This is a genomic window from Salinisphaera dokdonensis CL-ES53, from assembly GCF_040361215.1.
Classification (GTDB): Bacteria; Pseudomonadota; Gammaproteobacteria; order Nevskiales; family Salinisphaeraceae; genus Salinisphaera; species Salinisphaera dokdonensis.
The window spans coordinates 169892-226921 of record NZ_APND01000005.1 but is presented as its reverse complement, the minus strand read 5'-3'; the positions used below and the strand labels follow the sequence as shown (position 1 = coordinate 226921).

Annotated in this window: 50 protein-coding genes and 9 tRNA genes (1 of these 59 running past the window's edge); 37 read left to right on the top strand and 22 right to left on the bottom strand. The window is 63.1% G+C overall.

Annotation, left to right across the window (positions count from 1 at the left end):
• Positions 1-67: 67 nt before the first annotated feature.
• The 7 genes from SADO_RS15745 to SADO_RS15715 all read left to right on the top strand — a co-directional run bounded on the left by SADO_RS15745 (position 68) and on the right by SADO_RS15715 (position 8362).
• The gene (locus SADO_RS15745; RefSeq protein WP_353113269.1) at positions 68-1150 is read left to right on the top strand and encodes a DegT/DnrJ/EryC1/StrS family aminotransferase; all 1083 of its coding nucleotides are present in this window, start codon (positions 68-70) and stop codon (positions 1148-1150) included.
• 60 nt (positions 1151-1210) lie between these two features.
• A tRNA-Ala gene (locus SADO_RS15740) sits at positions 1211-1286 on the top strand.
• A gap of 5 nt (positions 1287-1291) precedes the next feature.
• Positions 1292-1367: transfer RNA gene (locus tag SADO_RS15735), tRNA-Glu, on the top strand.
• 142 nt (positions 1368-1509) lie between these two features.
• Positions 1510-2859 (top strand): UDP-glucose dehydrogenase family protein, encoded by a 1350-nt coding sequence (locus SADO_RS15730; RefSeq protein WP_353113096.1) that lies wholly within the window; start codon positions 1510-1512, stop codon positions 2857-2859.
• 36 nt (positions 2860-2895) lie between these two features.
• Complete coding sequence (locus SADO_RS15725) at positions 2896-3267, top strand: FmdB family zinc ribbon protein (protein WP_353113094.1); 372 nt, start codon at positions 2896-2898, stop codon at positions 3265-3267.
• Positions 3268-3444: 177 nt separating this feature from the next.
• Positions 3445-5241, top strand: a complete 1797-nt coding sequence (gene aspS / locus SADO_RS15720; protein ID WP_353113267.1) for an aspartate--tRNA ligase — start codon at positions 3445-3447, stop codon at positions 5239-5241.
• 289 nt (positions 5242-5530) lie between these two features.
• Complete coding sequence (locus SADO_RS15715; protein WP_353113092.1) at positions 5531-8362, top strand: choice-of-anchor Q domain-containing protein; 2832 nt, start codon at positions 5531-5533, stop codon at positions 8360-8362.
• Between the two features lie 385 nt (positions 8363-8747).
• On the opposite strand, the gene SADO_RS15710 is transcribed toward SADO_RS15715, so the two are convergent.
• Together SADO_RS15710 and SADO_RS15705 are read right to left on the bottom strand one after the other, a co-directional pair.
• Positions 8748-10202 (bottom strand): DUF5666 domain-containing protein, encoded by a 1455-nt coding sequence (locus SADO_RS15710; protein WP_353113090.1) that lies wholly within the window; start codon positions 10200-10202, stop codon positions 8748-8750.
• Positions 10192-11031 carry a DUF6502 family protein gene (locus SADO_RS15705; protein ID WP_353113088.1) on the bottom strand — a complete coding sequence of 280 codons (840 nt, stop codon included), beginning with the start codon at positions 11029-11031 and terminating at the stop codon, positions 10192-10194. Before SADO_RS15705 ends, SADO_RS15710 begins: the two co-directional genes overlap by 11 nt.
• A 98-nt stretch (positions 11032-11129) precedes the next feature.
• Between SADO_RS15705 and nadA the strand changes: the two genes are divergently transcribed.
• From nadA to thiL, 9 genes are all read left to right on the top strand, one after another.
• The gene (gene nadA, locus SADO_RS15700) at positions 11130-12230 is read left to right on the top strand and encodes a quinolinate synthase NadA (RefSeq protein ID WP_353113086.1); all 1101 of its coding nucleotides are present in this window, start codon (positions 11130-11132) and stop codon (positions 12228-12230) included.
• A gap of 142 nt (positions 12231-12372) precedes the next feature.
• Positions 12373-13662, top strand: coding sequence for a serine hydroxymethyltransferase (glyA, locus tag SADO_RS15695; protein WP_353113084.1), 1290 nt, complete (start codon positions 12373-12375; stop codon positions 13660-13662).
• 23 nt (positions 13663-13685) lie between these two features.
• Positions 13686-14204, top strand: a complete 519-nt coding sequence (gene nrdR / locus SADO_RS15690) for a transcriptional regulator NrdR (RefSeq protein ID WP_353113082.1) — start codon at positions 13686-13688, stop codon at positions 14202-14204.
• Entirely contained in the window at positions 14201-15319 is a 1119-nt protein-coding gene (ribD, locus tag SADO_RS15685; RefSeq protein ID WP_353113080.1) for a bifunctional diaminohydroxyphosphoribosylaminopyrimidine deaminase/5-amino-6-(5-phosphoribosylamino)uracil reductase RibD, read from the top strand. Before nrdR ends, ribD begins: the two co-directional genes overlap by 4 nt.
• An 11-nt stretch (positions 15320-15330) precedes the next feature.
• Positions 15331-15924, top strand: coding sequence for a riboflavin synthase (locus tag SADO_RS15680; RefSeq protein ID WP_353113078.1), 594 nt, complete (start codon positions 15331-15333; stop codon positions 15922-15924).
• A gap of 102 nt (positions 15925-16026) precedes the next feature.
• Entirely contained in the window at positions 16027-17157 is a 1131-nt protein-coding gene (ribBA, locus tag SADO_RS15675; RefSeq protein WP_353113076.1) for a bifunctional 3,4-dihydroxy-2-butanone-4-phosphate synthase/GTP cyclohydrolase II, read from the top strand.
• 61 nt (positions 17158-17218) lie between these two features.
• Positions 17219-17692 carry a 6,7-dimethyl-8-ribityllumazine synthase gene (ribH, locus tag SADO_RS15670; protein ID WP_353113074.1) on the top strand — a complete coding sequence of 158 codons (474 nt, stop codon included), beginning with the start codon at positions 17219-17221 and terminating at the stop codon, positions 17690-17692.
• Positions 17693-17712: 20 nt separating this feature from the next.
• Positions 17713-18231 (top strand): transcription antitermination factor NusB, encoded by a 519-nt coding sequence (gene nusB / locus SADO_RS15665; protein WP_353113072.1) that lies wholly within the window; start codon positions 17713-17715, stop codon positions 18229-18231.
• 23 nt (positions 18232-18254) lie between these two features.
• Positions 18255-19208, top strand: a complete 954-nt coding sequence (thiL, locus tag SADO_RS15660) for a thiamine-phosphate kinase (protein ID WP_353113070.1) — start codon at positions 18255-18257, stop codon at positions 19206-19208.
• A 5-nt stretch (positions 19209-19213) separates the two neighbouring features.
• On the opposite strand, the gene SADO_RS15655 is transcribed toward thiL, so the two are convergent.
• A complete protein-coding gene (locus tag SADO_RS15655) occupies positions 19214-20464 on the bottom strand; it encodes an ankyrin repeat domain-containing protein (RefSeq protein WP_353113068.1) in 1251 nt (416 codons plus the stop codon).
• 103 nt (positions 20465-20567) lie between these two features.
• Here SADO_RS15655 and cysS point away from each other — a divergent pair, with 103 nt between their 5' ends.
• Positions 20568-21974, top strand: a complete 1407-nt coding sequence (cysS, locus tag SADO_RS15650; protein WP_353113066.1) for a cysteine--tRNA ligase — start codon at positions 20568-20570, stop codon at positions 21972-21974.
• Positions 21975-21990: 16 nt separating this feature from the next.
• On the opposite strand, the gene folD is transcribed toward cysS, so the two are convergent.
• A complete protein-coding gene (gene folD, locus SADO_RS15645) occupies positions 21991-22854 on the bottom strand; it encodes a bifunctional methylenetetrahydrofolate dehydrogenase/methenyltetrahydrofolate cyclohydrolase FolD (RefSeq protein ID WP_353113064.1) in 864 nt (287 codons plus the stop codon).
• Positions 22855-23051: 197 nt separating this feature from the next.
• Here folD and SADO_RS15640 point away from each other — a divergent pair.
• The 14 genes from SADO_RS15640 to SADO_RS15575 all read left to right on the top strand — a co-directional run bounded on the left by SADO_RS15640 (position 23052) and on the right by SADO_RS15575 (position 35106).
• Positions 23052-23128, top strand: a tRNA-Pro gene (locus tag SADO_RS15640).
• Positions 23129-23188: 60 nt separating this feature from the next.
• Positions 23189-23264: transfer RNA gene (locus SADO_RS15635), tRNA-Arg, on the top strand.
• Between the two features lie 825 nt (positions 23265-24089).
• Positions 24090-24165: transfer RNA gene (locus SADO_RS15630), tRNA-His, on the top strand.
• Positions 24166-24268: 103 nt separating this feature from the next.
• Positions 24269-24343 (top strand) — tRNA-Lys (locus tag SADO_RS15625).
• A 690-nt stretch (positions 24344-25033) separates the two neighbouring features.
• A complete protein-coding gene (locus SADO_RS15620) occupies positions 25034-26026 on the top strand; it encodes an aldo/keto reductase (protein ID WP_353113062.1) in 993 nt (330 codons plus the stop codon).
• A 130-nt stretch (positions 26027-26156) separates the two neighbouring features.
• Positions 26157-27482, top strand: coding sequence for a trigger factor (gene tig, locus SADO_RS15615; RefSeq protein ID WP_353113060.1), 1326 nt, complete (start codon positions 26157-26159; stop codon positions 27480-27482).
• 46 nt (positions 27483-27528) lie between these two features.
• Positions 27529-28182: an ATP-dependent Clp endopeptidase proteolytic subunit ClpP gene (gene clpP / locus SADO_RS15610; RefSeq protein ID WP_353113058.1), complete on the top strand. Its 654-nt coding sequence runs from the start codon at positions 27529-27531 to the stop codon at positions 28180-28182.
• A gap of 125 nt (positions 28183-28307) precedes the next feature.
• The gene (gene clpX, locus SADO_RS15605; protein WP_353113056.1) at positions 28308-29585 is read left to right on the top strand and encodes an ATP-dependent Clp protease ATP-binding subunit ClpX; all 1278 of its coding nucleotides are present in this window, start codon (positions 28308-28310) and stop codon (positions 29583-29585) included.
• A 132-nt stretch (positions 29586-29717) separates the two neighbouring features.
• Complete coding sequence (gene lon, locus SADO_RS15600) at positions 29718-32105, top strand: endopeptidase La (RefSeq protein WP_353113054.1); 2388 nt, start codon at positions 29718-29720, stop codon at positions 32103-32105.
• A 216-nt stretch (positions 32106-32321) separates the two neighbouring features.
• Positions 32322-32594, top strand: a complete 273-nt coding sequence (locus tag SADO_RS15595) for an HU family DNA-binding protein (protein ID WP_006915476.1) — start codon at positions 32322-32324, stop codon at positions 32592-32594.
• A 44-nt stretch (positions 32595-32638) separates the two neighbouring features.
• Positions 32639-32714 (top strand) — tRNA-Val (locus SADO_RS15590).
• A 12-nt stretch (positions 32715-32726) separates the two neighbouring features.
• Positions 32727-32803 (top strand) — tRNA-Asp (locus tag SADO_RS15585).
• Between the two features lie 132 nt (positions 32804-32935).
• Positions 32936-33012 (top strand) — tRNA-Asp (locus SADO_RS15580).
• Between the two features lie 213 nt (positions 33013-33225).
• The gene (locus SADO_RS15575) at positions 33226-35106 is read left to right on the top strand and encodes a SurA N-terminal domain-containing protein (RefSeq protein ID WP_353113051.1); all 1881 of its coding nucleotides are present in this window, start codon (positions 33226-33228) and stop codon (positions 35104-35106) included.
• Positions 35107-35292: 186 nt separating this feature from the next.
• Here SADO_RS15575 and SADO_RS15570 read toward each other — a convergent pair whose 3' ends face one another.
• Genes SADO_RS15570 through gloB form a run of 3 tightly spaced genes read right to left on the bottom strand, consistent with a single transcriptional unit; the run spans position 35293 to position 38630 of the window.
• On the bottom strand, positions 35293-36084 hold the full coding sequence (locus tag SADO_RS15570) for an enoyl-ACP reductase FabI (RefSeq protein WP_353113049.1): 792 nt from the start codon (positions 36082-36084) through the stop codon (positions 35293-35295).
• A gap of 37 nt (positions 36085-36121) precedes the next feature.
• Positions 36122-37864 (bottom strand): LysM peptidoglycan-binding domain-containing protein, encoded by a 1743-nt coding sequence (locus SADO_RS15565; RefSeq protein ID WP_353113047.1) that lies wholly within the window; start codon positions 37862-37864, stop codon positions 36122-36124.
• Positions 37854-38630: a hydroxyacylglutathione hydrolase gene (gene gloB, locus SADO_RS15560; RefSeq protein ID WP_353113045.1), complete on the bottom strand. Its 777-nt coding sequence runs from the start codon at positions 38628-38630 to the stop codon at positions 37854-37856. Before gloB ends, SADO_RS15565 begins: the two co-directional genes overlap by 11 nt.
• Positions 38631-38755: 125 nt before the next feature.
• Between gloB and SADO_RS15555 the strand changes: the two genes are divergently transcribed.
• From SADO_RS15555 to dnaQ, 3 genes are read left to right on the top strand one after another with little or no spacing between them, the layout of a single operon-like run.
• A complete protein-coding gene (locus SADO_RS15555; RefSeq protein ID WP_353113043.1) occupies positions 38756-39415 on the top strand; it encodes a class I SAM-dependent methyltransferase in 660 nt (219 codons plus the stop codon).
• The gene (gene rnhA / locus SADO_RS15550; RefSeq protein WP_353113041.1) at positions 39412-39849 is read left to right on the top strand and encodes a ribonuclease HI; all 438 of its coding nucleotides are present in this window, start codon (positions 39412-39414) and stop codon (positions 39847-39849) included. The genes SADO_RS15555 and rnhA overlap by 4 nt, the downstream gene beginning before the upstream one ends.
• 56 nt (positions 39850-39905) lie before the next feature.
• On the top strand, positions 39906-40631 hold the full coding sequence (gene dnaQ, locus SADO_RS15545) for a DNA polymerase III subunit epsilon (protein ID WP_353113039.1): 726 nt from the start codon (positions 39906-39908) through the stop codon (positions 40629-40631).
• Positions 40632-40681: 50 nt separating this feature from the next.
• Here dnaQ and SADO_RS15540 read toward each other — a convergent pair whose 3' ends face one another.
• From SADO_RS15540 to SADO_RS15480, 13 genes are all read right to left on the bottom strand, one after another.
• Positions 40682-42376 carry a Na(+)/H(+) antiporter subunit D gene (locus SADO_RS15540; protein ID WP_353113037.1) on the bottom strand — a complete coding sequence of 565 codons (1695 nt, stop codon included), beginning with the start codon at positions 42374-42376 and terminating at the stop codon, positions 40682-40684.
• A gap of 1 nt (position 42377) precedes the next feature.
• Positions 42378-42641, bottom strand: a complete 264-nt coding sequence (locus SADO_RS15535; protein ID WP_353113035.1) for a hypothetical protein — start codon at positions 42639-42641, stop codon at positions 42378-42380.
• A gap of 13 nt (positions 42642-42654) precedes the next feature.
• On the bottom strand, positions 42655-44115 hold the full coding sequence (locus tag SADO_RS15530) for a monovalent cation/H+ antiporter subunit D family protein (RefSeq protein ID WP_353113033.1): 1461 nt from the start codon (positions 44113-44115) through the stop codon (positions 42655-42657).
• The gene (locus SADO_RS15525; RefSeq protein ID WP_434547921.1) at positions 44112-45578 is read right to left on the bottom strand and encodes a monovalent cation/H+ antiporter subunit D family protein; all 1467 of its coding nucleotides are present in this window, start codon (positions 45576-45578) and stop codon (positions 44112-44114) included. Before SADO_RS15525 ends, SADO_RS15530 begins: the two co-directional genes overlap by 4 nt.
• A gap of 20 nt (positions 45579-45598) precedes the next feature.
• On the bottom strand, positions 45599-46141 hold the full coding sequence (locus SADO_RS15520) for a cation:proton antiporter subunit C (RefSeq protein WP_353113029.1): 543 nt from the start codon (positions 46139-46141) through the stop codon (positions 45599-45601).
• On the bottom strand, positions 46138-46572 hold the full coding sequence (locus SADO_RS15515) for a Na(+)/H(+) antiporter subunit B (RefSeq protein ID WP_353113027.1): 435 nt from the start codon (positions 46570-46572) through the stop codon (positions 46138-46140). The genes SADO_RS15520 and SADO_RS15515 overlap by 4 nt, the downstream gene beginning before the upstream one ends.
• Positions 46569-47144: a DUF4040 domain-containing protein gene (locus SADO_RS15510; protein ID WP_353113025.1), complete on the bottom strand. Its 576-nt coding sequence runs from the start codon at positions 47142-47144 to the stop codon at positions 46569-46571. Before SADO_RS15510 ends, SADO_RS15515 begins: the two co-directional genes overlap by 4 nt.
• A gap of 157 nt (positions 47145-47301) precedes the next feature.
• The gene (mnhG, locus tag SADO_RS15505) at positions 47302-47616 is read right to left on the bottom strand and encodes a monovalent cation/H(+) antiporter subunit G (protein ID WP_353113023.1); all 315 of its coding nucleotides are present in this window, start codon (positions 47614-47616) and stop codon (positions 47302-47304) included.
• A 30-nt stretch (positions 47617-47646) separates the two neighbouring features.
• Positions 47647-47937: an MrpF/PhaF family protein gene (locus SADO_RS15500; protein ID WP_353113021.1), complete on the bottom strand. Its 291-nt coding sequence runs from the start codon at positions 47935-47937 to the stop codon at positions 47647-47649.
• Complete coding sequence (locus SADO_RS15495) at positions 47934-48428, bottom strand: Na+/H+ antiporter subunit E (protein WP_353113019.1); 495 nt, start codon at positions 48426-48428, stop codon at positions 47934-47936. Before SADO_RS15495 ends, SADO_RS15500 begins: the two co-directional genes overlap by 4 nt.
• Positions 48429-48481: 53 nt before the next feature.
• The gene (locus SADO_RS15490; RefSeq protein WP_353113017.1) at positions 48482-49216 is read right to left on the bottom strand and encodes a TVP38/TMEM64 family protein; all 735 of its coding nucleotides are present in this window, start codon (positions 49214-49216) and stop codon (positions 48482-48484) included.
• Positions 49213-50175 (bottom strand): metalloregulator ArsR/SmtB family transcription factor, encoded by a 963-nt coding sequence (locus tag SADO_RS15485; protein ID WP_353113015.1) that lies wholly within the window; start codon positions 50173-50175, stop codon positions 49213-49215. The genes SADO_RS15490 and SADO_RS15485 overlap by 4 nt, the downstream gene beginning before the upstream one ends.
• A 134-nt stretch (positions 50176-50309) precedes the next feature.
• The gene (locus SADO_RS15480) at positions 50310-51260 is read right to left on the bottom strand and encodes a phasin family protein (protein WP_353113013.1); all 951 of its coding nucleotides are present in this window, start codon (positions 51258-51260) and stop codon (positions 50310-50312) included.
• A 236-nt stretch (positions 51261-51496) separates the two neighbouring features.
• Here SADO_RS15480 and fadB point away from each other — a divergent pair, with 236 nt between their 5' ends.
• The 3 genes from fadB (at position 51497) to SADO_RS15465 (ending at position 55967) form a co-directional block, all read left to right on the top strand.
• Positions 51497-53647 carry a fatty acid oxidation complex subunit alpha FadB gene (gene fadB / locus SADO_RS15475; RefSeq protein ID WP_353113011.1) on the top strand — a complete coding sequence of 717 codons (2151 nt, stop codon included), beginning with the start codon at positions 51497-51499 and terminating at the stop codon, positions 53645-53647.
• Positions 53648-53728: 81 nt separating this feature from the next.
• Positions 53729-54892, top strand: coding sequence for an acetyl-CoA C-acyltransferase FadA (gene fadA, locus SADO_RS15470; RefSeq protein ID WP_353113009.1), 1164 nt, complete (start codon positions 53729-53731; stop codon positions 54890-54892).
• Between the two features lie 127 nt (positions 54893-55019).
• Complete coding sequence (locus SADO_RS15465) at positions 55020-55967, top strand: OmpA family protein (RefSeq protein ID WP_353113007.1); 948 nt, start codon at positions 55020-55022, stop codon at positions 55965-55967.
• 49 nt (positions 55968-56016) lie between these two features.
• Here the strand turns inward: SADO_RS15465 and SADO_RS15460 are convergent, their stop codons facing one another.
• Positions 56017-56868: an energy transducer TonB gene (locus SADO_RS15460; protein ID WP_353113005.1), complete on the bottom strand. Its 852-nt coding sequence runs from the start codon at positions 56866-56868 to the stop codon at positions 56017-56019.
• Between the two features lie 14 nt (positions 56869-56882).
• Positions 56883-57030, bottom strand: the 3' end of a protein-coding gene (locus tag SADO_RS15455; protein WP_353113003.1) for an ExbD/TolR family protein. 260 nt of this gene lie beyond the right edge of the window; 148 of the gene's 408 nt are visible here — the last part of the coding sequence; the start codon falls outside the window, past its right edge — the gene reads right to left on this strand; the stop codon is at positions 56883-56885.

Sequence of the window (57030 nt, the reverse complement as noted above, 5' to 3'; positions counted from 1 at the left end):
CGTGTTCAGCTTGGCGATGCTAGAATTCCCGTGTTTTTACCACGAAGCCTTTGAACCGGGAGCCCGGATGCAACTCATCGACCTGCAAGCACAGTATCAGCGCATCAAGCCGGATGTGGATGCGCGCATCCAGGCGGTACTCGACCATGGCCGTTATGTCATGGGCCCGGAAGTCGAGGCGCTCGAGGCGCGGCTGGCGGAATACGTCGGTGTTCAGCACTGCATCGCGCTGTCCAGCGGTACCGATGCGCTGCTGGTGGCGATGATGGCACTGGACATTGGGCCGGGCGACGAGGTGATCACTACGCCGTTCACCTTCATTGCGACGGGCGAGATGATCGGTTTGCTTGGAGCGACGCCTGTATTCGTCGATATTGACGCAGACACGTACAACATAGACGCGGACCTGATCGAAGCCGCAATCACCGACCGCACCAAGGCGATCGTGCCGGTCAGCCTGTTCGGGCAGATCCCGGACATGGACGCGATCAACGCTATTGGCGAACGTCATGGCGTACCCGTGATCGAGGACGCGGCGCAGAGCTTCGGCGCCACTTATAAGGGGAAGCGGTCGGGCGGCCTGTCCAGCCTGTCGGCCACGTCGTTTTTCCCGGCGAAGCCACTCGGCTGCTACGGCGACGGCGGGGCGGCGTTCACGACCGACGCGGCGCTTGCCGAGCGTATGCGCGAGTTGCGCAACCATGGTCAGAGCGCGCCGTATTATCATCCGCGTCTGGGTATCAATGGTCGCCTCGACACGATCCAGGCAGCAGTCCTGCTAGCGAAGATGGAAGTGTTCGACGACGAGGTCGCGCGTCGCGCCGAGGTAGGCGCCCGCTACAACGACCTGCTTGGCGACTTGGTGAAAACCCCGAAGCTGGCGGCCGAGTGCACTAGCGTTTACGCGCAGTACACGATCGAAGTCGACGACCGGGACGCCGTCCGGGCCGCACTCAACGAAGCCGGCATTCCGAACGCGGTCTACTACCCGGTGCCGTTGAATAGGCAGCCGCCGCTGTATTCCGATGTCGCGATCCCGATTTCCGAGCGAGCGGCCGAGCGGGTGCTGAGTCTGCCCATGCATCCGTACCTTGAGATAGCCGATCAGGAGCGAGTTGCAGAGGCACTTCGCAACGCTTTGAAAAAATAATGCTCACAGAGGTTGGCAAGGCTTCGGTCAATCTCTATAATTCGCCCTCGCTGCAGATCAGGGGCCATAGCTCAGCTGGGAGAGCGCAACACTGGCAGTGTTGAGGTCGGCGGTTCGATCCCGCCTGGCTCCACCAAAACTGTCCCCATCGTCTAGAGGCCTAGGACACTGCCCTTTCACGGCAGCGACAGGGGTTCGAATCCCCTTGGGGACGCCATTACGACAGAAGCCGCCAGCCCGAAAGGACTGGCGGCTTTTTTATGCCTGATCCTTAGGGGCCGGCTCGCATCATGGCGCGAGCTTGCGCATAATCTCGCGCGTTCGATCACGATCAGTTTCAGACCAATCCAGGGGTCAATGTGCGCATCACGATTTTCGGTACCGGATATGTTGGCTTGGTCACGGGCGCCTGTCTTGCCCAGAGTGGCAACCATGTCGTCTGTGTGGACATTGACGCCGACAAGATCGCGCGCCTGACGCGCGGCGAGATACCGATCTTCGAGCCCGGGTTGGAACAGATCGTTCACGACAACGTGCGTAGCGGCCGACTACGCTTTACCACTGACGCCGCAGAAGCGGTCGCCCACGGCACGCTGCAGTTCATCGCGGTCGGAACGCCGCCGGACGAGGATGGCAGCGCGGACCTGCAGTATGTCCTGAAGGTCGCCGAGACCATTGGCGCACATATGGACGAGTATCGCTTGGTAATAACCAAGTCGACGGTGCCCGTTGGAACCGCAGACAAGGTGAAGGCGCAGCTCGCCAAGGCGGTAGCCGCACGCGGCGCAGACGTCGAGTTTGATGTCGCATCCAACCCGGAGTTCTTGAAAGAGGGCGCCGCGGTCGAGGACTTCATGAAGCCGGACCGGGTTGTGGTGGGCGTCGACAGCGACCGCGCGGCCGAGCACCTGCGCGCGCTGTACGCGCCGTTCAATCGCCAGCACGATCGCACCATCGTGATGGATATTCGCTCGGCCGAGCTGACCAAGTACGCCGCGAATATCGTGCTGGCGACCAAGATCAGCTTGATGAACGAGCTGTCACAGGTGGCCGATCGAGTGGATGCGGACATCGAGCAGGTCCGGCGCGCGATTGGCGCGGATCATCGCATCGGTTACCACTTCATTTATCCGGGTTGTGGCTTCGGCGGCTCCTGTTTCCCCAAGGACGTGCGCGCATTGGCGCAAACGGCCGGCCAACTGGGTTACGAGACCGAAATCATCAACGCCGTCGAGCGTGTGAATGATCGTCAGAAGAACGTGTTGTTTGAGAAGCTGCAGGCACATTTCGGCGATCTTTCTGGCAAGACCATTGCCGTGTGGGGGCTGGCATTCAAACCGAATACCGACGACATGCGTGAAGCACCGAGCTGCACGCTGATGGAGTCGCTTTGGGGCGCTGGCGCGACCGTTCGCGCCTTCGATCCCGAAGCCATGAACGAGACGCGTCGGATCTACGGCGAGCGCGACGACCTCAAGCTGTGCGAGAACGGCGAGCAGGCCGTGGAGGGCGCAGATGCGCTCGTGCTGGTTACCGAATGGCATATTTTCCGCACCCCGGATTTCACCGATATCGCCAGCCGGATGAAGCAGGCGGTGCTGGTGGACGGGCGGAATATCTACAAGCCCTCGTACGTATCTCAGGCCGGCTTCACCTACTACGGCATCGGCCGGTCCGCCGCCAGTGGCGCGGCGCGTCCGGTCGTATAAAATACGCGCCGATATCGATTTCCCGGGGTTCCTGTCATGCCCATTTATGAATATGTGTGCCGCAGTTGCGGCCACGAGCTCGAACAGCTTCAGCGCCTGTCTGACGATTCGTTGACCGATTGCCCGGAATGCGCCGAGCCGCAGCTCAAGCGCAAGATTTCGGCCGCAGGATTTCGGCTGTCCGGTGGCGGTTGGTACGAGACGGATTTCAAGTCCGACGGCAAGCGCAATCTCGCGGGCGGCGAAGACAAATCTGCCAGTGGCAGTAGCGCGTCGAAGAAGGACAGCGCCAGCGACACAAACAAGAAGCCGAGCAAAACCGAGACTTCTAGCCCGAAGACTGACAAGCCCAAGGACAAGAAGCCCGCCAAGGCCGACAGCAAGCCGGCCTCCAGCGCGAGCAGCTGACAGTAGGCGGCGAACGGCGCGACCGGTTGGTCTTGGTGCGGGCGCTCCGTGGAGCGTTTGCGGGAACGGCGTCCATAACCATACCGGGGTAAGCGCTACGGCCTCGGCTACCGACACCACAGCGGGTCTTGCTAGACTCGCGCTCTTTTGCAATCCCTTCGAAAGGCGAAAGCCATGATGCGATCCCATTACTGCGGCGACGTGAATGCCGCCGCGATCGACAGCGAAATCACCGTCTGCGGCTGGGTACATCGCCGCCGCGACCACGGCGGCGTGATCTTTGTCGATCTGCGTGATCGCAGTGGTCTGTTGCAGGTCGTGTTCGACCCGGACGAGGCCTCGATATTCGAGACTGCCGAGCGTCTGCGCGGCGAGTTCGTGATTCAGATCACCGGCCGCGTGCGTGCGCGCCCGGAAGGCACGGTCAACAAGAACCTGGCCTCGGGCGAGATCGAGGTCTATACCACCGCGCTGAAAGTGCTCAACGCCTCCGAAACCCCGCCGCTGCAGCTCGACGAGACCGAGAACGTGGGCGACGCCGCGCGCCTGCGCTATCGCTATGTCGAGCTTCGCAAACCGCGTATGCAGCGCCACATGCAGCTGCGTGCGCAGGTCACGCGTGCCGTGCGCAACGCGCTGGACGAGCTCGGCTTCATGGATATCGAAACCCCGATCCTCACCCGCGCCACCCCGGAAGGCGCGCGCGACTATCTGGTGCCGAGCCGTACTCAGCAGGGTCATTTCTTTGCACTGCCGCAGTCACCACAACTGTTCAAGCAGTTGCTGATGGTCGCGGGCATGGACCGCTACTATCAGATCGCGCGCTGTTTTCGCGACGAGGACCTGCGTGCGGATCGCCAGCCGGAATTCACCCAGATCGATATCGAGGCATCGTTCGTCGATAGCGACGACATCATGGCGATCAACGAGACCATGATTCGGTCGCTTTTCGCCGATGTGCTTGATGTTCAGCTGCCCGATCCGTTCCCGCGCATGACTTATGAAGAAGCCATGCGTCGCTTCGGTTCGGACAAGCCGGACTTGCGTATCGACCTGGAGCTGGTCGATATCGCCGATCTGGTCGCCGATGCGGATTTCAAGGTGTTCTCCGGCCCGGCCAACAGCGCAGCTGGCCGCGTGGCTGTGATGCGCGTGCCCGGTGGTTCGAGCCTGACCCGCAAGCAGATCGACGGTTATACGGAGTTCGTCGGCCGCTACGGCGCCAAGGGTCTGGCCTATGTGAAGGTCAATGATGTCGCCAAGGGCCGTGAAGGCCTCGCGTCGCCGATCCTCAAGTTCCTGTCCGATGAAGCCGTAGAGGGCATCATGCAGCGCAGTGGCGCTGCCGACGGCGACCTGCTGTTCTTCGGCGCCGACAAGGCGACCGTGGTAAACGACGCATTGGGCGCGTTGCGCGTGCGTCTGGGACATGACCTCGAGCGCGTCGAAGGCGACTGGGCCCCGCTGTGGGTCATCGACTGGCCGATGTTCGAGTACGACGCCGATGCCAAGCGCTGGAACGCACTGCATCATCCGTTCACCGCGCCCGCGGTCGATGATCCCGACGCGCTGCGAGAAGATCCAGAGCACGCGCTCTCTCAAGCCTACGACATGGTGCTCAACGGCACTGAAATCGGTGGCGGTTCGGTTCGTATACATACACCCGAGATGCAGCAGGCCGCATTCGACGTGCTCGGCATCAGCCGCGAAGACGCCGAAGAGAAGTTCGGCTTCCTGCTCGAAGCGCTCAAATTCGGCGCGCCGCCGCATGCGGGTATCGCATTCGGGCTGGATCGATTGGTGATGCTTATGGCGGGTGCGGACTCCATCCGCGAAGTCATCGCCTTCCCGAAAACCCAGACTGCGACCGACCTGCTTACCGGCGCGCCCGGTCTGGCAGACAACACGCAGTTGCGCGAGCTGGGTATTCGGTTGCGCGCAACTGGAAAGAGCGGCGCTTCGGACGAAGGCTAGTTTTACCCTCCTAACCGCCGACAACCCTTGCTGCGACAAGCCGGCACCGCCTCGCGCGGTCGCCGGCTTTGTTGTATCTGGCACCTTCTTTTGACGCCGGGTGCGCGACCGCGGAGTCTCGACCTGCGGGCATTGGGAGAAAAGTCCTAAACGCGGGAGGCGCGCCCATCGCGCTAATGCATAGGGGAATCACGTCATGAGAATTCCGAGTCCAAGAGGAGCTCGACTGCGCCATCAAGTGCGCCTCGCGCTTCTCGGTACGACCCTCGCTGTTGCGGCGCCTGGCGCCATGGCTGCCACGATTACAGTTAACGCCGCTACGGACGCGATGTCGGCCGACGATGGTATGTGCACGCTGCGCGAAGCGATTACTGCAGCGAACAGCGACACGGCGACCGGCGGCTGTACTGCCGGTGCGGCTGCCGACATGATCGTGTTCGGCGAGGGCGTTGCCGGGAGCACCATCACGCTGACCGCGGGCGAGCTGCCGGCAATCACCGATGAGCTCACGATCGGCATGGATGAAATGTCGGGCGCCACGGTGGATGCCAATCTGCAGAGCCGAATTCTTACCAATCAGGCCACGCTCACGCTCAACGGCATGACGCTGATCAACGGCATGGTCGAAGGTAGCGGCGACGATGGCGCCAATTCACGTTCCGGCGGCGCGATTCTGAACGACGCGGGCGGTGTGCTTACCGTCAACGGCGGCGCGATGAACAACAACACCTCTGACCGCGCCGGTGGCGCGATCGAGGAAGTCTCCGGCGCAGCCGCAGGAACCACCGCGGTTACGCTTAACGGCGTCGATTTCTCTGGCAACGATGCCGGCATGAATCCCGGCAACGGCGGTGTCTTGCATGTCACCGGCACGGGCGATGTAGTTGTCGACGGCGGCACTTTTGATGGCAACACGGCAGTCGAGGGCGGCGCGCTCTGGAACAACGGCGGCACGATGAGCGTGACCGGCGCCATGTTCACTGCAAACACGGCAACCGGCGGCACGGCTGATGCCGGCGATGATACTGCCCAGGGCGGCGGCGCTCTGTTTGGCAATACCGCAGGTGGCACGCTCGACGTGGCCGACAGCACTTTCGACGGCAACAGCGCGATGGGTGATGTCAGTTCCGGCGGTGCGATCTTTGTAAATAACGGCGCGATTCTTCTCTTGTCGAACTCGACGTTGACCAACAACACGGCCAACCGTGCGGGCGGTGCGATCGAACTGCGTGGCGGTTCCAGTGCGACGCTGGAGCAGGTTGATGCCGAGATGAACACCGCGAACACCACGGCCGGCGGTGGCGGTGGCAACGGTGGCGTAGTGCACGTCACGGGCGATGCCACGGTCGATGTATCGGGCGGCGTCTACGCTCGCAATACCGCTATTGAAGGCGGCGCGTTCTGGAACAATCAGGGCACGATGACGCTTGACGGCGTGAACGTTGTCGCCAACGACGCGACTGGCGCAGACGCCAGTCAGGGCGGCGGCGGCATCTTCGCCGAGACCAACGATGCGGGTGTCGACAGTGGCACGCTGGTCGTCATGAACAGTCGTATCGTCGGCAACACCGCGTCCGGCGCCGCAGGCTCAGGTGGCGGCATTCTGGTCAGCGCCGGCGCAACGGCGAATATTACCGATACGCGTATTTCGGGTAATACCGCCAACCGCGCAGGCGGTGGTATCGAAAGCGCCAGTGGCACGGTCACCATGACGGGTGTCACGTTGGGCGGCACCAGCAGCGCGGACGGTAACGATGCAGGGGCGAGCCCCGGTAACGGTGGCGGTCTGCACGTTGGTGGTACCGGTAGCACGACGATCACGCGCTCCACGGTTGGCTACAATCAAGCCGTCGAAGGCGGTGGTTTGTGGAACAACACGGGCAGCACGATGACGCTGGATACGTCCACCGTGTCGAACAATACCGCGACCCGTGGCGCCGGTGTGTACCTCAACGGCGATGCCAGTGCGATCACGCTCGACTTCGCATCTGTAACCAACAATAACGGTACGGGTATCGAGTCCGGAGACACGACAAACGGTAACGTCGTCGCGCTGGGCTCCAACCTCGTCGCTAATAACACGACGGCCGATATTGGCTCGAATGTGATCGTGGACGATGAAGAGGCTGTGCTCACGGGTGAAGTCTCGGTCGACACGTATCGTCTGTTCGGCGGTCCGACGGCAACGCAACCGCTGCCGGCGGGTAGCACCGCGCTCGACACCAATGCTGATTGCGGTACGCCCGAAGACAGCGCCACGGACCAGCGCGGTGCCGAACGTCCGAGCAGTGCCATGGGCGAGACGGATGCGGGCAACTGCGACTCGGGTGCCTACGAGCTCACCGACGACCCCGTCGTGACCGTGACCTCCAACGGCCCGGCGGCAGTGACCGTATCCAGTGACGATAGCCTCACCGCGGTGCTCGGCATCACGCTTGCCAACGATAGCGACGCTGCGGTGACCGTTGGCGGTTTCTCCGGCTACATCGAGCGTGACGCGTCGCTGCCGGCGGGCTTCGACCTTCGTGATGCCGAGCTCAGCGTATATGCGGACGATAACGGCAACGGCATCTACGAAATGGGCGAAGGTGCCGTCGGTACGGCGACGCCGCTCGACGACAATGGCACGACCTTCACGGTGGCCTTGGACGGCGGTGCGGGCGTATCGATCCCCGCCAACGACAGCATGAGCTATGTGCTCGTGGCGTCGCAGTCGGCGGGCGACGTCGAAATGATGACTGGCAATGAAAGCACGTTGCTTACGCCGAAGGCGCTTTATGCAGGTGGCGCGGCGCTGCTGCTCCTGAGCCTGGTGTCGGTCGGTGGTCTGCGTCGTCGTACCCAGTTGCTGCTGATTGTGGCAGCCCTCGCGCTGACGCTGACGGCCTGTAGTGACAGCGACAGCGATGACGATGGCGTCAATATCGGTGGCGGCGACAACGATGCAGGCGACATGATGGCCTTCGGCGAACTGCGCGTTGTGCTGCAGACGTTGAATGCTTCCGGCGATGTCGATACCGATCTCGTGATCGGTGATGGCTTGCCCGTTCGTGGTCCGGTGGTCAGCTTCGCGGCGGCCAGCGACTCGGACGGTGACAGCGACGACGACAGCGAAGGCTAGTCGACAAGCTGTAGCGCCTACCGGGCGTTCCAACCAGCCGGGGCTCTATCGAGTCCCGGCTTTTTTATGCGCGCCGCAAATATAGGCGCTCGGTTGGCAGGGTGTGTCGCCCCCTGACGAGGGCCGTCGTCGCTGCCGCCTCTGCCTGGGGGTTGCGCTGTACTCACCCGCGATGAAGAACGACGTGAGGAGACGCCTTAGTCCGCCGGATCGAGGGGTGAGATAGCGCTTGATAGGCGTGCGGGATAGGCCGACGCCGGGGTTCGCGAATGCCGTTGACGCGACGAACGAGTAGGGCGGTGCTCCAAATCACGGGAGGGGCCGTTCCGCCGCCAGGCCCTCGAAGCGAGGAGTTATCAGGAGCTCAACGCTCGCCCGCGATCACTCAGTTCAAAACTTGAACGCGTCTTGCCGTATTGATCTCGCCGGCGTTTTCGGGTCCCCTGGCCTCGATGCGAGCACCACGAACCGCGAGTGTCTTGAACGTAGTTGCGTCGATTTCGGCACCGTTGCTGTCGTAATAGACGGTCGGGTCGCCGTCCGCGGTGCGGATTGTCGTCCCCGCCACCTCGAGCGTCACGCTCGATCCGTCGGAGTCGACGCGATCTATTGCGCCGAGTGCGATGGCATCGTTCTGGGCCTCCACACGTTCGATACGACGAGTGGTGAGGCTGTCATCATCGCTATAAGCCCATACACGCACCGGGTCGCCGGCTTCGAGAGACGCCAGGCGCAGTGTTCGGTCGACCTGCTCGTCGAGCCGTTCGCCGCTGACCGGGTATCGCGTGTCGGCGGGGACGTCGAACGTGCTGCCAAGAATTGTCAGCGTGCTCTCCGTGCTGTCGACCGCCGTTACGGTGGCTTCGAACGTCACGTTCGGGTTTGGCTCTACAGCCAGCGTGTCGGCACGCACCACACCATCGCGCTCGGTACCGCGGACGCTCACGCGTACGTTCAAGCCTGGATCGATCCCGGTATCGTCGAGGCGCTCGGCATCGCTTGCATCGATACGCCAACCAGCGGCTGTGAAGTCGTCGAGCCCGGCGAAGTCACGGATCTGAGCCTCCACGAACATGCGATCACCGTCCTCGGCACGGTTCTGACCAAGTACGTTCACGGTATCCGCGACAAGCGGGGCACCGTTGTCCGCGTCGCGTACACCGAAGACCTCAACGAAGGCGCCGTCTTCCAGCGTGCCCGCGCTTTCGTCGACGATCGCGCTGCCATAGTTCACGGTCAAGCCTTCCACCATGAAACTTGATGGCGTGACGCTACGGGCGGTGCCCTCTGCGTCCAGTCGCGTGGTGTTCGGCTGGAAGACCGGCCCTTGTTCAATCGAGCTGGCATCCACGGCGCCGTCCGTGCCGACAAAACCGCTGATTGCGATCAGGTCGCCAGCCGCGAGATCCTCGACCGGCGTATTCACGAAGGCCGTGTCGGCGTCGAAGTTGACGGTCTGGCCGAGCGCGGTCAGCGTACCGATGCCGTTCTCCATCGTGATCTGTTCGATGGGGCCCTCGAGAGTGCGGTTGAATACGATACGCCGAGCGCGCGCGGTGCCGTCGTCCTGTACGACACCCGTCACGGTGACCACGTCGCCGACGCGCAGGCGGCTCTCGGGCGAGGCTTCGCCGTTGAACAGGATTTCGGCGCCCTGGGTCTCGAACTCGATGCCGTCGACATACACGCTGCCAAAACCGGACACGATCCCGGTTCCTTCAATGCCGGCCGTACGACCGCCGCCATCTTCTCCGCCGCTGCCGCAGCCGATCATCGTTATCGTGCCCACGGTGATGGAGAGGCCCGTGAGCCAACGTTTTGCAGCGTGGCTACGCGTCATCGTGTTCGTCTCCCGGATGCGCTGCATCCTCGAAGTAATAAATGCCCACGCCGGCGCGTGAGGCCGGGGCTTGCGGATCGTGTTCGTCCACTTCGTGACGCTCCAACCAGTCGTCGAACACCTCGAGCAGATGCTGGGCCTGCTGCGAGACCAATCGGTGAAATACGGGCAAAGCGCGCGGGTCGATGCGCATATTGAACGCTGTACGCTGAAAGTAGGGGCGTACATCGCTAGAGCGGCACAGGTTATGCTCGAGCGTGGCCAGCAGATCATGCCCGGCAGAGCCGAGCATGCGGACCCGCTCGGGGTCGCCCGCGCTCGGCACGTAAGCTCGATTCAGCACGCGCACGGTGCCGTCAGGCTCTCGCGCTACGGACTTCACGCGTTCGAGCTCGTCCAGGATCGCTACCGTGGGGATATCGCCGCTGTATCGGCGCACCAGTTCGCCGAATTCGTTGCCATCCCCCTCGACGGTCAGGCGGCGCGGCTCGCCTTCATCGTCGGTGAAATCAGGGTCCCGATGCCACCCCGAAAGCACGCGTGTCGCCCGGTTGGCGCCGCCCCAGCCACTTTGTTCGTAGGTGGAATCGGCCTGCTCGCGCAGGCGTTTCACCTCTTTGCGGGTCAGGCCGGTAACAATCGCGACATGCGAATCGGTGGCGCGTTTGCCGGCGGGGGTGAAGGAGTCACGCGCAACCTCGGCATACACGGACCGTACGACCGCGTCGAAATCCTTGTGGGCAACCCCATGCGTGAGCATGATGCGCACAAGCGGGCGCAGCAGGCGGTGACTGGCACGGGCAAGCCATTGGCGGTCGGTTCCCTTCATGCGTCTATTATATTCGCTTGTCGGGGTCAGCGCTCGCACTCTCTGAGCGCCCGGGTTGTGGTACATTTTCCGGACTATTCGCCGACCAAAACAGCTCCATGTCTGCAAACGCACTTGCCTTGCAGGATTTCTCGCGTTACGACGACGCGACGTGCGACGAGCGTATCCGTGCCGCCAAAGCGGCGCTGGGTTCTCGCTGCGCGATTCTGGGCCATCACTACCAGCGCGACGAAGTGTTTGCGCACGCCGATTACTCGGGTGATTCGCTCAAGCTGTCGGCGCAGGCTGCGAAATCCGATGCCGAGTTCATCGTGTTCTGCGGTGTGCACTTCATGGCCGAGGTCGCCGACATCCTCACGCGCGATGATCAGACGGTCATCCTGCCGGACATGGCCGCAGGCTGTTCAATGGCCGATATGGCCAATTTGCGTAACGTCGAACGCGCCTGGCGCGAGCTGTCGGAAGTGCTCGAGCCGGATGAGCAGATCACGCCGGTGACCTATATCAATTCGGCAGCCGATCTGAAGGCGTTCTGTGGCCGCCACGGCGGCATCGTGTGCACATCCTCCAATGCGCGCGGCGTGCTCGACTGGTCGTTCTCGCGGCGCGAAAAGGTGCTTTTCTTCCCGGATCAGCATCTCGGGCGCAATACCGGCTACGACATGGGTATCCCGCTCGAAGACATGGTCGTCTGGGATTACGATAAGCCCATGGGCGGGTTGACCGAACAACAGATTCGCGACGCGAAGATGATTCTCTGGAAAGGCTTTTGTTCGGTCCACCAGATGTTTCATCCCAACCACATCAAGAAGTTCCGAGAAGAACACCCCGAAGGCAAGGTGATCTCGCATCCCGAGAACGCTTTCGAGGTCTGCCAGGCGTCGGACGTCGTGGGCTCTACCGAGACCATCCTCAAGCATGTGCGGGCCAGCGAACCCGGCAGCCACTGGTTGGTGGGAACAGAGCTCAATCTGGTCAACCGTCTGCATCATGAGATGGCGCCCAAGGGCGTGAAGGTGCAGTTCATGTCGCCGGTGGTGTGCATGTGCTCGACCATGTTCCGGACCGATCCACAGCACCTGGCCTGGGTTACCGAAAATCTGGTCGAAGGGCATGTGGTCAACCAGATCAAAGTCGACCCCGAGGAAGCGCGCCAAGCCAAGGCCGCGCTGGATCTCATGCTCGAGATAACCGCCTAGCCTCCGCCGGACCCCATATCTGGGGGTTCGTGCCGGTCTGCGCTACACTATGCGCCCTTACAAGCTTCGAAAACGCGCCGGCGAACGCGACTCGCGACGCCGGCGTTGTGCCTTTTTTGTACTTCAACCCGAGCATTCGAACATGTTTGATTCCGCTCAGCGCATCGCCGAATTCGACCCGGAGCTGGCCGCCGCCATCGCCGACGAAGACCAGCGTCAGGAAGATCACATTGAGCTGATCGCCTCCGAGAATTACACCAGCCCGCGCGTCATGGAAGCGCAGGGCAGCTTGTTGACCAACAAGTACGCGGAAGGCTATCCGGGCAAGCGCTTCTATGGTGGCTGTGAACACGTCGACGTCGCCGAGCAGCTCGCGATCGATCGTGCCTGCAAGCTGTTCAACTGCGACTACGCCAACGTGCAGCCGCATTCCGGTGCTCAAGCCAACGCCGCCATCTACCTGGCGCTGGTCAAGCCGGGCGACACGATCCTCGGCATGAGCCTGGATGCGGGCGGGCACCTGACCCATGGCGCGGCACCCAACTTCTCGGGCAAGAACTACAACGCCGTGCAGTACGGTCTGGACCCTGCGACCGGTGAGCTGGACTACGACGAGATCCAGCGCCTGGCCACCGAGCATCAGCCGAAGATGGTCGTGGGCGGCTTTTCGGCCTATTCCCGCCGGATCGACTGGGCGCGGATGCGCAAGATTGCCGATTCGGTGGGCGCGTGGCTTCTCGTGGACATGGCGCATGTTGCCGGTCTGGTCGCGAGCGACGCCTACCCGAGCCCGCTGCCGCATGCGCACGTGGTGACCACCACGACGCACAAGACGCTGCGCGGCCCGCGCGGCGGCCTGATCCTGTCGGCCGCCGGCGATGAGAAGCTCTACAAGAAGCTCAACAGCGCGGTATTCCCGGGCACCCAGGGCGGCCCGCTGATGCATGTGATCGCGGCCAAGGCTGTTGCGTTCAAGGAAGCGCTCGAAGCGGATTTCCATACCTATGCGCACAAGGTCGTCGCCAACGCCCAGGCCATGGCTCAGGTCTTTGTCGATCGCGGCTACGACGTGGTTTCCGGTGGTACCGACAACCACCTGATGCTGGTAAGCCTGGTCAAGCAGGACATCACCGGCAAGGATGCCGAAGCCTGGTTGGGCAAGGCGCACATGACGGCCAACAAGAACGCCGTACCCAACGACCCGCGCTCGCCGTTCGTGACGTCCGGCCTGCGTATCGGCACGCCGGCCGCGACGACGCGCGGGTTCAACGAGGACGACATGCGCCAGGTGGGCACCTGGATTTGCGACGTGCTCGATGCGCTTGCAAACGATGGCGACATCGAATCCGAAGTTGCGCGGGTGCGTAGCGCGGTGAACGAGCTGTGCCAGCGCCATCCGGTCTATCGCACCGCAGCCCGCGGCGCTGCCTGATCACAGCCGGCCGGTAACCCACCATGCAGTGCCCGTTCTGTGACGAGCGCGCCACGCGCGTCGTCGACTCGCGCCTGGCGGCCGAAGGCAGCCAGGTCAGGCGACGGCGCGAGTGTCCCGAATGCGGCGCGCGCTTCACGACTTTCGAAGCCGCCGAACTCGTGCTGCCACGTATCGTCAAGAACGACGGCACGCCGGAGCCTTTCGACGAGGACAAGCTGAGAAAGGGCGTGACCCGCGCGCTGTACAAGCGACCGGTCGCGGCCGATGCGATCGATACGGCTATCAGTCATATCCTCCAGCGCCTGCGCACGGATGCCGAGCGCGAGGTCGCTTCGCGCCAGCTTGGCGAGTGGGTCATGGAAGAGTTGCGCGAGCTCGACCAGGTCGCTTTCGTGCGTTTTGCTTCGGTCTACCGGCGGTTCGAGGACGTCCAGGCGTTTCGTGAAGAGATCGAGCGGCTGGAAGCGACGCCCGGAAAACGCAGTGGCCAGATGTCGCTGATCGATGCGGCTGCCAGCGAGGGAAGCAGCGAGACGTGAGCGAGTCGCCAGTGCGCCGGGCCGTGCATGCCTATTTCATGCAGCGGGCGATCGAGCTCGCGGGCAACGGCTGGTATACGACCCGGCCCAATCCGCGGGTGGGCTGTGTCCTCGTGCGTGACGAGACGGTGATCGGCGAGGGCTGGCATGAAAAAGCCGGCGAAGATCACGCCGAAAAGGCTGCGTTGGCTGATGTGGACCGTCGCGGCGGCAACGCAAGGGGGGCAACCGCGTACGTCACGCTCGAGCCCTGCAGTCATACCGGGCGCACCGCGCCCTGTGTCGATGCGCTGATCCAGGCCGGGGTTGCTCGCGTCGTAATCGGCGCTCGTGACCCGAATCCTCTGGTCGACGGACGCGGTATCGCGCGGCTTGAAGAGGCCGGTATCGACGTGGTCACCGATGTCGTGGCCGACCGGTGCGAAGCGCTGAACAACGGTTTCAATCAGCGCATGCGTCAGCAGCGGCCTTGGGTCAGGGTCAAACTGGCGATGACGCTCGACGGCCGGACCGCCGCACCTGACGGCAGTAGTCAATGGATCACCGGTGAGGGCGCGCGCAACGATGTCCATCGCCTGCGCGCCGAGAGTGGGGCGGTAATGGTCGGGCGGGGCACGTTGCTGAGCGACGATCCGTCCCTGAACGTCCGGTTGCCCGGCGAGTGGCCGCAGCCGCTGCGGGCGGTGCTGGACAGCCAGCTGGAGATCACCCCTCAGGCACGTTTGCTGGCGCTGCCGGGCGAGACGCTTATCTACACGGCCAGCGGCGACAAGGCGCGTATCGCGCAGTTGGAACAAGCGGGCGCGCAGGTCGTGCCGATCGGTGTGAACGGCGCGGGCCTGGATCTGTCCGCCGTGCTGGCCGATCTGGCAGCGCGCGAGATCAACGATGTGCTTGTCGAGGCCGGCGCCACGCTTGCCGGTGCGCTGGCATCGGCCGGGCTGGTCGACGAATACGTCGTCTACATCGCGCCGAAATTGCTTGGCGATCGCGGACGCGGCCTGCTGCAGCTTCCGCACATTCAGAACATCGCGGATGCCAAAGCGCTCGTGATCGACAGCATCGAGCCGTGCGGCCAGGACTGGCGGATCACGGCACGGCCTGTCGCAAACTAGAAGGACTGACCATGTTCACCGGAATCATCAAGGGCATCGGCACTGTGGCCGAGATGGAAGCCCGGGGCGGCGATACGCGCATAGTGATCGACGCCGGCGAAACGGACCTGGGCACGGTCGCGCTCGGTGACAGTATCGCGGTGAGCGGCGTCTGCCTGACCGCGGTCGAACTCGACGGCAACCGCTTCGCAGCCGATGTCTCACAGGAGACGCTTTCGCTCACGACGTTGGGCGCGCTTGAACCAGGGTCACCCGTCAATCTCGAGGGCGCGCTGCGCGCCGGCGAGCCGCTGGGTGGGCATCTGGTATCGGGCCATGTCGACGGCTTTGGGGTGCTCGAATCGCGTGAGCAGGATGCGCGGTCCTGGCGGCTGGTATTTTCCGTGCCGAGCCATCTCAAGCGCTTCTTCGCGCCCAAGGGTTCGGTCTGTGTCGACGGCATCAGCCTGACCGTGAACGAGGTCGAAGGCGAGCGCTTCGGCGTGAATATCGTGCCGCATACCATGGAACACACCACGCTCGGCGAACGCGCCGTGGGCGATCGCGTCAATCTCGAGATCGACGTGATCGCGCGCTATCTGGCCCGGTTGAACGCGGTCGACTGACACGCGGCCGGCGCCGGGCGAGCCGGTGCTAGACTGCCTCGCGGCTGCGTGCATCATGCCAGCTTCGCGGCCCGTATCCAGCGTCTTTCAAGGGAAGCAATTATGGCTATCAGCCCGATCGAAGAGGTCGTGGATGACATGCGCAACGGGCGCATGGTCATCATGCTCGACGACGCCAATCGTGAGAACGAGGGCGACCTGATCATGGCCGCGGAATGCGTGCGCCCGGAAGACATCAACTTCATGGCGCGCTACGGGCGCGGCTTGATCTGTTTGACGCTCACCCGCGAGCGCTGCCGTCAGCTGCATTTGCCGTTGATGGTGGCCGCCAGCGATGCGGAGCAGTCGACCAACTTCACCCTGTCGATCGAAGCCGCGGAGGGCGTGACCACGGGCATCTCCGCGCATGACCGCGCCCAGACGGTACGCGCAGCGGTCAAGCGCGACGCCGCGCCGTCGGATCTGGTCCAGCCCGGGCATATCTTCCCGCTCATGTCGCAGCCGGGCGGCACGCTCGCCCGCGCCGGGCATACCGAAGCCGGATGCGACTTAGCGCGTTTGGCCGGGCTGGAGGCGTCGTCGGTGATTGTCGAGATCCTGAACGAGGACGGCACCATGGCCCGTCTTCCGGACCTCGAGGCGTTCGCTGCCGAACACGACATCAAACTCGGCACCATCGCCGACCTGATCCGCTACCGGATCGAGAACGAGCGCACCGTGGTGCGCGTGACCGAATCGCAGGTCGAGACCGAGTTCGGGCCGTTCACGCTCTACTCGTTCGAGGACGAGGTCGACAAGGTGCTGCACTTCGCCATGGTGCGCGGCGAGATCGATGCCGAGACGCCGACGCTCGTGCGCGTGCATGTCCGCAACACGCTCGCCGACATGCTGGGCGTGCGCCACGGCGATTTCGGCTGGCCGCTGCGCGACACGCTCGCCCGCGTGGCCGAAGAAGGCTGTGGCGTGGTGGTGATCCTGCGCAAGCCCGAGACCGCGCGCGAGCTGATCGAGCGCATCCGTATCGTGGAAGGCAACGCGCCAGAACACAGTCATGACGGTGTCGGAGACGAGAGCCGTATTCTGCGCACCTACGGTGTCGGCGCGCAGATACTCACGGATCTGGGCGTACGCCGTATGCGCGTTCTGTCGGCGCCGATGCGCATGCAGGCGATTTCAGGCTTCGGGCTTGAAGTCGTCGAATACGTTCAGGGCGACGAAGTTCAGGACGACTAAGTGCCTGCGGGCCCCGTGGCTCGTGCGATAATAGATTCCAGAACACATCAAGGCAGCGATCATGCGCAGCATTCAAGGAGAATTCGACGGCGACGGTCTTCGTATCGCCATCGTATCCACCCGTTGGAACGACGATATCGTCGATCGTCTGGTGGACGGCGCGCTGGACGTGCTTACCGACTGTGGCGTGGACGAGGACGACATCACCGTCGTGCGCGTGCCCGGCGCCTTCGAGCTGCCGCTGGCGGTGGATAGGCTCGCCGAGGGCGACAGCTACGACGGCATCATTGCGCTCGGCGCGGTCATTCGCGGCGATACGCCACACTTCGATTTCGTCGCCGGTGAGTGTGCCAAGGGCCTCTCGGCCGCCGCGCTGGAATATGGCGTACCGGTCGGTTTCGGCGTGATCACGGCAGACAACGCCGAGCAGGCCGATGCCCGCGCACAGCCGGACGAAGACCATAATAAGGGCGCGGAGGCGGCCAGTGCGGTCGTCGAGATGGCGAACCTGTTGCGCCTGATCAGCGACGAATAGCAGGCGAGCGGCATCTTCAAGTGATCATCAGCGACGACCAGATCCAGTATCAGCCGGCCGACGGCGACGAGAGCCCGGACGAGGAAACGCTGCCGACCCCGGCGCGGGTGCCCGGCGGGGCGCGTATTCGTGCGCGCATGGCCGCCGTTCAGGCGATCTATCAATGGCGCATGAGCGGCACCGATGTCGGTGAACTGATCCTGCAGTTTGCGCAGGCCCAGCGTCTGCGTGATCTCGACCGTGAATACTTCGAAGTATTGCTGCGTGGCGTAGCCTACGACGGCAAAGCACTCGAAGCTGCTTTCGACAAGCATCTGAGCCGGCCGGCATCCCAGCTGGATCCCGTCGAACACGCGATCCTGCTGCTGGCGACCTTCGAACTGCGCGATCGTATCGAGATCCCATTCGCGGCGATCATCAACGAGGCCACCAACCTGGCCAAGGTATTCGGCGCCACGGACGGCCATCGCTTCATCAACGGCGTGCTGGATGCGACCGCGCGCTCGCTGCGCGCCGACGAGATCCGCGGGCGCCGTTAGCACGGCGCGGCCCGCATCGTCCGATGCGTGAATTCGCGCTCATCGACCGGCTCAAGACGCGTCTGGCCTCGCGCCGCACGGACACGCGCCTGGGCATTGGCGACGACGCGGCGCTGATCGCGCCCGCCGCCGGCGAAGAGCTGGCGATCACTACCGATACGCTGATCGCCGGGCGCCATTTTCCGAGCGATACGCCGGCCTTCGATATCGGCTACAAGGCGATTGCCGTCAATCTCTCCGACCTCGCCGCGATGGGGGCCGACCCGGCCTGGGTCACGCTCGCACTAGCAGCGCCCGAACTCGACGAATCCTGGTGCGACGCCTTTCTCGATGGCGCCTGCGCGGCGATGGGCGATGATCCGATCGATATCATCGGCGGGGACACCACGCGCGGTGACCTGTCGATCACCGTGACCGCGATCGGGCGACTGCCCGTCGGGAGCGCGCTCCGGCGCTCCGGCGCGCAGCCGGGCGACGTGATTGCCGTGACCGGCACGTTGGGCGATGCCGCCCACGGGCTGGATTGCTGGGACGAGCGCGCACAGGCGAATGCCGACGAGACGTTTTGTATCGAACGGCTCGCGCGGCCGCGCTGGCGCAATGGCGCGGCCCTGCGCGCGTTGGCCCACGCAGCGATCGATATTTCCGATGGGCTTGTGGCCGATCTGGGGCATGTGCTGGCGGCCAGCGGTGTAGGTGCGCGGGTGAATGTCGACGCGTTGCCGGTATCGCCGGCGCTGGCAGGATGTGTCGATACAGCGCAGATGCGCGCCTGCCAGCTGGGCGGCGGGGATGATTACGAACTGTGCATAACGCTCGCGCCGGGCGATCTGGAGCGCGCGCAGGCGGCCCTGGATTGTCCGCTAACCGTGATTGGCGAAGTCGAGGCCGAAGCCGGTCTGCGCCTGGTCGATGCGGCGGGTCGGCCGTTTGCCTGGGCCGGTGCGGCCGGCTGGGATCACTTCCCCGACGCGTAGCGCGCTCAGCGGCTGCAGGCCGGCTGGAAACCGAGGGTGCAGGCGCGATGGAAATGGCCGCTTGCCTGCGACGGTTCGCCCAGGCCGCTGCGGCTTTCGGCGAGCAGGTACAGCGCCCGGGCATTGTCCGGCTCTTTCGCGAGCAGATGCTCGAGAGCCGTCACCGCGCTCTCATAGTTGCCTTCGTCGACATAGAGTCGGGCGAGCGTCTCGCGGGCTTCGCCGTTGTCGTCGTTCAGGGAAAGTGATTGGCGCAGGTCGATTTCAGCCTCGTGTTGCGCGCCTTTTCCTGCAAAGGCGAGGCCGCGTCGATAGTAGGCGTCGGCTGAATCCGACTGGAGTGCGATCGCTGCACTGAATTCATCGATCGCAGCGTCGTAATCACCGTCCGCATAGGCGTTCCGACCGCGCTTGAGCGCGGCATCGGCCGCGTATTGACGGTAGCCGGTTGCACCGTTCGCGGTCAGAAGTTCCGCGATTTCGCGGCGACCGTCCTCGAGCGCCAGGGCAAGCGGGGCAACGCCGCCCGCACCGGCGTTCGGGTCGGCGCCGCGCGCGAGCAGCAGGCGCACGGCGTCGGGATGGCCGCCGGCGACGGCCTGGAACAGTGCGCGACGCCCCTGGTCGTTGCGTGCCTCGATCGTCGCGCCGAGATCGAGCAGGTAGCCGATCATCGGTCGATGACCTGAGCGTGCGGCCATGATCAACGGCGTGTTGTCCTTATGATCGGTACGGCCGATATCCGCGCCGGCAGCGACCAGTATATGTGCCATCTCGGTGTTGCCCTGGTCGGGTTGCCAGGCGGCGACCCAGAGCGGCGTCTGTTTCCATTTGTTCTCGGCGTTCACTTTCGCGCCGGCCGCGATCAATGCACGAGCGACAGCCGGGTGGTAGCGCTTGGCGGCCCAGTGCAAGGCGGTGAAGCCGTTGCGGCCGTCGCGGGCCTCGAGTTCGGCGTCGCGCCCGATCAGTGCGCGAACAACATCCAGGCTGCCGTATTCAGCGGCCACGTTAAGCGGCGTCTGCCCATCGGGCGTGCGAACGTTGGGGGACAGGCCGTTGTCCAGCGAGGCGCGTACCGCGCCCACGTCATCGCGCGCCGCGGCGTGATGGATACACTGCCAGTCCTTGCGTTCTTCCTTGGTGACATCGCGGGCCTTGGCGACCACGCAGCCGATATCCATATGCGGATCCACCGCCAGCACGCCGAGTGCGCCAGCGACTGCAATCAGAACTATCGCGAATACCCATTTCATAGATCCATCATAATCCAAGGCTTCGCCTGCAGGGCGGCACGTGTATTGCGCTTGCCGGTAAACTGTGCGGCCTGTTTCGCCCAGCTTCAGTTCCGCGTTGCCCATGATCCATCTGCACGACAGCCTCAGTGGTCGGCGTCAGCCGCTCGAAACCCTCGAACCGGGCCATGTGCGCCTCTATGTGTGCGGGGTTACGGTCTACGACTACTGCCACCTCGGCCATGCGCGGGTGATGATCGTGTTCGACATGTTCGTGCGGTATCTGCGTGCGCAGGGCTGGCGGGTGACTTATGTGCGCAACATCACCGATATCGACGACAAGATCATCAACCGCGCGCGGGAAACCGACGACACACCGGAAGCCATCGCGCTGCGCTTCGCCGAAGCGATGCGCGAAGACGAAGCCGCGCTGGGGCTGGAAGCGCCGAACCAGGAGCCGACCGCGACCGGCCACGTAGAACAGATCATTGCCATGATCGAGCGTCTGGTGGAAACCGGTGCAGCGTATGTCGGCGAATCCGATGGCGATCGGGCGGATGTCTACTACGACGTGAGCACGTTCGAGAACTACGGTGCGCTGTCGGGCCGTCGCACAGAAGATCTGCGGGCCGGCGCGCGGATCGCGGTCAACGAGTCCAAGACCGACCCGCTCGATTTCGTGCTCTGGAAAGCCGTCAAGCCGGGCGAACCCAGCTGGGAATCGCCCTGGGGCCCGGGCCGGCCCGGTTGGCATATCGAGTGCTCGGCAATGTCCACCCATTGCTTGGGCGACAGTTTCGATATTCATGGCGGCGGGCTTGATCTGCAGTTCCCGCATCACGAGAACGAGATCGCGCAGAGCGAGGCGGCCACCGGCCAGCGCTATGCGACGCGCTGGATGCACAACGGCTTTGTCACCGTCGACGACGAGAAGATGTCCAAGTCGTTGGGCAACTTCCTGACCATTCGCGACGTGCTCGATCGTTACGACGCCGAATCCGTGCGCTATTTCGTGCTGTCCAGCCACTACCGTAGCCCGCTCGCCTATACGGCAGAAGCAATGGATGCCGCGACTAGCTCGTTAAGCCGGCTCTATACCGCGCTGCGGGACGTGCCGGGCAACAGTGTCGAAAGCGAGGCTGCGGACGCGTTTGAAGCCCGGTTTACCCAGGCAATGGCGGACGATCTGAATACGCCTGCTGCGATCGCCGTACTGTTCGAAATGGCGCGTGAAAGCAACCGCCTGAAGACGAGAGAGCCCGAGGAAGCCGGCGCGATCGCGGTGCGGCTCAGGGTGCTCGGCGGACAGATCGGGCTGTTGCAGCAGTCGCCCGAGGCGTTCCTGCAGGGCGGGCAGGCAACCGGCCCCGATGCGCTCGATGCGGAGACCGTCGAAGATCTGCTTCACGAGCGTCGTGAAGCGCGCAATGCGAAGGACTTCGCCCGGGCGGACGAGATCCGCGATGAACTGACGGCGAAAGGGATCGCGCTCGAAGACGGCCCGAACGGCACGCTCTGGCGGCGCGTCTGAGGCCGCGGCGCGCGTTCTACTGAGTGCGCGCCTCGCGTAGCTCTGCCGCCCGCAGGGTGTTGCTCATCAGCATGGCGACGGTCATCGGGCCGACGCCACCGGGCACGGGTGTGATCCACGCAGCCCGCTCGGCGGCGGCTTCGAATTCGATATCGCCGACGAGCTTGCCGGAATCCAGTCGGTTCATGCCGACGTCGATTACGGTCGCATCCTTGCGAATCCATTCGCCCTTGATCAGCCCGGGCTTGCCGACGCCGACGACAAGGATTTCGGCTTGGCCGACTTCATATTCCAGATCGCGCGTGAAGCGGTGGCAGACGGTCGTGGTCGCGCCCTTGAGCAGCAGTTCCAGTGCCATGGGCCGGCCGACGATGTTTGAAGCACCGACCACCACCGCCTGGCGCCCATGGAACGGTTCGCCAACGGCTTCGAGCAGGCGCACGATACCCAGCGGCGTGCAGGCACGCAGCTGCGGTACACGCTGGGCGAGCCGACCAACGTTATAGGGATGAAAGCCGTCGACGTCCTTGTCCGGGCGTACGCGTTCGATGATCGCGCTGGCATCGATATGGTCGGGCAGGGGGAGCTGTACGAGAACACCGTCGACCGTGTCGTCGGCATTGAACCGGTCGATCATCGCGATCAACTCGTCCTGCGATATATCCGCCTCCGGGTAGACCGCCTGCGAGACGAGTCCCGCTTGCTGGCAGGCCTCGATCTTTTTGCCGACATAAATCTGTGATGCGGGATCACTACCCACCAGGATGACGGCCAAGCCCGGTGCGCGCTTGCCGGATTGGGTTCTTTCAGTCACCGCTTCGCGCACGGCGCGCCGATAATCCAGAGCGATCTGTTTGCCGTCGATGAGGCGGGCTGCCATGGGCGTCGTGCCGGTCGAATGAGGACGCGGATTTTCGCACGGTCGGCAGACGGCGACAATTTACCGACCGTCGCAGAATGCTCGCATGAGGCCTTCTGACCAGATAGAATCCGCGGCGCAGAACGTCGCTTGCCGCCACGCGGCGGCGACAGAGTCCGAGAAGCCCCATTTCGGCTCATGGTGTGGGAAGACACGATCGGGGCATGGCGCAGCCTGGTAGCGCACCTGCTTTGGGAGCAGGGGGTCGCAGGTTCGAATCCTGCTGCCCCGACCATCTTCACCCAGCCGTTATCGTTGTAAGCTGCAACAACGGCCGCTTTAAAACCGTACCCTCGCGCCCGTAGCTCAGGGGATAGAGCAATGGCCTTCTAAGCCATCGGTCGCTGGTTCGAATCCAGCCGGGCGCGCCATTGCTATGGGCCGCCGGAGCGCGGCCCATAGCAATGGCATATCCAACTAGTTATTCGAACCAGCGACAATCAACAAGCTTGGTTCGACGGATGCGCACAGCGCATCCGAAGAGTGCGGCGCCAGCCGCACTGGCCCGAAGGGTGAGCAGGCGCAGCCTGCGAATCATCCAGCCGGGCGCGCCATTCATACAGGCCGCCGCAGCGCGGCCTATATGAATGGCATATTTGACTAGCATTCGAACCAGCGGCAAATAGAAAAGCGTGGTTCGACGGGTGCGCACAGCGCATCCGAACGGCGCGGCGCCCGCCGCACTGGCCCAAAGGGCGAGCCGGCGATAACCAGATCGCCGAGCGAGTCTTGAGCCGATTGCTGATCGACGGACGCTGTACCTGTCTTCATGCAGCGATTGGGGTATCCACACGCCTATACGCGCGTACGGATGACTGATATGCCTTCGTAGCGCCAAGCTCTCGTCGAATGCTCGCCTAATCGGGCCTCCGAACTCCGCACGGAACGCCCGATTGGAAAACGCTCCGCTTGGCACTGAGTTCTCAGCGATCGAAGGCTATGCGTTGCCGTTTGGCGCGAAGCGGGCGGGGCCTCCATTGCCCACACGAGGCGCTGACAGTCGAGCAATCGATGGCATGGCGAATCGCGCTGGAAGCCAGAGCCGCGGGCGTGCTCGCGAGTACTGGGCTGCCCTATGTCGAACCGAATCGCGACAAGGGGTGGCATCCGCGATCGAAGATGACTAGAATACGCCGCCTGCGCAGTTGCGGGATCTGGCAAGATCCCCGCTTATGACTCGCAGCATGCTTTCGATGGTGGGCGTAGCTCAGTTGGTAGAGCCCCGGATTGTGATTCCGGTCGTCGTGGGTTCGAGTCCCATCGTCCACCCCATCCCCGTGCCACGCATGGGTTGGCGAAAGCAGAATCGGCGCTTATCATAGCGTCTGGCGATCGACTGATCGCCCACTGATGCAGGTATCGCCGCATCTCGGATGGGCCGTTAGCTCAACGGTAGAGCAGTTGACTCTTAATCAATTGGTTGTAAGTTCGATTCTTACACGGCCCACCATCTTTCCCTGACTGATATGTCCCCGGCGGGCTTGTTTGCTGCCGCTTTGTCTCGTGTACACGGCAACTGCGACGTTGGTCTGAATCAAGCGGCGTGAGGGGCAGCCGTTAGTTCGTAGTAAGTCCTTCTGCGAGCGTTCGATTCCATGGGTTCCAGATTGAGCTATCTCGACGTGCTGGCGACCGTCCACACGTCGCGGTTGGGTTTTCTGCGTCGTTACCGGCTGCAGCGGGTCTCAGCGCGTTGCGGCGACCCGACGCTGGCGCGCCTGATTTCGGATTTGCTCTCGGCAAGGCCAGGCCTGGGTGAGGAGGCGGAAGCAGGGGCGGCGGGATGTCTCGAAGCGTTGGAGCGGTACTGCCATGACCGCCTTTTTCCGCTCGACAGGGCGCAGTCCGCTCAAGCCCGGAACGTGCCGCGCCCGCAGAGTGGGGAGCCGCGGTTCCGAGGGACAAGTCCGAGAGAGCGCTCAGCTCGTCCGGTCATTGGCTGAGGTGCACGAGGCTCCGAGCGTTTACGCGGGCAGCCTTTGCGTTGATGCTTGATCCACTGGCTTTCAGCGGGCATGCCCGCTAGCGAGAGCGGTGGTTTGTCCGATTGCTCCGCGCGACTGAGGTCGCGGCGGTTGAATGCACTCTCGGCGGACCCATCTCTGACAGCTGTACACGCACCGCTTTACACAGGCAGGCGATGGAAACGCTGGATCTCAACAACAAGGAATTGATTACTTCTCGCATCGGCTTGGGCACCTGGGCGATCGGCGGCTGGATGTGGGGCGGCACCGACGAGGCCGAATCGATCCGCACGATCCAGAGCGCGCCCGATCATGGCGTCACGCTGATCGACACCGCGCCGGTGTATGGATTCGGGCGATCTGAAGAGATCGTCGGCAAAGCGGTCAAGCAGGGCGGTATGCGCGATCAGGTCGCGTTGGCAACCAAATGCGCCCTCGAATGGGATTCGAAAGAGCGCGTCGCGCGTAATGCCACGAGGCAGCGCATCCTCAAGGAGGCGGACGATTCGCTGAAGCGCCTGCAGACCGATGTTATCGACCTGCTGCAGGTTCATTGGCCGGATCCGAACGTGGATGTACGAGAAACCGCCGAGGCGATGGCGCGACTCAAGGACGACGGCAAGATTCGCGCGATCGGCGTATCCAACTTCACGCCGGCGCAGATGGACGCCTTCAGCGAAGTGGCGACGATCGACGTCGCGCAGAACCCGTACAACCTGTTCGAGCGTCAGATCGACGACGACGTCTTCCCTTGGATTCGTGAGCACGACACGCGGTTGCTGGCTTACGGTGCACTGTGCCGTGGTCTGCTTTCCGGGCGCATGCATGCCAATCGCGAATTCCCGGGCGATGATCTGCGCAACAACGACCCGAAATTCCAGCAGCCGCGCTTCGACCAGTACTTGGCCGCCGTGAACGAGCTGCAGCAGTTCGCTCAGGAGCATTACGGCAAGAATGTGCTCGATCTAGCCATCCGCTGGGTGCTGGATCAGTATCCGCATGGCGTGGCGCTATGGGGCGCGCGCAAGCCGGATCAGCTCGATGCGGTGGATGACGTATGGGGCTGGCAGCTCGACGACGCCGCACGTGAACAGATCAAGCAGATCGTTGATAAGCATGTGGTTGATCCGGTCGGGCCGGAATTCATGGCGCCGCCCGCGCGCAAGTAGCGCGATCGTCCAGCCCGGTGGTCCGCAGCCGGGGTGGGCAGGCTTGATATACTTGCGGGTCGATAATTTCAAACGCCGGCGCCGCGACTCGGGGCGCCGTTCATACCAGACGATCGTATAGAGGTAGTTAATGGACGTTTCTGTTGAGAATCCCGGTGGGCTGGCCCGTCGCCTCAAGGTTCAGATCCCGGCCGAGCGGGTGAGCGAAGCGGTGGACGCGAAGGTCAAGCGCGTCGGTCAGCACGCCAAGATTCCGGGGTTTCGTCCGGGCAAGGCGCCCTTGAAAGTGCTTTATCAGCGCTACGGTGCCCAGGCGCGCCAGGAAGCAGCCGGCGAACTGATCCAGAGCGTCTACCCGGAAGCGATCGAGCAGGCCGAGCTCAAACCGGCCGGCCAGCCGCAAATCGAACTGGGCGACTTCAACGAAAACCAGCCGCTTGAGTTCACCGCCAGCTTCGATGTCTATCCCGAGATCGCGCTGACTGGCCTGGACGGCATCAAGGTCGAAAAGCCGGTTGTGGAAGTCACCGATGCGGACGTCGACAAGACGATCGAGCGCATCCGTGACCAGAACAAGACGTATGAAGCGGTAGAGCGCGAATCCCAGGACGGTGACCAGGTGGTTGTCGACTATGTCGGTCGTATCGACGGTGAAGCCTTCGAAGGCGGCACCGGCAACGATATCGAGGTCAATCTCGGCGAAGAGCAGTTCCTGCCGGACCTCGAGCGTGCCCTCGTGGGCCGCAAGGCCGGCGAACAGTTCGACGTCGATGTGTCTTTCCCTGAGGATTACGGTGCCAAGGATCTGGCCGGCAAAACGGCCAACTTCGATGTCACGGTCAAGACCGTCAACGAATCCAAGCCCGCCGAGATCGACGAGGCCTTTCTCCAGCAGATGGGCATCGAGGAGGGCGGCGTCGACGCGCTCAAGGAAAAGGTCCGCGAGTCGCTGGATCAGGAAGCCAAGCACGCGGTCGATACAAGTGTGAAGACGCAGGTCATGGACGGCGTGCACGAGGCCAATCCGATCGAAGTACCCGAATCGATGGTCGCCCAGGAAATCGACCGCATGCGAAAGGAAGCACTGCAGCGCATGCCGCAGGAGATGCAGGGTGACGAAGAGCAGGCCAAAAAGCTGCTGCCGGACGAGGTTCTGCGTGAGAACGCCGAGCGCCGCGTGGCCCTGGGTCTGTTGATCGCGGAAGTGATCTCCGAAAAAGAGCTCGAGCTCGACCAGGAACGCGTGAACAAGAAGATGGAAGACGTCGCCTCGGGCTACGGCGATCAGGCCGAGCAGGTCAAGGCCTACTATCAGCAGAACCCGCAGCTCATGCAGGGTCTGCAGGCGATGGTCATGGAAGAGCAGGTGGTGGACAAGCTGCTGGAAGGCGCGACGGTCACCGAGAAGGAAACCGAGCTCGACGAACTACTTAACGCCCAGCGTCAGAACGGTTGATCGAGACGTTTCGACGCCACTGAAGCGGCAAGGAAATACCAAGCTTATGGCAGATACTAGTCAGAACATGCCGGCCCAGAATCTGGGCCTGATCCCGATGGTCATCGAGCAGACGGCGCGTGGCGAGCGTTCGTTCGATATCTACTCGCGCCTGCTCAAGGAGCGCGTGATCTTCGTGGTCGGTCCGATCGACGACCACATGGCCAACCTCATCGTCGCCCAGCTGCTGTTCCTCGAATCGGACAATCCCGACAAGGACATCCAGCTGTATATCAACTCGCCGGGCGGCGTGATCACCGCCGGCATGTCGATTTACGACACGATGCAATTCATCAAGCCCGACGTGGCCACGATGTGCCTCGGCCAGGCGGCGAGCATGGGCGCCGTCCTGCTCGCCGGCGGCGCGGCCGGCAAGCGTTACTGCCTGCCGAATTCGCGGGTCATGATCCACCAGCCGCTGGGCGGCTTTCAGGGGCAGGCGACGGATATCGAAATCCACGCCCGTGAAATCCTGCATGCCCGCGAACGCCTCAACGAGGTGCTGGCGCACCACACGGGCCAGCCGCTGGACAAGATCAAGAACGACACCGAGCGTGATTTCTTCATGAGTGCGAAAGAGGCGACCGACTACGGTGTCCTCGACGATGTGCTCACATCGCGCGCGGCGCTTTCGGGCCAAGGCGCCGGTGGCGACAAGTAATCGTCCCGGCTGAAATAAGTAAACGCCTTGTTTCATGACACGGGGATTTAAAAACCGTGACAAGCGTTTATCCGGTATGCCATACAGGACGTATGGCAGGCCCAGACTGAAGAGGTCCTAAAACAATGGCGGAAGACTCCAACAGCAACGGCGGCTCGAACGGTAACTCCGGCCGCACCCTCTACTGCTCGTTCTGTGGAAAGAGCGAGCATGAGGTTCGCAAGCTGATCGCTGGTCCGTCGGTATTCATCTGCGACGAGTGCGTGGATCTGTGCAACGACATCATGCGCGAGGAACTCGCGAGCAAGCCGGCCAAGAAGGGCCTGCCGAGCCCGCAGGAAATCAAGCATGTGCTCGACGATTACGTGATTGGCCAGGAGTCGGCCAAGAAGATTCTCGCCGTGGCGGTGTACAACCACTACAAGCGCCTGAATGCCGAAACCGGCGAGGGCGAAGTCGAGCTGCAGAAGTCCAACATCCTGATGATCGGCCCGACCGGCTGCGGCAAGACGCTGCTGGCCGAAACGCTAGCGCGCATGCTCGACGTGCCGTTCGCGATCGCCGACGCCACCACGCTTACCGAAGCGGGTTATGTCGGCGAGGATGTCGAGAACATCATCCAGAAGCTGCTGCAGAAGTGTGATTACGACGTGGACAAGGCCCAGCGCGGTATTGTCTATATCGACGAAATCGACAAGATCTCGCGCAAGTCCGAGAACCCGTCGATCACGCGTGATGTGTCGGGCGAGGGCGTGCAGCAGGCGCTGCTCAAGCTCATCGAGGGCACCACGGCCAGCGTGCCGCCGCAGGGCGGGCGCAAGCACCCGCAGCAGGAATTCCTGCAGGTCGACACCGGCGGCATCCTGTTCATCGTCGGCGGCGCGTTCGCTGGCCTGGACAAGACGATCTCGAGCCGTGAAGGGCATTCGGGCATTGGCTTCTCGGCCGAGGTCAAGGGTCAGGACGACAAGCGTTCGCTCGGCGACATGTTGGCGACGGTCGAGCCCGAGGATCTGGTCAAGTACGGCCTGATTCCCGAGTTTGTCGGTCGCCTGCCTGTAATCGCGACGCTCGAGGAGCTCGACGAAACCGCGCTGATCTCGATTCTGCGTGAGCCCAAGAACGCGCTCACCAAGCAGTACGCAAAGCTGTTCGAGATGGAAGACTGCGAGCTCGAGTTGCGTGACGATGCGCTGCGCGCCATTGCCGAACGCGCCATGGAGCGCAAGACCGGCGCCCGTGGTCTGCGCACGATTCTCGAATCGATCCTGCTCGACGTCATGTACGAATTGCCGGCGATGGAGAACGTTTCGAAGGTTGTCGTCGACGAAGCCGTGGTGAAGGGCGATGCCCAGCCATACATCGTCTACGAGAACGCAGACGCGACACGCGCCGGCGCCTGACCGGTCGGCGCCCGAGGGGCGCCGTGAGTCGGGTATGCGGGCTGTGATTGAAAACAGCCCGTATACCCGCAATCTTCAGGTGAAATCCACGGTGGCCGGCGTTCTGCCGGCCGCTTTTTACGCGAGGGTCCAATGACGGACAACACCCTGGTACCTGTACTGCCGCTACGGGACGTCGTCGTCTTCCCGCATATGGCAATCCCGCTGTTTGTCGGCCGCGAGAAGTCGATCACGGCGCTGGAAGCGGCGATGGCCGAGGACAAGAAGATCCTCCTGGTTGCCCAGAAGTCGGCGGATATCGACGATCCGGGTGCCGAAGACATCTACGAGGTCGGCACGCTGGCCTCGATTCTGCAGTTGCTCAAGCTGCCTGACGGTACCGTCAAGGTGCTCGTCGAAGGTGCCGATCGCGCGCGGCTGCGCAACCTGCATGAGGCCGACGGAAGTCTCGTCGCCAGCTGGGATGTGATCGAGGATGGCGAGGACGACAGTGCCGAAGCCGATGCGCTCATGCGCTCCGCGGTCTCGACGTTCGAATCCTACGTCAAGCTCAACAAGAAGGTGCCGGCCGAGCTGTTGCCGTCGCTGTCCAGCATGGACTCGATCGGCCGTTTGGCCGATACCATCGCCGCGCATCTCAATCTGAAGTTGGACGAGCGTCAGGACGTGCTCGAGATCGCGGACGCGCAGGCGCGTCTGGAGCATATCGTCGCCAAGACGGATGCCGAGATTGAAGTGCTGCAGATCGAGAAAAAGATCCGCGGCCGCGTGAAGCAGCAGATGGAGAAGTCTCAGCGCGAGTACTATCTCAACGAACAGATGAAGGCCATCCAGAAAGAACTGGGTGAAATCGACGACGCGCCGAACGACCTCGACGAACTCGAAGACAAGATCGAGAAGGTCGGCATGCCCAAGGAGGTCAAGAAAAAGGCCACCACCGAGTTCAACAAGCTCAAGAGCATGTCACCGATGTCGGCGGAAGCCACCGTCGTGCGCAATTATCTCGACTGGCTGGTCGACGTGCCTTGGAAGAAGCGGTCCAAGACCAAGATCGACCTCAAGAAGGCGCAGGAAACGCTCGATGCAGACCATTACGGTCTCGAGCGGGTCAAGGAGCGCATCGTCGAGAATCTCGCGGTTCAGAGCCGCGTCAAGAAGATCAAGGGGCCGATCCTGTGCCTCGTCGGTCCGCCCGGCGTGGGCAAGACGTCGCTTGGCCGTTCGATCGCGCGGGCGACCAATCGCGAATTCGTGCGCATGAGTCTTGGCGGCGTGCGCGACGAGGCCGAGATCCGCGGCCATCGTCGGACCTATATCGGTGCGCTGCCCGGCAAGATCATCCAGAACATGGCCAAGGTCGGCGTTCGCAACCCGCTGTTCCTGCTCGACGAAGTCGACAAGATGGCAATGGATTTTCGCGGCGATCCCGCCTCGGCGCTGCTGGAAGTGCTCGATCCGGAGCAGAACAATACCTTCGGCGATCACTACCTCGAAGTGGATTACGACCTGTCGCAGGTGATGTTCGTGTGCACAGCGAACACGCTCAACATTCCGGCACCGCTGCTCGATCGCATGGAAGTCATTCGTCTGTCGGGCTATACCGAGGACGAAAAGGTCAATATCGCCGAGCGTTATCTGGTGCCCAAGGCGACCAAGGATAATGGCCTCAAGGACGACGAGCTCGCGATCTCCGAAAACGCGTTGACCGACGTGATTCGTCGCTACACGCGCGAGGCCGGCGTGCGAAATCTCGAACGCGATATCAGCAAGATCTGCCGCAAGGTGGTCAAGGAACTGGTCAGTCAGGAGAAGGAGGGCGCAGTTCAGGTCTCCAAGCGCAATCTCGACAAGTATCTCGGCGTGCCCAAGTTCCGCTACGGTCGTGCCGAAGAGAACGACAGCGTCGGGCAGGTGACGGGTTTGGCCTGGACTGAGGTCGGCGGCGAATTGCTGTCGATCGAGTCGGCCGCGGTACTCGGCAAGGGCAAGCCGCTGCACACCGGCTCGCTGGGTGACGTCATGCAGGAGTCCATTCAGGCGGCGCTCACGGTGATCCGTTCGCGCTCCGCTGCGCTGGGCCTCGAGCGCGACTTCATGCAGAAATACGACCTCCACGTGCACGTGCCGGAGGGCGCAACGCCCAAGGATGGCCCGAGCGCAGGCACCGGCATGTGCACGGCGATGATCTCGTCGCTGACACAGATTCCGGTGCGAGCGGATGTTGCGATGACGGGTGAGATCACGCTCAGAGGCGATGTATTGCCGATTGGCGGCCTCAAGGAGAAATTGCTGGCTGCCCATCGTGGTGGCATCAAGATCGTCATCATCCCGCACGAAAACACCAAGGATCTCGCGGAGATACCGGCGAATATCAAGAATCGTCTTGATATCCGGCCGGTGCGCAAGATCGACGAAGTGCTCGATATTGCCCTCACGCGCAAGCCGCGACCGCTCGACGAAGAGCAGGCGAGTGCGGACAATCCGGGCAAGAATGATCCCACTGGCATCCGGGCGCACTAGGCGCCCGGTGTCCGCGTAGGTCGACAACGCGTAACCCTTTGTTGACGGTAGAAAGAGGCGCTTGGTATAACAGCGGCTTATGTTCGTGCCCTGGCGTTTGAATACAGGGGCTCGGACGCGCATGGTCGGCGATGCGTTCGCGATCGAGCGCACACCACCTGGCCCGTTCGCCGGGCCTCACAGATCACTTGTTTCATTCCTCAGGGGAATCTTGCTATGAACAAAACTGAACTAGTCGACGCGGTCGCTGATGATGCCGACCTGTCCAAGGCCGACGCTTCGCGTGCCGTGGATGCCATGATCGACGCCGTGACCGACGCCCTGAAGAAAGGCGACAAGGTATCTCTCGTGGGCTTCGGCGTGTTCTCCGTTCGCGAACGTGCTGCCCGCCAGGGCCGCAACCCGAAGACTGGCCAGTCGATCACGATTCCGGCTGGCAAAACTCCCGGTTTCAAGGCTGGTAAAGCACTGAAAGACGCTGTAAACTAGCGCGCCTTCGCTGGGTAAAACGGCGAATCACCGATACGTCGGGCGGGTGCTTAGCTCAGTTGGTAGAGCGTCGCCTTTACACGGCGAATGTCGGCGGTTCGAATCCGTCAGCACCCACCAATCAAGGTTTTCGGAGCGGTAGTTCAGCTGGTTAGAATGCCGGCCTGTCACGCCGGAGGTCGCGGGTTCGAGTCCCGTCCGCTCCGCCAAGTTCTTGTCGATGTGCGCATCGACTCGGGCGATGAAAGGCCCTCTTGTTGAGGGTCTTTTTTATTTTTCACGCAGCCTTTGGGCTGTGCGTCGCGACTGCGCCTTCACAGGTGCGGCCGGGGCAACGTTTCGGAGCGGTAGTTCAGCTGGTTAGAATGCCGGCCTGTCACGCCGGAGGTCGCGGGTTCGAGTCCCGTCCGCTCCGCCAGTCTCTGTCGATGTCCGCATCGACTCAGGCAATGAAAGGCCCTCTTCGGAGGGCCTTTTTTTATGCTCGCCATACGCTCACGCGTGATCGCTGCGTGATACAGCGCTTACTCCCATGAGCGGCCCGTCTACGGCACAATGGCGGCTTCGCGCGACAGGCATGTGACCTTGCCGTTGCGCACGAGCTAAAAGAATCAACGCGGGAGCGCGATCAATGCTGCAGAGAATTCGCGACAACGCCAGTGGCCCATTGGCCTACGTTGTCGTTGCCGTCATCACCTTGGTTTTCGGTGTCTGGGGCATCGGGTCTTATTTCACGCCGTCCTCCGATCCGGTGGTCGCCAACGTCGGTGGCACGGATATCACACGCAACCAGCTACAGCGCGCCTATGATCAGCGCTATCAGCGGCTGCGCCAGATGATGGGCGATAACTTCGACCCGAGCGTGATCTCTTCCGAGCAGCTCCGGCGCACGGTTCTCCAGTCCATGATCAACAACGAAGTGCTGAACCAGTACGCACAGGAGGCCGGCTATCGCGTGACGGACGCGGGGCTGCTCGCCGCGATTCGTGGCAACCCGCAGTTCCAGTCTGATGGCAACTTCTCGGCCCAACGCTATCGCGGACTGCTCGCCCAGGCCGGGATTGCGCCGGCGCAGTATGAAGCCAGCCTGCGCGACGATCTCAAGAGCCGCCAGCTGCGTGGAGAAATCTCGCAGACTGCGTTCGCGTCGCCGGCCGAGGTCGATCAGGCCTATCGGCTGGCCAATCAGGAACGCCGCATGCGTTATCTGGCCTTCGATCCGGTCAACTACAAAGACGCCGTCGAGGTCAGCGACGACGAGATTCAGAGCTACTACGATGACAACGGCGATGCGTTCCAGACGCCGGAGCGGGTGAAGCTGTCTTATGTTTCTCTGGACCGCGCCAGTGCGCAGGGCGGCGCAAGTGCGCCTGATGAACAGACGCTTCGTGATCTGTTCGAGCAGAACAAGTCACAGTTCGGCGATGCCGAACAGCGCGGCGGCGCGCAGATTCGGGTCGCGATCGAGGGTGACGGAAGCGCAGCGCGCCAGACGATTCAGGAACTGGCCCAGGCTGAAGGTGATCTCGAGGCTCGCGCTGAAGGCGTGGAAGGCGCCGAGTTCAGCGCCATTGACAGCGCCCAGCGCGCGGATCTCTCGGATGCGGTGGGCGATGCACTCTTCGAACTGGAAGAGGGCGAGACCTCAAGCCCGGTCAAGGCTGAGGACGGCTGGTATCTGGTCGCGCTGAGCGACGTCACGCCGGCCACAGAACCGAAGTTCGACGATCCCGACGTGCAGGCCCAGCTGAAGGCGATCGCCAGCGCACAGCAGGCTCAGCAGGCTTTTGCCGACAAGACCGAGCGGCTCGAGTCACTGGCCTATGAGGCGCCGAACGACCTCAAGACGCTGGCGGACGAACTGGATCTCGAGATCCAGACCACTGACTGGGTCACGCGTGAGCAAGGCCCGGGCATTGGCCAGTACGACGCCGTGCGCAAGGCGGCGTTCTCGGACGCCGTGCTTATGGACGAACTCAACAGCACGCCGATCCAGTTGGGCGCCGAGCGCCGCGTGGTGCTGCGTGTGTCCGAGCACGAGCAGGCCAAGCGCAAGCCGATGGAGGCCGTGCGTGACGAGATTCGTACGCGTGTGACGGAACGCAAGGCGAGCCAGCAGGCGCGCGAGGCGGCCCAGGCTGCGCTGGACAAAGCCGAGTCCGGCACCCAGCTTGATGAGCTCACGGCTGATAGCGGCGCGGCACTCGAAAGTCCCGGCTTCGTGCGTCGCACGACCCGCGAGGTCGATGCGCGTGTCCGCGAGGCGGCCTTCAACGTGCCCAAGCCGAGCGCAGACAAGCCGCGCTATCAGATTACGGCGACCAGCGACGGACAGATTGCGCTGGTGGGCGTGGATGACGTCCGTGAGGCCAGTAGCGACGAGAGTGAGACGCCGCGTCGTCAATTCGCTCGTCAGCAGCGCGATTATATCTCCCAGCTGGAGTACGCGGCGTTGGGCGATTTCCTGCGTAGCCAGGTGGACGTGGAAATCAACGAGGATCGTCTGAACTGATGATGCCCGGGTCCGGTGCTGCGGCGATGGCCGTGGCGCCGGCACACGACGCCAGCTCTGCGTGAGCGTGGTCATTTGGCCGGCTGATTGGCTGATCGGCCCATTGCAGCGCCGGCGCAAACTCAGAGCAAAAAAAACGCGGCCCTAGGGCCGCGTTTCTGTTTCCAGCTTTTTTGCGCCGTCGTCCTAGGCGTCGCCGGCGCCCGCCGTTGCACCCATGATCTGGTAGCCGGCATCGACATACAGGACTTCACCGGTGATGCCCGATGCGAGATCCGAGCCCAGGAAGGCAGCGGCGTTACCGACTTCTTCCTGCGTAACGTTACGACGCAGTGGCGCACCGTTGCGGGCATGCGACAGCATGTCGCGGAAACCGCGGATGCCGGCTGCGGCGAGGGTCTTGATCGGCCCGGCCGAGATCGCATTCACGCGGATGCCCTGTGGGCCCAGTTCCGCTGCCATGAAGCGCATGCTCGACTCAAGACTGGCCTTGACCGGGCCCATGATGTTGTAGCCAGGCATTACCTTGCTCGCGCCCAAATAGGTGAGGGTGACGAGGGAGGCTCGATCCGAGAGCATATGGCGCCCGGCCTTGGCCAGCGCGCCGAAGCTATAGGCGCTGATGTCATGGCTAATGCTCGCCGCCTCGCGGGTGAGCGTATCCAGATAGCTGCCGTTCAGTGATTCACGCGGCGCGAAGCCGATGGCATGCACCAGCACATCGAGTTCAGACCAGTGCTCGGCCAGCGACGTGAACAGGCCTTCGATCTCTTCGTCCTTGGCCACATCCAGCGGCAGGATGATCGACGCGCCCAGGCTCTCCGCCATCTTTTCGACACGCGGCTTGAGTTTTTCACCCTGGTAGGTGAGTGCGATCTCAGCGCCTTGGTCGCGCATGGATTGCGCGATGCCGTACGCGATCGAGCGCTCGCTTGCGAGGCCGGTGATCAGCGCTTTTTTGCCTTCTAGAAATCCCATGTCTGCTCCTGTAAGAGAACTGCCGACGACAGCGTGTCTAACCCGAGGAAACGGCGGGCTGGAGCCGCAGACGTTGTCCTGGACGAATAGTGCTGCCAGACGACATGTCGTTCAAGCTGCGCAGGGTCGTGACCTGCATCGAAAAACGGGCTGCAATCGACCACAGCGAATCGCCGCGCTCGACTTCGTAGAAATCGGGGAGCGGTGCCGGTCCGTCGATCGCGAGCGTTTGCCCCGGCTGGAGGGCAGTGTTCGGGCCCAACCGGTTCCAGCGTCGCAGATCGGCGATCGCTATGTCGTTGTCGCGCGCAATCTCCCAGAGGGAGTCGCCGCCGCGCACGACATGCGTGCTGGGCTCGGGCGGTGTCGCGGAGCCGGGAATCTCGATCTTCTGGCTTGGCCGTATCGAAGCCGTGACACCCGGATTGGCGCCTCGCAGGGTCGCGAGACTCACGTTGTAGCGATTGGCAATTTTCCCGAGCGAGTCGCCGGATTGGACGATATACGTCTCGCTCGGTTCGGCGACCGGGGCCGGCCGGCCCGGCGCACCGGTTGCCGGGATCTGGAGCTTCTGGCCGACTCGGATACGGTCGCCGCGCAGATGATTGGCTTGTCGCAGCGAGGCCACGCTCACCCGATATTGCTCTGCAATCCGGCCAAGCACGTCACCGCGACGCACGGTATGGGTATTGCGGCGTACGAGTTGGGTCGGTGGCGCCTTGGCGAGCGCCGCGCGAAAGCTCACGGCCTTCGCGGCGGGCACCAGCAGCCGCGCGCCGTCCCGCGGGGCACTGGCCCAGCGCTGCATTGCCGGATTGAGACGACGCAGATCTTCTTCGGACATGTCGAGCATGCGCGCCGCCACGGCGATTTCGGTCTGGCCGGGAAGTGCGACCGTTCGGGTCCGCGGGGTGTTGTCCAGCGTGGGCCAATCGATCCCGAAGCGGCTCGGCGTCGACATGATGCGACGAATGGCGAGCAGCTTGGGTACGTAGTCGGTGGTTTCCAGCGGCAGGTCGAGATCCCAGTACGCGCTGCCGCCGCCTTCACGACGCGAGCGCGCAAGGGCGCGATCTACACGTCCCGGGCCGGCGTTGTACGCCGCGAGTGCCAGCAGCCAGTCGCCGTCGTACCGGCGCTGCAGATTATCCAGATAGGCCAGCGCGGCCTCGGTGGAGGCGATCACATCGTTGCGGCCGTCGTACCACCAGTCGCGCGACAGGCCCATATGATCGGCGGTGCCGGGCATGAACTGCCACAGACCGCTGGCACCCATATAGGAACGTGCCGACGCGTCATAGCCGCTTTCCACGATCGGTAGCAGCGCGATCTCGGTGGGCATGTCGCGTTCGTCGATGCGCTGGACGATATGCCACAGGAACGGCTTGGCACGGTTCAGCGAGGCCTTCAGGTGACGTTGATGGGTGGCGTACTGCTGGGTCCAGCGCCGTACGCGTTTGCGGTCGCTGTTCGCGTCGATCTGAAAACCTTCGCGAATCTGGGACCAGAGATCCTGGTCCGCTTCCGGCCAGGCATGTCCGGTGGACGCTTCCGGCTCGGGCGTCGCCTCGGGCTCGGACGTCGCGATTTCGGCGTCTGCGCTCGGCACCTCGGCATCAACTGAAAGGCTGCGATCGACCGACGGTGTCGTGCTTGCCGGGGCATTCGGCGCGGTCGACTGGGAAGCGGTCGTTTGCGGCGCCTGGGTGGCGCAGCCGGCGAATGTCAGACCGATGCAGGCAATTAGCGCGACCCGCGCGCCATACGCCTTAGGAGGCATCCTTCCATTCACGCAGCGTCGCGAAAATTTCGCCGGGATCCGAGAGCGAGCGGCCGGCGCGCTGTTCGGCGGCAGCGACCACATCGGGGTGATCCCAGCGCAGGAACGGGTTGATCTCGCGCTCTTCGGCAATCGTGCCGGGCAGGCTGGGCCGATCATCGGCCCGCAACGTATTCACTTCGTTGATCACGGCTTCGATCGCAGCGTTGCCGGGTTCGACGGTTTGTGCGAACGCCAGATTCTTCAGCGTGTATTCGTGTCCGCCGTAAACCTGGGTCGACTCGGGGAGGTCGCGAAGCCTGGCCAGCGAAGCCTGCATCTGTGCATGTGTGCCTTCGAAGACACGACCGCAGCCGCCGCGGAACAGCGCGTCACCCGCGAGCAGCGCGCCGGGGGTGACATAGGCGATATGCCCGAGGGTGTGGCCGGGCACATCGATCACATCGAAATCGGCGTCGAGGAAAGCGAGCGAGAACTGGTCGCCGCCCGCAACCTTGTCGGTGATTTGCGCAACGCGGTCGGCCTCGTCACGGGGCCCGTAGACCGGTGCGGGGTGCTCGGCGAGCAGCGCATCGAGGCCGCCAACATGATCGCCATGATGATGCGTGATCAGATAAGCGCCGACGGCAAGCCCGTGTTCCGAAAGGTATTGCTGCACGGGGGCAGCTTCACCTGGATCAACGACCGCAACGGTGGTGTCGCCACCGTTGGCGATCACCCAGATATAATTGTCGGACAGAGCCGATAACGCGGTGATCTCAAGCATCCGCGAATGTTGCCAACCGCCTGAGACAAAATCAATTGTTTCGATTTCTCACTGGCAAGTACACAGATTCCGCGACGTGGCTGGCCACGCCGAAGGCCCGTTTGTTCCTGCTGTATGAGCGGCGGATGCTGCAGGAGATCCTGCCCGCACTGTGTGGTTATCGCGGCGTGCAGATCGGCAGCTGGGGGAACGATCGCGGCGTGCTGGATAAGGCCGGCACGCTTTGTCATTGGCAACTCGGTTTCGGCGAGGCCGGCGCGTCGGATATTCGCTTCGATGGTCGTCATCTGCCGCTCGCCACAGGCAGCGTGGACGCAATCGTTATTGCTCATGGCCTTGAGCGCGTAGCCGAGCCCCATGCATTGCTTCGCGAGTGCGCCCGTGCCCTGAGCGCGCGAGGCCAGCTCGTGGTGCTGGCGTTCAATCCCTTGTCGAGCTGGGCGTTTCGCCAGGGCCTGTCGTCGCGGCGCCATCCGGCGTTCCAGCCGTGTTCGGCGCCGCCGACCGCGTCCCGTTTGTTCGATTGGCTGAGGTTGCTCGAATTCGAGCCGGAACAGCTGTGGCGTTACGGGCTCGGGTTTCCGTTTTTTGGCGGTGCCCATGAGATGGGAAGTGGGCGTCGGTGGGCGCGATGCGTGGGCTGGAGCGCGCAGTCCTACGCGATCGTGGCCCGGCGCCATGTCACACCGCGTACGCGGATCGGCCGCCCGGCGCGGCGTCGGACGGCCCAGACAGCGGTCGGCTTGGCACGACATTCCAGTGGTCGCGTAATATGCCGCCGATGAGCGAACCTGTAACGATACATACCGACGGCGCCTGCCGCGGCAATCCGGGGCCCGGTGGCTGGGGCGCGCTGCTCCAGTTCGAAGGCAAGAAGCGGGAGCTGTTCGGTGGCGAACCGAATACCACCAATAACCGCATGGAGTTGACCGCCGCGATTGAAGCGCTGTCAGCGCTCAAGCGCAGCTGCCGGGTCGAACTGCACACCGATTCCACCTATGTCCGCCAAGGCATCATGCAATGGCTGGCCAACTGGAAACGCAACGGCTGGAAGACCGCGGCCAAGAAGCCGGTGAAGAATGCCGATCTCTGGCGCGCGCTCGATGCCGCCTGCGAACGCCACGAGATCAACTGGCACTGGGTCAAAGGCCACAGCGGCGATGTTGGCAACGAAGCCGCCGACGCACTCGCCAATCGCGGCATCGACGAAATGGGCTGAGCGGGCATTTCGCCCGCGCTTCGAAAAATTTCCGAACAACGACCGGACGCCGCCTTATGCGACAGATCGTGCTCGATACCGAAACAACCGGCCTTGAGCCCACCCAGGGCCATCGCATCATCGAGGTCGGCTGTGTCGAGCTTTCGGACCGCCGTCTGACCGGTAACGATCTGCATCTGTATATCCATCCGGATCGCGATATCGACCAGGGCGCGATCGATGTGCACGGCATCACGCTCGAATTCCTCGACGACAAACCGAGGTTCGGGGAGATTGCCCAGACGCTGGCCGAGTATCTGGATGGCGCCGAGTTGATCATCCACAACGCGCCTTTCGATCTCGGCTTTCTGAACCACGAGTTTCGCAGCGTGAATGCGGACCATGCCGCGCTCGAGAGCCGCCAGCCGGTGATCGATACGCTCGTCGAGGCGCGTCAGCTCTACCCGGGGCAGCGCAACAGCCTTGACGCGCTGTGTAAACGCTTCGAGATCGACAACTCCAATCGCGAACTGCACGGCGCGCTGCTCGACGCCCAGCTGCTCGCCGATGTCTATCTCGCGATGACCGGTGGGCAGATCGATATCGGCCTGGCCGGCGACGACAACGCCGAGAGCGGGGCGCTGGCCACCGCCGGTCTGGCGGATCACCTGGCCCGCGCCGGTCGACGGCCGCGCGTTGCGCGTGCCAGCGACGATGAGCGCGCAACGCATGCGCGTTATCTGGACATGTTGGCCGAAGCGTCGGGCGGGCGTTGTCTCTGGCAGAGTCTAGACCAGGGCTGATCGCCAGGCATGCGGCGCCGGGCGGCGTTAACCGCCCGCCGGGTCGCTCTTCAGTAGTACATCACCAGGTAGACCACCAGCAGGATCGCCACCCATAGCACCATCCAGCCGGTGCTCCAGGTACGCGACATCACCCCCCGCGCGTCATAGCGCAGGCGAAGCCGAGCCATACCCGTCTGCGCCAGGCTTCCCAGCCCACCGCCGAGCTTGTTCAGGCTGGCGTGATAAAGCCGCTCGGCGACATAGCCAAAGCGTGGGAGCAACATCCGGTAGACCCAGTCGGTATCCAGATGCACGGCACGCTTGGGCCGCGGATAGAGCCCCGCGCGCCAGGCGAGCCAGAATGCCAGCGCCGAGAACGCGAGGAGCTGCAGCTGGGTGACGATATGGCTGGCCGTATAGGGGTTGTAGTCGACGGGATACGGTAGTATCGAGTACAGCAGGCTTGGTACCAGGCCGAGCAGGATGCAGGCGGCCGCGGTCAGGCCCATGGCGATCTGCATGTTGCGCGGGGGCTCTTCGCACTCGATCTGGTCGTTGGGTGCGAAGAATGCGAAGTAGGGAATCTTGATCCCGACATAGAGCAGGGCGCCCGCGGAGGCGGCGCTCAGCGTCACCCAGATCCCGGCCCAGTGTTCATGCGCGACCGCTGCGAGGATTAGCGATTTGCTCACGAAGCCGGCCATCAGCGGGAAGGCGCTGATCGATGCCGCGCCGATCACGCAGAAGGCGGCGGTCCACGGCATCTGGCGGGCGAGCCCGCCCAGTTCGGTTGCTCGCACATGCCCGGTTTGTCGCAGCACGGCGCCGATGGTCATGAACAGCAATGCCTTGTAGAGAATATGCGTGACTGCGTGCGCCGCGGCGCCGTTGATCGCAAGCTCGGTGCCGATGCCGACCGCGACGACCATGAAGCCAAGCTGCACGTTCAGGCTGTAAGACAGGACCCGCCGCAGATCATTGGCGAGCATGGCGTAGATGATCGGGAAGATCGTCATCACCGCGCCGATGGGCACCAACAGATCGGTGCCGGCATAGCCGCGCGCGAGCGCGTAGATCGCCATCTTGGTGGTAAAGGCCGACAGCACCACGGTGCCCGTCGCGCTTGCCGACGGATAGGCATCCTGCAGCCAGTTGTGCAGCAGCGGAAACGCGGCCTTGATGCCGAAGGCCAGCAGAATAAGCCAGCTGCCGGGCGCGTCCAGCCCGAGATGGCCGAAGGCGAGGTCGCCGGTGGCGTGGATATAGATCGCGGCGCCGCCCATCAGGAACAGTCCCGACGCGATCTGAACCAGCAGATAGCGTCGCGCCACGATCATCGCGTCGCGCAGTCCGCGAATGACCAGCAACAACGCCGAGGCGATGGCGGTCACTTCCCAGAACATGAACAGCGTGATCAGGTCGCCCGCCAGCACCGCACCAAGGGCGGAGCCGGCATAGATCAGTGCGGCCGCGGGCTCGAGCCGGCTGTGGGTGTGCCACATGTACAGGCCGGACAGGAACGCGGCGACGTTGAAGATGACGCCGAACGTAAACGCCAGACCGTCTACGCGCAGGGGCGTGAGCGTGTACTCGAGAAGCGAGATCTGGGTCGTGGTGCCGAGCGGAATCTGCCAGAGCCACGCGAGGCCCGCGATCGGCGCGCCCAGCAGTACGGCCATCCGCAGCCGATAGGGCAGTATCGGAATGACGCAGCCGGCAAGAATCAGCAGCAGGCCGGGATTGTTCAACCAGACGGGCAGCATCTCAGGTGCGGTGCTCGTAATAGTCTTCGGGACGGATGATGATTCGGCGCACGACGATCGCGACAAGCACCAGAACGCAACCGGTCACGAACGCCAGGAGCGCATGAAAGCCCGGGATCTCGGCAAAGCCGAACTCGCTGTGCGGATGGATGAACAGGCTCGGCACCAGCGTCAGCGCGCAGACGATATAAAGCACCCATGCCCAGCGCCGGCGTGCGGTCGTGCTGGGGCGACGAAACTTCTGGGGATTGCGTTCGATCAGCATTGGCGACCTCACGTTATTGCGGCGCCCACGGCGCGAGCAGCGTCAGAAACGGCAAGGGATACAGGAACCAGACAATACAGCCCGCGGCAGTGATCGACAGCGGAATCACGCAGGCCCAGGGCGCCTCCTGCCAGTGGCGTGGCGTATCTGGGCGCGGGTTATGGAAGAACGCGCGGGTCGGTATTTCGAGCAGGTAGACGATATTCAGTAGCGAACTGATCGCGAGCACCACGATGATCGCGCTATGCCCTGCATCGGCCGCGCCTTCCATGAGGTACCACTTGCTCCATATGCCGCCCATCGGCGGAATGCCGACCAGCGAAACCGAGGCGATGAAGAACGCCGAGAAGGTGATCGGCATGGCAAAGCCGAGCCCGTCCAGATCGCTCACGTTCTTGCGGTGGGTCGCGGTATAGATCGCGCCGGCACAGAAGAACAGGGTGATCTTGGCGAAGGCGTGCATGGCGATATGCATGCCGCCGCCGAGGATGCCCAGGCTCGACGCCATCGTCGCGCCGAGCACGATATACGACAGCTGGCTGACCGTGGAATAAGCCAGCCGCGCCTTGAGGTTGTCGCGTGTCATGGCGATCAGTGAAGCGCCCAGCACTGTGAACGCCGCCACCCACATCATGAACTGGGATGCGCCCGTTTCGGCCAGGTAATCGACGCCGAAAACATACACCGTGAGCTTGAGCACGATGAACACGCCCGCCTTGACCACGGCCACCGCATGCAGCAGCGCAGAGACCGGCGTGGGCGCGACCATCGCTGCCGGCAACCAGCGATGGAACGGCATGAGTGCCGCCTTGCCGGTGCCGTAAAGAAACAGCACATAGAGCGCGCCGGCGCCCAGCACGCCAAGGCCGGCTTCGCCGAACAGGCCAGCGTCATCGAAGGTGATGCTGCCGGTGAGCAGGTACGTGATGATGATTGCCGGCAGGAAGAAGCCGATCGACGTGGTCAGCAGGATGCCCAGATACACGCGCCCGCCGTTGCGCGATTCCGTATCGCCGTGATGCGTAACCAGTGGGTAGGTCGACAGCGTGAGCATCTCGTAGAAGATGAACAGTGTCAGAAGGTTCCCGGAGAAAGCTATACCGATGGCTGCAGAGATGGCCAAGGCAAAACAGACGAAGAAACGCGTTTGCGCATGTTCTTCGTTGCCGCGCATGTAGCCGGCCGCGTATAGCGTGGTCAACGACCACAGGCCAGATGCCACGAGTGCAAACAGCAGGCCCAGCGGTTCCAGGGTAAACGTCAGGCCGATACCGGGCATCACCTCGAGCAGCGTCAGGCTCGGGCGCTCTCCGCCGGTCACCGGCCCGATGAAACTGGCCACGCCGGCGAATAGCGCTATGGCCGTGCCGATGCTCACCGTCTCGCGCAGGTTCGGCCAGCGGCCGCTGGCCGCGACAACCAGACTCATGATCGCCGGAAAGGCAACCAGAAGTGCCAGCCAGGTCTCGCTCATGCGCCACCTCCGAGCAGCGCTGTGGCCGCGCTTTCGGCGGCCCCCACAAGCGGCGTGGCATAAAGGCCGAGCGCAATATTGGCCAGCACAAGGGTCCACGTGGCAATAAGCATGCTTGCCGGCGCCTCGCCCTGCACGCTGCGGCCTTCGGGCGCTTCGCGGAAGTACAGGGCTTCGACCACGCGTCCGATATAGATCAGTGCGAGTAGCGAACTCACCAGGATGGCGACCGCAAGCCCGTAATGCCCCGGCTCCATGACGGCTTCGAGCAGTACCCATTTGCTGATGAAACCGCCGGTTGCCGGGACGCCTATCAGCGAAAGCCCGGCCACGACAAAGGCCGCGGAGGTTAGCGGCATGTCCTTGCCAAGGCCGGCGATATCGTTGAGCGAGATCGTGCGCATCCGCCAGAACAATGCACCGGCGGCCATGAACAGGGCGCCCTTGATAATGCCGTGGTTGACCATGTGCACGACCGACGCGGTAATGCCCGCGGTACTTGCCAGCGCGAAGCCCATCACGATATAGCCAATCTGGGCGATGCTCGACCACGCCAGCAGGCGCTTGACGTCGGTCTGGAAAATGGCCGCCAGCGAGCCGGACAACATGGCCACGACCGACAGTACGAGCAGTACTTCGCCCAGCGGCAGCTCACCGAAGGCATAGGCCGCCCCAAATACGGTGAACAGGAAACGCATCAGCGCATACAGCGCGACCTTGGTGGCCGTGGCGGCGATGAAGGCACTGACGCTCGACGGCGCATAGGTATAGGCGTTGGGCAGCCAGACGTGCAGCGGAAACAGGGCGAACTTGAGACTCGCGCCGACCACGATGAATGCCAGGCCCGCCTCCACCGTGCGCGTATCCGCGACGGCCGGCAGTCGCTCGGCGATATCGGCCATGTTCAGGCTGCCGGTCATCATGTAGAGAAAACCGATGCCGATCAGCAGGAAGGTGCCGCCGATGGTGCCCATGATCAGGTACTGGAAAGCCGACAGCAGCGCACGCCGCTTCGCGCCCATGGCGATCAGGCTGTACGACGACAGCGACGAGATCTCCAGAAATACGAACAGGTTGAAGGCATCGCCGGTAACGGTGATGCCGGCCAGGCCGCAGAAGCACAGCAGCATTGCGGCATAGAACAGATAGGCGCGTTCGCGACTGATCTCGGCTGCAACGCTGGCCTTGGCATAGATCGCGCTGATCGCGGCAATGCCGGTCACTAGCAGCAGGATAACGGTATTGAGCGCGTCCAGACGCAGTTCGATACCGAACGGCGGTGGCCAGCCGCCCATGGCATAGCTGATCGGCCCGCCAATACGCACCTGCACGAACAGCAGGAAGGCGATGCCGAGACAGGCCCAGGTGGTGATCAGATAGACGAACCACGCCGGTGCCGCGCGATGCAGCAGCACGCACAGAGGCGCCGCCAGCAGCGGCAGCACGATGACCAGCGCTGGCATCTGGACGAGGAACTGTTCGATCAAGACGGCGACTCCCGGTTTTCCTCTTCGGCGGCACGCTCTTCGGGCGAGCGCTCGTCCTCGACACCGTCGTCGTAGTCGTCGCGCGATTCATCGCGCGCCTGCCGTGCTTCGGCGCGCTCGCGGCGCTGTTGTTCGGTCTCGGTTTCGGCTTCCTGGGTCTCGAAGTCGGCTTCGAGCACGTCGTCTTCCTCGATGCTGCCGTAGGCCTCGTTGATACGCACGACCAGCGCCAGGCCAAGTGCCGTGGTGGAAACGCCCACCACGATCGCGGTGAGGATCAGCACATGCGGTAGCGGGTGGGCATAGAGCACGTCTTCACTGCCATCGCCGTGCATGAGGATAGGCGCGGTGGAGCCGGCGATCTTGCCCATGCTGATATAGAAGACGAACACGGCCGTCTGGAACAGGTTCAGCCCAATGAGCTTTTTCACCAGATTGTCGTGCGAGATGACGGTATAGAAGCCGATCATCATCAACACGATCACGACCCAGTAGTTGAACAGGCCGAAGAAGTTGTCCGTAAGTGTCGCGAGACTCATTCCTGCGTCCCCCGACGACCGCGGCCGGCAAAGACATAGAAGATGGAGGTGATCGTGGACACCACCGTCAGCCCCACGCCGAACTCCACCAGCAACAGACCGTAGTGCTGGCCATGAATCGCGTCGTGGGCCAGGAAATCATAGTCGAGGAAATTGCCGCCCTTGAGCATGGCGTAGACGCCGGTGCCGGCGAAAAGCAGCACGCCCAGCGCGCCGGTGATCCGCAGCAGGTTCGGCGACACCGCGCGCCGCGCTTCGGCCAGGCCGAATATCAGCGCATAGAGAATGATCGCGGCCGCGAACACCACACCCGCCTGAAAGCCGCCGCCCGGACTGTAGTCGCCGTGGAATTGCACGTACAGCGCAAAGATCATGATCGGCGCGATGATCAGTTTGGTGATCACCCGCAGAACGGTATGTTCACGCATCATCGCGGCGGCTCCTGTTCCTCGTCGTCCTCGGGCCGGCGGCGCCAGGCTACGCCCAGGAGCATCAGCACGCCGATGCCCGCGGTCAGGATCACGGTCACTTCACCCAGTGTGTCGTAGCCACGATAGCTGCCGAGTACGGCAGTGACGGTGTTCGGCACATCGATTTCTTCAGAGACGGTCTGCAGATAACGCTCGCGCAGCGGGTGGTCGTGGACGGGCGTATGCCGTTCACCGAAATGCGGCATATCCAAGGTGGCATAGAACAGCGCCGCGCCGGTCAGCACCGTGACGACCAGGCCGATGATCGTGCGCGAACGCTGTACCGGCTTTTCCCGCGCCCGCGTCAAACCGAACGTCGCCAGGAACAGGACCGTGGTGACACCGGCACCGACCGCAGCCTCCGTGAGCGCTACGTCCACGGCGTCGAGCAGCGTGAAAAGGCTCGCGGAAAGCAGGCTGTACAGGCCGGTGAGCATCGCCACCGGGAACAGATTGCGCAAACGCGCAATCGCCAGCCCCGTGATGGCCATGAAGCTCAGCAGCACGATGTTGAGCACGATATCCGTGGTCACGGGACAATCCTTGCGGTAGCGGGCCGTGGCGCGGCGATCGCCGCGATCGCGCCGCGCCGGAACGGGGTGTTCATGCTACACGAGCGTTGCCGGCGCGACGGATACCGGTCCGTCGCGGTCAGCGAGGCGCCGCGGGTTTCTAGTATCGCGACGGCCACTAGCGCTCGTCGTGATCGATCTGCGGCTCGATGCCGTCGTGCAGGGCCGCCCGTGCCAGGGCATGAGTCGCGGTCGGGCTCGTGATCAACAGAAACAGCATCACGAACACCAGCTTTGCGGTGACCAGTGTCAGCCCGGCCTGCAGCATGAGGCCGCCAAGCATGAGAATCATGCCCGCCGTATCGGTAATCGAGGCTGCATGCATGCGGGTATAGAAATCGGGCATGCGCAGCATGCCGACGCCGCCGATCACGCTGAACAGCGCGCCGCCGAGCAGCAGAAGCCAGCTCGCCGCGTCGATCAGTCCGTTCACGGCGTGCTCCGAAGTCGGGTTATGCCGTGATCACACATCGGGCTTCTCCTTGCTCGCCTCGTCCCAACCGAGATCGCCGTACTGCATGAACTTCAACACGGTCACCGTGCCGATGAAGTTGATCAGGGCGTAGATGAGCCCGAGGTCGAGAAACTCTGGCCGGCCGTTGAGAAAGCCGAGCACTGCAACGAAAAGCACCGTCTTGGTCCCGAACAGATTGATCGCGAGTATGCGGTCGTAAACCGTCGGGCCGAGCAGGGCGCGGATCAGGATCAGCAGCATCGTGATAACGACCGCGATCATGGCGACGAGGAACATCATGGTTTGTGTTCCTCGCGTGCAGTCCCATCGAGGCGGCGTACGCGCTGGTCCATATCGCCGCCTTCCATGTCCTGGGCGTTCTCGCGGGTGAGAGCGTGCACCTCGGCCTCGCCGTTACCCAGGGCGACGGTAACCGTACCCGGCGTGAGCGTGATCGAGTTGGCGAAGATCACCTGCCCGAGTTCACTGGTCTGGCGGGCGCGCAGTCGCACCATGGTCGGCGAGATGTGTCGGCCCGGGCGCACGATGCGTTTGGCGACATCCCAGTTCGAACGCGCAATTTCGGTACCCAGCCAGGCGGTATAGCCGGGCAGGCGCCAGAGCATGTGCAGCGGCACGCTCTCGTTGTCGACGATCCCCATGCGATGACAGACATACGCACAGAACAGGCAGGACGCCGCCCCGAGGCCAAGCACCATGGGTGTGTAGTGGCCAGACAGCAAAAGCCACAGGACGGCCGTGCCGACAATCAGCCCGAGCAGATAACGCACGCGGTCCCCGATGAGTGAAGTTACTGGAAGGCTACAAAGCGCACCGGAGTGCGTCAATTGGCAGTGTCCGCACTACGCGCCGCGAGCTTCTTGCGCCGACGGTGCGCGAAGTAGGCGATGACGGCACTGGCGACCAGCAGACCGCCGGAGATCATCAACTGTTTGGCGTCGATGAGCTGTCCCGGTGAGAACTCCTGCTTCGACAGCAGGTCCGGCAGATTCACCGTGGCGCCGAAGCTCACGAACGTGATCATTGGCGGGAGCATGCCGATCAGGCTGGCCAGGAAATACGGCACCCACGGCACGCGCAGGAGACCGCAGGCGTAGTTGACCAGATCGAACGGCAGGAAAGAGGCGCGCAGCACGACGGTGGTCGGAAACGCCTGTTCGACCAGCAATCGCCGAAAGGCTGCAATACGCGGATTCCGGTCCTCGGATTCTTCGCCGTTGTCGCGCCGGAAGAAGCGCGCTAGGACGTAGGCGATGTTGGCCGACAGGTTCTCGCCGATCAGCGCATAGATCAGGCCGGGGCCGAAGCCGAACAGGCTGCCGGCCGCAATGGTGAGCCACATGGCCGGAAAGAACGTCAGCGAGCGCAACGCGTAGATGATGATGTAGACCAGCGGCGCGATCGGGTTGTCCACCACGTAGTCGTAGACGATGCGCATGATTTCGCGAATCGACAGTCCCTGGACATAGATCCAGACCAGGGCGGCGGCGAGCAGCAGGCCCCAGATGGTTGCGGCAATGATCCGTGACAGATTTCGTCTGTAAAAGCTCTGGCTCATGGTCTGCCTGCGACGGGTTGGTCTATACCGGATTTGCCCGCACTGGCGGTGATGAGTCGGAAATAAGGCGGCTGAGGTTCGCGCGCACGCTCGGCACAGTCGAGTACCTGCAACCCGGCGCCCTCCAGCCAAACTCTGAGTTCGTCGACTTCAAAGCCCAGGTTGACGTGGTCATAAGCCGCGACCGTGGATTCGTGTTCGTGGCGGCCGATGGTCGCGAGGGTCAGCCGGCCGTTTGGCCGCAGCACGCGCGCCGCCTCGCTGAGTGCGTCACGCGGCGTATCGCTGTAGCTGAGCGCATGCAGCAGAAACACCTGGTCGAAACTTTCGTTTTCGAAGGGCAGCGCATGCATGTCGCCGATCTCGAAGACGACGTTTGCCTCGTCGGCAAGTCGGCGCTGGGCGGCATCGATGACGGCAGCGCTGCGATCCAGGCAAGTCACGTGGCGCGCGCGTCGACACAACAGTTCGGCGAGCACGCCGTCACCCGAGGCGATATCCAGCACGTCGCCGAGGTCGAGCAGCTCGATCAGCGAACGGCTCATGGCTTCCCATGTACGCCCCGGCGAATACTGACGTTCCATGCTTCCGGCGACCGACTCCACCCAGCTGCTGCGGGCCGCGCGTTGGCGCACGATTGCGGCGGCGTGCTCTCGGTCGCGATGGACTACGGCGTCGTCCAGGGTGTCGATCAGTGCGCCCCAGACCGGGCGCACGTCGTGGTGCCAGCGTTTGGTGTCGACGCTGTAGAAACGGGCATTGGCCACGGCGCGATCCTGCACGAGCTCGGCTTCACGCAGCCGGCCGAGGTGACTCGACACCCGACTCTGCGTGAGCTGGGTCACGGTGGTGAGTTCGGCGACCGTCATCGGCTGGTCGATCAGCAGCAGCAGCAACCGTAGGCGCGTGGGCTCGGCCAGCAGGCGAAGAAGCTGTGTGCTGTCAGCAAGATCGAGCATGCAGGTGAACCGGAATCAGGGGTAAATACGGTCGAGCGGGGCGTAGCGTACCCGACCTCGGGCCCGATCCATAAACCGCAGCCACGAAAAAGGGCTGCCCGTCAGGACAGCCCTGCCAAGACAGGATACCGGATTCAGCTGCTGGTCGAACTGCTGCCGTTGCCGGAATCGTTGCTGGTGTTCGACGTATTCGAACTCGAGCTGCTGGACGGGCTGCTGTTGCTGCCCGACGTGGAGCTCGTGCTTGGCGTGTTCGAAGTGCTGCTCGACTGGTTGGTGCCGCGGCTTTTCGAGGTCGAACTGCGCCGGCTTGTTGTCTTCTTGCGAGTGCCGCTCTTTGCGGGCGCACTGCTGCCCGTCGATTTTGCGGTGCTGGTCTTTTTCTTCGCTGCGGTCGAGGCGCCGCTCGAAGTAGTGCGTTTTGCGGTACTGCGTTTCGCGCTCGTGCCCGACTTGGCGCTGCTGCTTGCGTTGGCCGTGGACGCGCGTTTTTTCGTCGTGGTTTTCTTTGCCGTGGTCAAGCTGCCGGTCGCCTTGGCTGCGGCGGTCTCCGCCTTGGCCTGGCCTGTGGCCGCGGCACTGCTGGCCTTGCGTTTTGCCGCTGTCTTGGCGGCACTGGTGTTCTGGTTGACCTTGCGCTTCGCCTGCGTCTTGCGCGTCTTGGCTGTCTTCTTGGCCTGTGTTTTCGTGGTCTTGGCCTCGGCCTTGGTCTGAACCGCGGCGTCCTTGGCGGCGGATTCGCTGCCTTCGAGGTTGCGACGGATCTCTTCGTTGATCCGGCTGCGCGTGTCGTCGAGGATCGTCATGCTCTCGCGCGCGTTCGCCATGATCCGGTCAATGGTTTCCTGAATCAGCTGCAGCTGTGCCACCGCCAGTTCGCGTGGGGCACCGCCCTTGCGCAGAGTCTTGAGACTGGCGATCGCCTGCTCGTAATGCGTCTTGATCGCGGCAAGCTCATGCTCCGCGAGCTGCTCGATGCCGTCGTAGACCGCACGGTTCGCCGATGTGAAGGCACCCGTGTAGTTCTTGCGCAGTTTCTCGACGTCCTTGCGCAGTTTGCTGATGCGGTTGTCCGATTTGGCCATGGCTTGAAAATCCGCCTTGCAATATTAGGAGATGTAGATAAGCACGGGCTGTGAGGGCTGTCAAAGCCTCGGCATCTGCCGTTAGGGCGCTATAGAAGCCTTTAGCTGGCCGCGCCGGGACGGATTTCTCGCCGATTGTGGCGATCCCGACAGTACGCTACCGTATCGCCCCGAGTTCCAATGCGCGGACGCGATCGCGACTGCGCGAATGTTCATCATCAATGGAGTCAGCATCCATGCTTTATGAGGGATCAAAACTGTCGGTCGACGTGACCGACGGGATCGCCGTGCTGTGTTTCGACGCGCGCGAAGCCTCGGTCAACAAGTTCGACCAGGCCACTATCGACGATCTCAACGAGGCCGCGAAGGCGCTGGCCCACGCCGATGGGGTGAAAGGCCTGCTGGTCAAATCGGCCAAGCCGGCTTTCATTGTCGGTGCCGACATCATGGAGTTCGGTGAGCGCTTCAAGGCCTCCGACGACGAGATGCGTGAGTGGATGGCCGACGCCAACCGCATGTTCTCGACCATCGAGGACCTGGATTTTCCGAGCGTGACCGCGATCAACGGCATGGCTCTCGGCGGCGGGCTCGAGATGTGTCTATCCACGGATTACCGTGTGATGGGCGAAAAGGCGCAGATCGGTTTTCCGGAAACCAAGCTGGGCATCTATCCGGGCTTTGGCGGCACGGTGCGTACCCCGCGTCTGATCGGCGCCGACAACGCCATCGAGTGGATTGCCGATGGCAACCCGCGCCGGGCCGACAAGGCCTTCAAGGCCGGCATGGTCGATGCCGTGGTCGCCGAGGATCAACTCGAAGCCGCCGCGCGTGATCTGCTCGATCGTGCGATTGCCGGCGAATTCGACTGGAAGGCCCGCAAGGCCGAGAAGAAGGCCCCGCTCAAGCTCAACAAGACCGAAGCGGCGATGACCTTCCAGACCGCGAAGGGCTTTGTGCTGGGCCAGACCAAGGGCATGTATCCGGCGCCGATCGAGGCGATCGATCGGATGGCCAAGTCCGCTGGCATGGAACGCGACGACGCCATCAAGGAAGAGACCGAGGGCTTTATCAAGCTCGCCAAGACCACGGAAGCCGCGGCCCTGATCCAGCTGTTCCTCAATGATCAGCTGATCAAGAAGAACGGCAAGAAGTACGCCAAGATTGCGCACAGCGTCGAGCAAGCGGCCGTGCTGGGCGCCGGCATCATGGGCGGTGGCATCGCGTATCAGTCCGCCTACAAGGGCGTGCCGATCCTGATGAAGGACATCAAGGAAGACGCGATCCAGCAGGGCCTGGATGAGGCCTCCAAGCACTTCGCCAAGGGTGTAGAGCGCGGCAAGATGGACTCGGCCAGGATGGCCCAGGGCCTGTCGCGTATTCGTCCGACGCTCACCTACGGCGATTTCGGCAGTGTCGACGCGGTGATCGAAGCCGTGGTCGAGAACCCGAAGGTCAAGAAGTCGGTTCTGGCGGAGACTGAGGATAAAGTCTCGGAAAAAGCGATCATTGCGTCGAATACTTCAAGTATTTCCATTGACCTGCTGGCAGCCGATCTGAAGCGCCCCGAGAACTTTCTCGGCATGCACTTCTTCAACCCGGTACACAAGATGCCGCTGGTTGAAGTGATCCGCGGGGCGAAGTCGTCGGAAGAGGCGATTGCGACCGTCGTGAATTACGCCCATACGCTCGGCAAGACGCCGATCGTGGTCAACGATTGCCCCGGCTTTCTGGTCAATCGCATCCTGTTTCCCTATTTCTTCGGCTTCCAGCAGCTGATCAGCGACGGCGCGGACTTCGTCAAGATCGACAAGGTGATGGAGAAGTTCGGCTGGCCGATGGGCCCGGCCTATCTGTCCGATGTGGTCGGCATGGACACCTCGCAGCACGTCGAGGAAGTGCTGGCTGAAGGGTATCCGGACCGCATGGCGCAGGACGGCACCTCGTCGCTGGACGTGATGGTCGAGAAGGGCCGTCTGGGCCAGAAGAGTGGCTCCGGCTATTACAGCTACGAGAAAGACAAGAAGGGCCGTCCCAAGAAGACACTGGACGACAAGGCCTATGAGTTGGTCGGTTCGGTGCAGAAGGACGGCCAGAAGGACTTCGACGCCGACGAGATCGTCGATCGCATGATGATCCCGATGATAATCGAGGCGGCCCGCGCGCTAGAGGACGGCATCGCCGAGACCGCGAACGAGGTCGACATGGGCCTGATCATGGGTATCGGCTTCCCGCCGTTCCGTGGCGGCGCGCTCAAGTACGCCGATGCGCAGGGCCTGAAGGCAGTCTGCGACAAGGCCGACAAGTACGCCTCGTTCGGCAAGCTCTATGAGCCGACCGAGCGCATGCGCGAAATGGCCGCCAACGGCGAAACCTATTACGGACAGTAAAGCGATCGGCTGCGACACCGCCGGCTGCGCCTAGCGGCCGGCGGTCCAGTTCGATCCGCTCACCGAATTTCGGAGAATACAATGCAGGATATCGTGATAGTCGACGCGGTTCGCACCGCGATGGGCCGCTCCAAGGGCGGCATGTTCCGCAACACCCGCGCCGAGGAGCTGTCCGCGGCGCTGATGAAGGCGCTGCTGGATCGGAACACGGCCATCGACCCGGAAACCGTCGAAGACGTGATCTGGGGCTGCGTGCAGCAGACCAAGGAACAGGGCCTCAACATCGGCCGCAACGCCGCGCTGCTGGCAGGTCTGCCGCATGCGGTGGCCGGGCAGACGGTGAACCGCCTCTGTGGTTCGTCCATGCAGTCCATCCATACCGCGGTCGGTCAGATCGCCGCCGGTATCGACGGCATCTTCATCTGTGGCGGCGTCGAGCACATGGGCCATGTGCCGATGGACTACAACGTCGACATCGCGCCTCAGCTGTCCAAGTACGTGGCCAAGCCCGCCGCTATGATGGGCCTGACCGCCGAGATGCTCGCCAATATCCACGGCATCGAGCGCGAGGCGCAGGACACGTTTGCCCTCAACTCCCATCAGCGTGCCCACAAGGCCAACGTCGATGGCGATTTCGATAGCGAGATCGTGCCGGTCAAGGCCTACGACGCCAACGGCCATATGTTCATGGCCAAGCAGGATGAAGTGGTCCGTGCGGATGCCAGCATGGAAGGCTTGGGCTCTCTACGCCCGGCGTTCAATCCGCGCGGCGGTACGGTTACAGCCGGCAACTCCTCGGCCATCTCCGACGGCGCGGCCGCGGTGCTCGTCATGTCGGGCGACAAGGCCAAGGAACTCGGCCTGAAGCCGATGGCACGGATTCGCGGCATGGCCGTGGCCGGCTGTGATCCGTCGGTGATGGGTCGCGGTCCGGTGCCGGCGAGCAAGAAAGCACTCGAGCGTGCTGGCGTAAGTCTTTCTGATATCGACTACTTCGAGCTCAACGAGGCGTTTGCGGCCCAGAGTTTGGCCGTGCTCAAGGAGCTCGGTATCGAGGATCGCCAGGATGTGATCAACATCCGCGGCGGGGCCATTGCACTCGGCCATCCGTTGGGTACGTCGGGCGCGCGCATTACCGGCGCATTGGCGCATGTCCTCGAGGACAAGAACGCCACGATGGGTCTGGCGACCATGTGCATCGGCATGGGCCAGGGCATCGCGACGGTCATCGAGCGCGTCAACTAGCCGCGTTCGTCCGGCAATCAGGATGGAAGGAGCCGGTGACAACACCGGCTCTTTTTTGCCCATCGACTGAACCGCATGGGCGGGCAGGCATCCTGACAGGTACGGCCGGCAGCGGTACTATCGCTGCATGATCAGATCAGTTACCCGATTTCTCGTTATTGTCGTGTTTTCAGCAGGCTGCCTGACGACGCCTGCGCAGGCTCAGCAAGACACGTCGAAGGCCGCCGTCGACCCACCGACACATGCGAAGCCGGTCGGCAGCGATGAGCAGGCGTTTGCAACCTATCCGCTGATCACCGGTCGTATCGCCCAGCGTGGCGGTATCAACGGCAATATCTCGGCAACGCGCACGGTCGAAGGCGCGTTGTCCCGGGCGACCTACGAGCTCGCAGACAACGCCGAGATCGACGAGATCGCTAAGGGCTACGCGCAACGTCTGGGCACTGCCGGTTTCGACATCCTCTATGAATGCGAAGGCGCCGATTGCGGCCCGACGTTCGTGCGTGCCTCGCCGGGGTACCGGGTGTCATCTTCACGGTTTCGCTCGACGCCGGAAAGCCAGCATTACCTGGCGGCCCGCAAGGCCGACAGTAGCGGTGATGTCTATGTCGGTATCCAGATCGCGGCCACGAATGCCGGCGTGTCGGCGCAAGTGGACACGCTGCGCGTGAAGCCGCGCGAGATCGGCGCGATCTCGGTCAATGCGGCGCAGATGGCCAACGATCTGGACACCAAGGGCCGGGTCGCCCTCTACGGCATTTTCTTCAATACCGACAGTGCCGAGGTAAAGCCCGAGTCGCGGCCCACGCTTTCTGAAATAGCCAAGCTCATGGCCGAACGTCCCGGCCTGCGTCTGCTCGTGGTCGGCCATACCGACAGCCGCGGCACCTTCGACTACAACATCGACCTGTCCCAGCGCCGTGCGGGGGCGGTCGTCGATCTTCTGGCCGGCAGGTTCGGCGTAGAACGCGAGCGTCTCAAGCCCTGGGGCGTGGGTTACTCTGTACCGCGTGCGAGCAACAACAGCGATGTCGGCAAATCGCAGAATCGGCGTGTAGAACTGGTGGTCTGGTAGCGGAACGCGCTGGCCGAGCCTCGAGTCTGGCCTCTTGGCCAGGTCGCGGCTAGCGCAGCGAAAACACGATCGGCACGACCAGTTCGAGGCGATTGCGCCGCATCGAAGAGGGCATGCGTGGCAGCGGATCCGCCCGAGCGAGCATCTGCTCGGCCGCGCGATCCAGCAGCTCGGAGCCTGAGCTTTGGGTAATCCGCTGGGTGATGATGCGCCCGGATTGATCGACCACGATATACATGCGCACCGTGCCTTCGGTCTGCATCTGGCGCGCGCTTTGCGGGTACTCCTTGTGGCGCGACAGCCAGGCGCGTAGCCGCACAATGTAGTCGTCGGTGGATTCTTCGCTATTGCCGTAGGCACCGTTGGCGTCGCTGTCGACCTCGCGGGTTTCGGTCGGGGTGATTTCCGGTGCCTGAGCGGTGACCTGCTCCGTGGGCTCGACTGCCTCGATCATGTTGATCGGCGCGACGGCAACGGCATTGGCCGGTTCTGCGGCCGGCGCGATCGTCGGCGCGGATTCGATGCTCTCTGCAGCCTCACTCGGCGGCGCGGGCTCGGCCTGTGTCGGCGTGCTTTCCGCAGGCGTGGGCCCGATATTGGACACCGCTTCCGGTGCCTGCGGCGGGGCGGGACCGGTCGCGTCGGGGGAATTGACCTCGGCGGCCGGCGGGGCGGTCGCGGATGCAACTTCCGGTGTCGGCGCATCGACGGGTGCTTCTGCCGCCACCGCTTCGGGCGGCGGCCCCGGGTCGAGTCGGTCGAGAGAAACCATGACGCCTTCCGGCGTATCCACCGGTTCGTGTTCGGTCAGGCCGCCCACGAAGAACGCGACCAGCAACAGCCCGTGCGCGAGCGCTGCGATTGAGATCGCGAACAGCCATTGGGCACGGGTGATGTTCATCGCCGCGGCCTGCGCTACTCGGGCGCGATCGTGATCAGGCGCAGCTTCTCGCCGCCTGCATCGCGCAAGACCTGCATCACTGCTACAACCCGGGTGGCATCGCCCGCGCCGTCGGCTTTGAGACGCAATGCCAGGCCGGGACTGGCCTCGATCTGCTCGCCT

Excerpts from the sequence above, each read along its gene's own strand:
- SADO_RS15745 (WP_353113269.1), top strand. The coding sequence starts at position 68 with ATGCAACTCATCGACCTGCAAGCACAGTATCAGCGCATCAAGCCGGAT.
- SADO_RS15725 (WP_353113094.1), top strand. The coding sequence starts at position 2,896 with ATGCCCATTTATGAATATGTGTGCCGCAGTTGCGGCCACGAGCTCGAA.
- aspS (WP_353113267.1), top strand. The coding sequence starts at position 3,445 with ATGCGATCCCATTACTGCGGCGACGTGAATGCCGCCGCGATCGACAGC.
- SADO_RS15715 (WP_353113092.1), top strand. The coding sequence starts at position 5,531 with ATGGCTGCCACGATTACAGTTAACGCCGCTACGGACGCGATGTCGGCC.
- SADO_RS15710 (WP_353113090.1), bottom strand. The coding sequence starts at position 10,202 with ATGACGCGTAGCCACGCTGCAAAACGTTGGCTCACGGGCCTCTCCATC.
- SADO_RS15705 (WP_353113088.1), bottom strand. The coding sequence starts at position 11,031 with ATGAAGGGAACCGACCGCCAATGGCTTGCCCGTGCCAGTCACCGCCTG.
- nadA (WP_353113086.1), top strand. The coding sequence starts at position 11,130 with ATGTCTGCAAACGCACTTGCCTTGCAGGATTTCTCGCGTTACGACGAC.
- glyA (WP_353113084.1), top strand. The coding sequence starts at position 12,373 with ATGTTTGATTCCGCTCAGCGCATCGCCGAATTCGACCCGGAGCTGGCC.
- nrdR (WP_353113082.1), top strand. The coding sequence starts at position 13,686 with ATGCAGTGCCCGTTCTGTGACGAGCGCGCCACGCGCGTCGTCGACTCG.
- SADO_RS15680 (WP_353113078.1), top strand. The coding sequence starts at position 15,331 with ATGTTCACCGGAATCATCAAGGGCATCGGCACTGTGGCCGAGATGGAA.
- ribBA (WP_353113076.1), top strand. The coding sequence starts at position 16,027 with ATGGCTATCAGCCCGATCGAAGAGGTCGTGGATGACATGCGCAACGGG.
- ribH (WP_353113074.1), top strand. The coding sequence starts at position 17,219 with ATGCGCAGCATTCAAGGAGAATTCGACGGCGACGGTCTTCGTATCGCC.
- thiL (WP_353113070.1), top strand. The coding sequence starts at position 18,255 with ATGCGTGAATTCGCGCTCATCGACCGGCTCAAGACGCGTCTGGCCTCG.
- SADO_RS15655 (WP_353113068.1), bottom strand. The coding sequence starts at position 20,464 with ATGAAATGGGTATTCGCGATAGTTCTGATTGCAGTCGCTGGCGCACTC.
- cysS (WP_353113066.1), top strand. The coding sequence starts at position 20,568 with ATGATCCATCTGCACGACAGCCTCAGTGGTCGGCGTCAGCCGCTCGAA.
- folD (WP_353113064.1), bottom strand. The coding sequence starts at position 22,854 with ATGGCAGCCCGCCTCATCGACGGCAAACAGATCGCTCTGGATTATCGG.
- SADO_RS15620 (WP_353113062.1), top strand. The coding sequence starts at position 25,034 with ATGGAAACGCTGGATCTCAACAACAAGGAATTGATTACTTCTCGCATC.
- tig (WP_353113060.1), top strand. The coding sequence starts at position 26,157 with ATGGACGTTTCTGTTGAGAATCCCGGTGGGCTGGCCCGTCGCCTCAAG.
- clpP (WP_353113058.1), top strand. The coding sequence starts at position 27,529 with ATGGCAGATACTAGTCAGAACATGCCGGCCCAGAATCTGGGCCTGATC.
- clpX (WP_353113056.1), top strand. The coding sequence starts at position 28,308 with ATGGCGGAAGACTCCAACAGCAACGGCGGCTCGAACGGTAACTCCGGC.
- lon (WP_353113054.1), top strand. The coding sequence starts at position 29,718 with ATGACGGACAACACCCTGGTACCTGTACTGCCGCTACGGGACGTCGTC.
- SADO_RS15595 (WP_006915476.1), top strand. The coding sequence starts at position 32,322 with ATGAACAAAACTGAACTAGTCGACGCGGTCGCTGATGATGCCGACCTG.
- SADO_RS15575 (WP_353113051.1), top strand. The coding sequence starts at position 33,226 with ATGCTGCAGAGAATTCGCGACAACGCCAGTGGCCCATTGGCCTACGTT.
- SADO_RS15570 (WP_353113049.1), bottom strand. The coding sequence starts at position 36,084 with ATGGGATTTCTAGAAGGCAAAAAAGCGCTGATCACCGGCCTCGCAAGC.
- SADO_RS15565 (WP_353113047.1), bottom strand. The coding sequence starts at position 37,864 with ATGCCTCCTAAGGCGTATGGCGCGCGGGTCGCGCTAATTGCCTGCATC.
- gloB (WP_353113045.1), bottom strand. The coding sequence starts at position 38,630 with ATGCTTGAGATCACCGCGTTATCGGCTCTGTCCGACAATTATATCTGG.
- SADO_RS15555 (WP_353113043.1), top strand. The coding sequence starts at position 38,756 with ATGCTGCAGGAGATCCTGCCCGCACTGTGTGGTTATCGCGGCGTGCAG.
- rnhA (WP_353113041.1), top strand. The coding sequence starts at position 39,412 with ATGAGCGAACCTGTAACGATACATACCGACGGCGCCTGCCGCGGCAAT.
- dnaQ (WP_353113039.1), top strand. The coding sequence starts at position 39,906 with ATGCGACAGATCGTGCTCGATACCGAAACAACCGGCCTTGAGCCCACC.
- SADO_RS15540 (WP_353113037.1), bottom strand. The coding sequence starts at position 42,376 with ATGCTGCCCGTCTGGTTGAACAATCCCGGCCTGCTGCTGATTCTTGCC.
- SADO_RS15535 (WP_353113035.1), bottom strand. The coding sequence starts at position 42,641 with ATGCTGATCGAACGCAATCCCCAGAAGTTTCGTCGCCCCAGCACGACC.
- SADO_RS15530 (WP_353113033.1), bottom strand. The coding sequence starts at position 44,115 with ATGAGCGAGACCTGGCTGGCACTTCTGGTTGCCTTTCCGGCGATCATG.
- SADO_RS15525 (WP_434547921.1), bottom strand. The coding sequence starts at position 45,578 with ATGCCAGCGCTGGTCATCGTGCTGCCGCTGCTGGCGGCGCCTCTGTGC.
- SADO_RS15520 (WP_353113029.1), bottom strand. The coding sequence starts at position 46,141 with ATGAGTCTCGCGACACTTACGGACAACTTCTTCGGCCTGTTCAACTAC.
- SADO_RS15515 (WP_353113027.1), bottom strand. The coding sequence starts at position 46,572 with ATGATGCGTGAACATACCGTTCTGCGGGTGATCACCAAACTGATCATC.
- SADO_RS15500 (WP_353113021.1), bottom strand. The coding sequence starts at position 47,937 with ATGATGTTCCTCGTCGCCATGATCGCGGTCGTTATCACGATGCTGCTG.
- SADO_RS15490 (WP_353113017.1), bottom strand. The coding sequence starts at position 49,216 with ATGAGCCAGAGCTTTTACAGACGAAATCTGTCACGGATCATTGCCGCA.
- SADO_RS15485 (WP_353113015.1), bottom strand. The coding sequence starts at position 50,175 with ATGCTCGATCTTGCTGACAGCACACAGCTTCTTCGCCTGCTGGCCGAG.
- SADO_RS15480 (WP_353113013.1), bottom strand. The coding sequence starts at position 51,260 with ATGGCCAAATCGGACAACCGCATCAGCAAACTGCGCAAGGACGTCGAG.
- fadB (WP_353113011.1), top strand. The coding sequence starts at position 51,497 with ATGCTTTATGAGGGATCAAAACTGTCGGTCGACGTGACCGACGGGATC.
- fadA (WP_353113009.1), top strand. The coding sequence starts at position 53,729 with ATGCAGGATATCGTGATAGTCGACGCGGTTCGCACCGCGATGGGCCGC.
- SADO_RS15465 (WP_353113007.1), top strand. The coding sequence starts at position 55,020 with ATGATCAGATCAGTTACCCGATTTCTCGTTATTGTCGTGTTTTCAGCA.
- SADO_RS15460 (WP_353113005.1), bottom strand. The coding sequence starts at position 56,868 with ATGAACATCACCCGTGCCCAATGGCTGTTCGCGATCTCAATCGCAGCG.